This window comes from Shewanella surugensis, from assembly GCF_023284005.1.
Taxonomy (GTDB): Bacteria; Pseudomonadota; Gammaproteobacteria; order Enterobacterales; family Shewanellaceae; genus Shewanella; species Shewanella surugensis.
Genome location: NZ_JAKIKS010000003.1, coordinates 1 through 57,671, shown reverse-complemented (window position 1 = coordinate 57,671; position 57,671 = coordinate 1). Strand labels below are relative to the sequence as shown.

Below are 57,671 nucleotides of genomic sequence, written 5' to 3'. Positions count from 1 at the left end.
ATCTAAATGCACTGATGTATTCGTCAGTAAGTTACCTCCCGCAGTCAAAGACAAAATCGTAGCATCATATTGGGCGTGTAACTGACTGTCTTTTAATGCCGTATTATGCGTATCTCGACTTAATTCAATCTCTCTAACCTCTTGACTTAAATCTACATAATAATTAATTTTACGGTACCAAACTCGGCTCCTTTTTTGGCGAAAAATATCATCGTGCCCCGCCATTATCGGTAATGCTATCGCCCGATTTAATTTATCATCATTCGATAAAGCCGGAGCCATGAAGACACTCGGGATAATACACACCAAGGTAATCATGTACACCATTGAAAAGTAAAGGTTATTTCTATACATAAAGGCACCTTTAACAATACACACCAAAAGATGTGACTGCCAATGTGAAATAAAACAAGAAAGGAAATCAATAAGAAGAAAATGAAAGGGTTTAATAACTTGAAAGTGCTATCAACAAGGTTTATTTTGTGCCGTTTCAATGGCTATTTCGTAGAACTTGACCTCTGCTCTTTTTACGTTACTTGCTCACCCCCTTGAGCTTTTCCACCGTACGTAAACTGGCGAGGCCTAACATGGCCAAAGTCAGCTCTAACATGGTATCGAGCGGCAGTTCGGGTGTGCCCATACCGGGTAATAACCATTGCAGAACTGGGTTAACCACAAAGGCAAATAAGAAGCCCAAGCCACACACCCACATTAAAAAAGGCCGCGCCCCCGCCACAAAGATACTGCGATGCCCCGCCTGCACCTTATTGATTTCGGTCTGTGCCAACGCCGGCTTTTGCGCCAGTCGTTGCTTAACCATTTCAAGACTTAATTGCTCTTCGTCGCTAGTAAATAAGTCATCTAACACTGTGCCAATAGCGGCAATGGGCTCGGCCGCCTCCCCAGAAAATAGCCGTGCTAAAAATCCGCCCATAAAAGACTCCTTAGGAACTTAAGTTAAAATAAATAGTAGGTGATATTGAATGTTGGTGTTGGTGTTGGTGTTGGTGTTGGTGTTGGTGTTGGTGTTGGTGTTGGTGTTGCAGACAGTAAAATAACCTTGCTGACTTTTTTAATTAATCATCACCATTTCGGCACGCCGAGAAAGCAAAATATAGCGAATAAAATCAGTGATAATTTCATGTATTTCCTGCTGTGTATGACTATCCTCATGATGATGACTGTCTTGATGATGACTTTCTCTATGATGAGAATGAAGCGGGAATATCCGACTTTGCATCTTTCTATTACTAAACTGACATTCAATATTTTTCCCTTGCGCGACACTATAAAAACGGATGATATTATGAGAATGAATATTTTTACTGGCCACCTCTCCTTCTCTTACAGGCACATCCGCAATATGCAAAGTCACTCCCACCACAAATGAAGTGCTAATATCATCACGTGTTAGTGTCACCGTTTCCTCCGTAATACCGCTGTGAAATCCATGTTCACAGAGCGCCTCTTGTACATTTTCCAATAAAAGCCTGATGTGCTTTTTCAGGTAATGATGAATAATATTCAGCTGACTCCATTCATCTTCTGTTTGCGCCTGATCCGCTTGTACTTGAAGCATTTGATAATGTTCAAGATGGGTGTAATGTCGATGCATAACGTCCTCTAGGTGATCCGTATGATCATCAAAATGATCATGGTGCCAATCATGCTCTTTACATTCTGATCCTGGTATTGGTTTTTGGCAATCGGCACACAAGGCCTCGTGATCCCTTATTGTCATATCAAATCCTCTTTTTTATCATTTTAAATTCAATTACTGAAACCCTATCACCACTCAACTTGAAGTAATCGCTTCCCTAACCAAGGCAAGGTAATGATCCCCAATCCCCAGGGTAATTTGGTCATGAGTACATCTTGAGCCTGGTTTTCTACGATCAATTTATAGCCCATGTCAGTGCGTGAACAGCTCACTCTTCTCACTAAAAACATTTCTCTAAAGCTTGTTAAAGGCATCGCCTTTAATGCCTGCCAATGAGAAATAACCGCTTTCAACAAATGATCTGCAGCCCTAATATCCTCTTGACTCAATATGACGTCTGTTTCTATCCAGGTATCAGGTGCTAAGCCCAACAATAGGTTTGCCACAACATAGACACTGTCTATTGGCGACTTGCCCAGCATATAAAGCAATAGCGCGTGTGCTTTGAGTTGGGCTGGCTCATCAACAAAACTCACCTCGCCACTTTCATTGGCACTGAGTAAGCTAAATTTATTAAAAAAAGCCAGTAAATAAGGCCATAACAGTAATAATCCCCCATCGAGACTGCTTATTTCTTGCTCTTGCTCCCCCCGCAGTAAATCAACCTCTTGAATATTCACCTTCAAGTTCGTGACTAAAGCCTGTAAATGGCTCGATTCACGTATAGACAAGGATTTAGATTGACTACTCGCAAGCATTTTCAAACTTAACTTCACATCTTGATGGTAAGGTGCCAAGGGTGCTAGCTGCTTCGCCATTTGATCATGATCCGTTGCGAGTGCAATCTCAGCGACATTCAATTGACTCACTCGAGTTAGCGCACGAAGATCGACGGATAAACATTGACCTAAAAGACGGCGCTCACTAATACCAATATTCGAACTCTCATCACTGACAGCATTGCTTGACATATATTGACTTAACCACTGCTCTTTAGGTTGCGTTAACAATTTACTGCATGAAAAGATGCTCAGTTGCTGTAACGAATGGATGAGTATTTCCCCTCTTTCCACGCCTTCAGGCTTGGCCTCTCTAAACCTAGCGTTTAATACCATAAGACTCCGCTCACTCCACGTTTTTATGGCACTAAAATAGGCACGATTGTTCTGTAGTGTCACAATAGGTAACGCCAGTACAGAGACTAATAAGTTGGCTTGTTGGCGGATCAATACAGCAGTATTGATCACTGGAACAGGCACACCTGCTTCCAGTCCATCAAACTCAATCAATGATGGTCCTGACATGCTCTCCGAGGTTGCTTTCTCCATCTCTTCCTTACTGGCGTTAAGCGCTAATACCATCTCTTCGACTGCGATATTCGGCTCTAAACTCACTGAAACCAAGGGCAACCACCAACTCTCTCCACCCGCAGTCAGATCCTGCTTTCGTTTCTCCAGAACAGATATTTGCTTTTGTAAAGCATCGCTAAACTTATCGAAAAATAACACGTCATCAGAGTTAATGAATCGTAGAGCATCAATAAAGACATACAAATGTACACATTCTCGGTATAAACAATGTTCAAAAAAACCACTCACCAATGGTTCATCAGTAAACCGATTCAGCCCAGAGTGAAACAACATCATCATCTGACGGTATTCACTGTCCGCACCCAGTTGTTGAATAAAGCGCGCTAACAAACCAGTGACTTTTTGAGCAACATTACGCTCAATCTGATAGAAAGAGTTGAAGCCTGCTCCTTTACTTCTAGCGTCTTCATTTGACTCATCAAGGATCTCACGGCTTGGCCCCTGATCTTGAGGCAATGAAGACAGTGCCATCATTAGCTTCTGCAAAGAGATGCCATCTCTTTTTTGTAAAAAGCGACTCACTAATAACGAGTGAGGCATGGGTAAGCGTTGTTTGAGAAATTGCAAAGCCAACAATAGCGGCTGTAGGCGCTTTGGGTCATCAATGGTTAAAGAAACCTTATCTCCAGAAAAATCAACCGACTTTAAACGAGAAACCAACCCTTGCCAAAGACCAATCTCACTTGCTGATAGTCGTTCACCTTCACTGGCTAATACGCTTTTTTGTGTTGTCACATTATCCGCTAACTGACACCAAGTTTTGACCTCAGCAAACAGCGCTAATTCAGCAGTATGTAGACTGAAGGCCTCAGCGCTCCTCGTTATCTTATCTAATACTTTATGCAAGCGTTCATATGATCCCCAAGATAAGTGAGGGAATGCTAATACTCGGTTAATCGCAGAGATAATATCTTCTCTGCTTAAGGCTAAAGGCACATTTAATAATTGTGAAAAACAGCGTTCTAATCCATTAAAAACCATCACCTCCTTGGACTGTGCAGAAAGTAATGCCAATGTTTGCTTCGCTTTCTCAATAATATCCTCTGGCAAAATCCAAGCTTGTTGTAGCCACTCCTTTATTGCAGCCAGTGTCATTTGTAATTGCAGATCGGTACCAGAAAAGCTCGATAAATGCTCTAATTGCTGTAATAACAGGTCTAATGCTTTTTTCACCGCAGTAAAATTATGCAGCTTAGGCCCCGTGATTAACGGCTGCACCCAAGGTGATTTATCCAATAAACAAGTCAACCCTATAATATCTCCTTCATTAATGCCTTGGTACTCAACAATATTGACCCAATTTATCATCGCCTTAAATAACCGAGTATTAACACCTTGCTTTAAATGATGCCGTAACTGCCCCATAGTTTGTGGCAGCTGAGCTTGATGCTGACTCTGCTTAGAGGTTAATTCCAGCACATAGGTTTTCAAGGTCATTAATAGTGCTTTTTTAATATATCCAACACCTTGGGTTTTATTCAGAGCAAAATAATTTAAATACTCCAAATAAACTTGCCACATTTGTTGCTTCACTTTTACTGATAACACTGGATGCAAGAAGCTGTGTAGCTGCTGCTCTGTACACAGTTGTGGAAACAACAAGGGTATGAATACCGCTGCGTCGGAAAACCCCTCCTGCATTGCCAGTACGCTGGCAATGTTTTTTCGGCATTTAGGTAATAATAGCCACGATTTCAATGCTTGTTGATTACCCGGATCTAAGCGTAAACATTGAAGTAACACGGCTAACAACCTTGAGATAAGCTGCTGTTTATTCACATCAAAATAGATGCCGCGAGAGTACAGGAGTCCAGACTTTATTTCCTGCCACCAGTTTTCGAGTTGAGCTTGACTAGCATAATGATGCCTTTCTCTCATTCCATGGGAAGCAGACTGTCTAACACTTTGCTCTATTTTGGGAAAAATAATCCGATAGAAGTAATCCATCGGAGCCTGCGTGAAAGCCTTGAAATCAATTTGTGGCAAATCAATATGAATATCAGGCAATAATAATGCTTCATTCAGATCATGATTATCCCCCCCCCATATATCTGACGACAATTGTTCAAATGATGACACCACTAAAGACTTAAGCTCTTGTTCAAGCTCGGTCGCACTTTCTGGCCTATGATGGTGATATTGAATATCCAAGTGCAGGTTATCAATGGCTAATGACATAGTTCTAGCCCTTAAAAAATGACTCAACTTAGCCGAGGTTCACCTCGGCAATGGATTAAAATACTAAATATTTTCGGTTGACCAATAATCAGTTTGACAAAGAAGAGGGCCATCTAAGTACACCCCATGCCAATAATACTTATCATCAAGGTGATCTTGTGTGTCTGATTGACAATGATTAGCGTAAATATGTTTACCTTCCCCGCCTCTATTGCCCTTCCAAAAGCCATGACACAAGAGGTTTTTGCAAAGATAAGCACCACCACCACGCACAAGCGCCGTGTTATTCAACGCCTCTACTTGACTGTCATCACAATAAGCCACCGCCCCGCCAGACTTCGCTCTACAAGATTCCGCCCGTATTCGAGAAAAAGCCAGCCCATAAGCCGCTCCACCAAAGCCCATTTCAGCTTTGCAATGAATAATATTCATCGCTTCAATATGGCTTACGGTATGATTCGTCCCTTCCATATAGGCATAGATTGCACCGCCATCAGTTGCTGACTGATGATTAATGACGCGGCAATTAAGCTGGCAATGCTGCGCATACCTCAGCTCAAATGCGCCCCCTGGACCAGAATAAACATGATGATCACCATTAAAAGTAAAACCTGTCAGCTTAATGCCTTCGACCAAGGAGGCTAAGCTTTCCCCATATATCATAAAACGGCAATTAGCATGTGCCTTCATGATACATGTCGCCTTTTCATTAAAACCATTAATACTCACCCCGGCTCCTAATCTAACGGGATTCTTTAGTAAATACTCAGAGCGACTCCCACTTGAGTTCATAAGAGGAAACAATAAGATGGTGGTATTATCAGCAATCACTGTCTGCTCGCCACAATTAAAAATCGCATCAAATTCAGTTTGATTATTAATGATCAGAGTCTGACTGTCATCGCCAAACCCCCAGGTGCTTTCATCAACATAGGCTTTCACCGCCGCTTGTGTCGGTAACAAGCAATCACTGCTCCCCTCACCCCCTAAGGTCACATCATTTGAAAACCCAGATATTGCCGTTGCATCTTCAAAGCCAATACTCTGACTGACTATCACATGCTCAGCGGTGAGCTCGGCGGCAATCTTGGCATTGCCTTTCACATCAAGCGTGGCTGTCGGTGCTGAACAATTCAGCCCTAAACGACCACTGGCATCCAGAATTAGCGCCCTGATCGTATTACTGACTGCTTCATCTTGGTTAACCGCACTGATCTGAGAAGGCACATCGACAATCAATGCAGCCTGATCAGGAGCAGCCATCAGGTGTACATGCGCCTGAGCCTGCTGCTTATCTAAACCTATCGCCAAGGTATCATCTAATTGTACTTTGCCTTTAAGCTGGCTGGCTTTATTCACGGTTAAAGTATTTTCAAGCAGCGTTGCAGGACATAAGATGACATCAGCATCGACATTCGATACGGTCAAATTGCCGCGTAAATGAGTATGAGTATTCACCTCTAAATTAGCATTGAAAGTCACATTATCGGTTACATCCAAGGTGCTAGTAAAATTTCCCGCCCGGCTCACATCTAATGTATTATTGAGCCTTGTTTTCCCCATCACATCTAAAGTATCTTCCAGAACCGTATTATCATTCACGGTTAGATCAGAATGGAGCACCACATCACCCCATACATCCGCTCCCTGATATTGAGTCACTGGGCCGCGAATTTCCACAGCTTGTTTAACAAATAATCCGCCCTGAACCTCCACCTCACCTCGTACATCTAACGCTGCTTCTGGTGAGTCCGTCCCCACACCCAGTTTGCCATCAGAGAACACCACTGGACTGTCATTTTCAAACATAATCTTAAATGCGCTGGCATAATTATTTTGAAATAAACATAACTGTGCGGTTCTCGCTGCATCATTATCAGGGCAATGTAAATCACCAATCACGGTTTGCCCATTGAACTCAGAAAGTCCATGGACTTTGATATTACTGCTAAAGGTGGCCAGTTGATCCACATACAAGCAATTATCTAAATACGCTTGTCTTTTAACATGCAGATCTTGATGAATTTTGACACTGCCAGCCACTTCTAACATGTCACTGGGCTCATCAATGCCTATGCCCAATTTCCCCTGCTTGAAAATAAAACCAGCATCATCTTCCCCAAGGCCATCAATTTTAAACGCTGTTTTGCTGGCATCGGTTTGATGAATATGCAAACGGGCGTCAGGTGTCAGGGTTGAAAAGCCAATATCACCTACGATAGAAAGGTTCTCGTTAAAATCGGCCCTTTTATCCACTGTCATTGACAGTCCAGTACTGTCATTGCCCTGAATATGCAATTCATCCTCTGCGGTAACTTTACCAATAACATCCAATGTTTGGCTGAAATCCGCAGCGCCCGACACACTCAGGCTGTGATTAAAAGTACCACTACCGGTTACACTAAGACCATTGCCCACGGTAAGCATATCTGAAACCGTCAATGACTGGCTGATAAGACCATGACCCGTCACATTAAGCGCGTTAATATCATCTCCAGCCAGCGTGCTATAACTCACATTCAAAGGACCAATAACAGTAACTGCATCATTTAAAAACGTTTGTCCATCCACAGTAAAGGTATCCGATATATGCCCGCCTCCAGTCACATCAAGGGCATTCATATTTACATCAAGATCTTGACTGCCAACAATTAATTGCCCAGCTAGTCTGGTACTGCCTTTTAAATCAAATTGATATGTAGACAGACGGGTATTAATCGCCAACTGTCCAGCCGATGCATGAATATACTCATCAACATTTTCTGTCTCTATTTTAAAGGGGATAGCATCGACTTGTTGAGTCAGGGTAAAACTGTCTGTATCCACATTGAGCAAGTTATGTACGGCCAAATCGCCCATAATGCAAGTACGCCCATAGACATCAAACGGCACAGGCTGAGCCTTCAAGCCAAAGGTGATTTGTGCGCTGCTCACACTTAGTGATGGGGCGACGCCTCCTGCCGCTTTAACCTCAAACCCAGTGGCAAAATTGACACTCTCATCAAATAAACTCACCGCACCCACATGAAAAGCCACTTGAGGCTCACTCACATGAACCCCTAACTTATCGGCTTTACTCGCCATTAAATGGGTAACCGTAGTGCCATCTTGATGCTTCACATGGAGCGCTTTCGGTATACTGGGATCAGAGGTTAAACAAAAACGCGCATGTTCACTGGAATCACTGCTAATATCATGGTCTGGCTCGCCCACAGATAAGTGCTTGCTAATGCTGGTATCGGTTAAATTTGATAACCCGTTCACTGTTAAGCTGTTAGCTTCGGTATGACCTTTGACTTGTAGATTAACACTGTGACTGCCATCACCTAGGATCACTTCACCTTTTCGTGCCCGGATTAATTCATGATGTTCATAATCTTTGACCAGTAATGCTGAACTGCCCTCAAGCAGCCCATTGACCTGCAATGCAGCTTCAGCAACAACACTGTCTGGCAAACCGACCAAGAGTGTATTTCTGACATTAGCATAGTTTGCCGATAACTGACTTTGTGCATCCAATTTCCCATAAATATTCGCATTGTTAAGCGATGTCAGTTTTTTTGCATGAACATTTTTGTTAAAAATTACGGACGCACTACTTGGCCTTCCTTCTACCGTCGTACCATCATCTTCGCCTTCATCCCCCACCACTAAGGTATCCGTCTGACTTTGGCCACTGATAGTCGATGTTGATGCCGATAATGCGCCATTAACAACAGTTGGACCTGCGGTTAGCGCTTCACTTACAGTAAGAGAGCCTGTGATCTCCGTGGAGCCTGCAGTTAAAGTCCCGGTAACAGTGAGCGCATCATCAACCTGAGTACGAGAATTTAATTGAATATTCGCTACGTCGGCATTATCTGATGTATTCACCCTAACATAGGTCTTATCGCCTTTTCTAATACTCAATAACTCAGGTTGATATGTACTATTAATCTCTAGCATAGCCTCAGGACAGGCGGTGCCGATCCCCACTAGGCCATTACTTTTGACAACCATCGGAGATGGATCTGCCGTAATATCCTCTAACCTTAATAAATCTTGCGCTCCATTAACTTTGTTTTTAATGTTTAACAATGCATCAGCAGTCGTTGATGCAACACCACCAATATTCACAGTTTGCTGAAATTCAGCTCGGCCTTGTACTGTTAACGCTTGCTCTGTACAAACATTTCCTGTGACATCCAGTGCATCATTTAGCTGAGTATGCCCGCCTGCGGTTAACCGACCACTAAGATGAGTATCACCAATGACATCTAACTCACCGCTCAAATTGGCATCTCCAGTGACATCTAACTCACCACTAAGATTGGTATCGCCAATGACATCTAACTCACCGCTAAAGCTTACATCATCATAAACATTTAACTCACTGGTAACAATAGCATTTCCTGTCACCTTAAGCGTATTGATCTCACCGGTTAATATAACTGGTTTATTAATATTGATAGTCCCAGCTTCAACACAGATCCCATCATCGAGTTGATTAATCCCAGAATGGATCAATTGACTAAAGTCACTGCCAGTCGGCACTTGATTATCAGCAAATTTTTCCGCTAACTGAGAGCGAGTCGTCTTTTCAGTGCTTAGGTCTGAACCATTGTCTTCAATACAGCTTTCTTCTTCACTCATGTGAATTCCTTATAAAATATTTGGCTCACTAACGCCAACAGATAAATGGGGAGTTTTATTCAAACTAGGGTTAATACTGGCAATATGTACTGGAGCCGAAAATTGCAGATATTCAAGCGGCCTAAAACCAACTCTAAAACCTTGATCAACTTTACCCGTCTTGATGGGGTAAGGGTTTATCAGTTGGGTAATCTGAACATGGCAAATTTCATTGAATAACTGCTCACTGCTGATATGAGCATAATATGCAGGATCGATGCTTAAAATATCATCAACGTTCTTTTGTAACTCAGCCACAGTATTGCCAGTGAGCGAGTCTTCATCCTTAGCAGCCAGCCAAGGCCGGATCATTGATTTCAAGTTTTCAGGGAATGTATCTCCTACAAATGTCTGTAAAATATGCTCTTGTAATGTTCCCGGTGTATTAACAAAATCTCTTAATAGGCTCGACAATCTATTAATCCGCTCAATATTAGCCCGTTCAGTCGAGTTATATTGCAGCTCTTTTCCTAGCGTCAATGGCTTTTGTGACATGGCATTTAACCAAGCGTAATAAAGGCACTCAAATAAGCTCATTGTTGGACGATTCAATCGAATGACTTCAGCGTGTAGGTGTACAGGGCAAGCTTGAGCAATTTGAGTATTAAGCAACTGAGTAAAATGAGACTCAGCCAAGCGTGACGGCCAGTTCGGTAACACAAAAAACAACTTATCTTGTGCAAAAAAAGGTTCTGTTGCCGTAGAGGACTCTTTATTCGTAGAGGACTCTTTATTAGTTGAGGACTCTGTATCACAATGTCTCAGTAATGTTCCTTCCAACAAATAAAAGCTTTCTCGATTATTGGTCGCCAGCGGCATTTGTCCAATATGAGAAAAGCCCATAAAACGCATAATACGCGTAGCCAAACCAGAAGAATGGCAGTGATCAATATTATCGTTAAGGTAATTAAATCCACCTGTGCGATACTGACTCAAACTCGGGTAATGATGAATGATAGAAGCTAAATCAATCACTTGTTTAAGCATCACCAGCTTATCTAACAAGGGTTGATCGGCGCTAATATCTACAGGAAGTGGTTCAAATTGGGGTAAGTAATGGCTAAAAACCAAGCCATATTTAAGCACATTAGCATCTAAACTCGTTTCAGAAAATCGCGCTAAAAGGTGTTCCAAACTGCGTTTAAATCGATCTAACTGCCCCGCGCTTAATACTGGCTCCAGTAGCGGTTGAAAACCGTGCTGCTGATATTGATTAAAATACTCCCCCAGTAGATGTCCCGCACCGCTGGCATCAATAAGAGGCTGACTTAATTGAGTCATGGGTAATTGCCGCACATCATCCCAGAATTGGTTAACTTGTGCAGAGCAGAGAGATTCGCTGGCCAACATACTATCGAATACGTTCGCCAGCCTTGAAAAAATCGCCTGTTCAGGCAGAGCCAGTAACCTTCTTAAATTATCCAGCTGGGAAAACTGATCAGCCAAACATTGATCAAATAAGGTCAGGTAGCCCTTAAGCTGCATAATATGGGCTTGTTCTTTCGTTTCAATGTCATCATCAAGGCGCGACTCTGCTAACTTATATATTGAGGGGAACTCATGTTGCAGTGAAATGTATTGGTTTAGCTCTCTATAACGGCCACTGACATATTCAGAGAAAAAATCACTGCTATCGATGCCTTCACTCGCCTGTACTTCGCTCTCTTGAAAGCGGCTAATAATGATTTCTTTTTCTTGCGCCGAGAGCCGATAATCTTGACCATCAATGGTCAACTCAAGCAGTGATAATGAGGCACTGATATCAAATTTAGGTGTATGCTCAGGTGAAATTTTAAAACGCCAATTAAGATAATCTCGTCCTTGATTAAGGCTATCTTCCTCCGTAGGCCTAAACGCAAATGACTTAATACGCGTTAAACGGCTAATGCCATCTAAAGCTTCAAAAATATCTGAGGCATAGATAGTCTCCGGGATCTTAAGCCGATTAATATCAAGCTCACGAATAAAACCATTACTCAGTAAGGGCCCTTCATAAATCTCATCCCCGGTATAACCCGCCTCCTTTAGCATATCACTGCTGTAACGTTTTACATCTGGAGCCAAGATAATGTTAACCTTGTTAAAAACATCAACAATCGCTTCAATCGGGCTACTAATGTTCTCAAAAGCCAACGAAAAAGCCACAATCACATGATGTTTTTCTACCGGGATGATGGCATTAATATCTTGATTAATATTTCGCTCGGTTAAAAACCTTTGCCTGACTTGTTCATATAAAACATGTTTTTCCTCATCCGTTTTTTCTTGCCAGTGTTCGTCTAGATCCACCCTAATATCAACACTGCCGCTGGCGACATTAGTCGCTGCAGAAAGTGTGTTATCACTGTTTGAAACCGGTAAAACACTCACATTTTTAATGCCTGGAATATCGATAATAGCCCGGCGGTAATCTGCCAATGTGACCGCATTTGAGGGTAATATTTGCGGCGCCAAATAAAAGGGTGTTCGATGAGTACTGGCATCCTCCTCTGGATCTGGCGCCAACAAATCACGAATAGGAAAGTCTAACCGAAAGCTTAAATCCGAAATCACAAACGCCAGTACTTCCAGCAAAGTGATACCAGGATCGCCGGTATTATGATCGCTCCACGTTTCACCACAAACCATTTGAATCAAACTCAAGGCTTGTTCTTTTAGGTATTGACTATTTTGTCCACTTTCTATCAGCGCACTGTCTGACAGTTCCGCGAGATTGTCTTGTGTCATAACGACCCCATAAAAAAGGCACCTATCTGAGTAACAACCTCATCAAACAGGTGCGTAAAAACCCAATACCAAGCTGATTTATAATGATTTTGTCATTAAATTGGATTTTAAATTGATGAATTGAAGTATTGAAGTATTGAAGTATTGAAGTATTGAAGTATTGAAGTATTGAAGTATTTTGATGTGACTTTAATTAACTGACAATAAAGTCGAGTTCTAATCGATATTTCCCAATCCCTTCGAAGAGCTCGACATCGGTATTAAATAAACTGATTTTATGGTTAGGCTTAGGCACCAAAATAGCACCTAGCTCACTCGGTTCAATCCGGTTATCGTCCTCATCTTTCGCGCTGTAACGCAGAATGTCATCATTAACAAGCGTCTGCTGAGCACGCATCACATAGATTTTTTCAACCGCTGCATGCCGCTCCAGCACCATGGCCAGTTCGGTTAGGTATATTTCCTTTGCTACGTCTTGATTATTGCTATCGGTTCCATTCCAGGGGGTCATATAGTCAACAATCATTTGATTCAACTGACCTTCGACGCTTTCAATATCATAATCAGATAATATTTTGGCAAACAATTCCAGTTCGACTTCTTCATAAACCGGGTCGTATACCTTGCTGATCACCCCCAGCGGCGCCACTTGCTCCACATAGCGCTGTATCCGGCGTTTTAAATACAACGGCACCTTGGGCTGTAAAATATCCGGATTATGATTAACTGGCACCACCATTACAGCCACTTGAGCGAGTGCTGGCGACAAGGGCTGAGATACTTGGCTATTTTCCACCGACCTATTGGCAAAACAGCGCACCAGAAATAACTCAGGAAACTGTGCCAGCACTAAATGCTCATAATCCCAGGCCGTCATCGCCCTGTTTTTATGCCTTAATCGTTCACTGGCGCGAACCGCCAGTATCGATGCTGGCTCAGCGCTTTTACCGCCAAAAGAGGCATAAGGCTGCAACACCTCAGAAATATCAGGCTCGGATGTCACGAGAGACGAAATGCTCTCTGCAACTAATGGCGTGATGAAATGAGTCGCATCATTATCCAGCCCCACTAATTCAACCTCGACCCCCTGTGCATAGACCTGTCTAATTCTGGAATAAAGGGCAATAGATTCTGTTGAGGCTGCTTGTTCACTGATAGACAAACGGATCCAAAAACGGCTATCCCCGGTAAAATTTTCGCCTATTTCTAGCTCGGGTAATTCAAACGTCACCACCCCACTATCTAGCAGTTTATACGTTGAGTCTTCAATAATACGCGCACTACCGAGATTGCTGCTATCAAAAAATGCCCAACCCGAATCGGTTAAATAATGCCAGTCAACCTCTGGGTTATCATTAATATTACTGCCATCGACAGGATCAAGCTGAAAATAGAGTCTGAACTGCCCAGGAGCTGTCACGCCAGATAAACCAATGTAAAGATAGCCCAACGCATTCAGCTGTGGCAATAAAGTGATGCTATCGCTAGCGCCCCCTTCCATGAACTGCCGACCAAGCGGATGAATATATTGCAGTTTATGTCGACCACTGGCTCCCTCTCGGGTAAATTCGGCTTGACTTTGGTAGTTCAGCTGCACAGTATCTAGCGTTGGGGTATAGGGTTGATTGACCGTTAATAAAACCTGACCATCTTCAGCGGTATTATTGTATATAGGCAAGTTTTTAAAAGCAGCATATTGTACCACCTGACTATAATCGCCATGACCAAAATCATTCGCTGTTAATACTAACTTATATTGTTTAGGCCAGTTGCTAAGATCATTATCATCATGGGGTAACTCACTATATTGATAATAATTAAATTCTTGAATCTCGGTAAAAGTCAGTACATGTTGATGCACATTATTGTGTGGTTTATCTGGACCAAATAAGGCTGCAGCATTTAATACTGCATCGAGTTTATCCGAGTAAAATACATCAACACGACTCACTATCCAATCAGTTAAAGTTGCATCCGTTACTGCATTTATCGCCTTAGCATCACGATATTTTCTATAGGCCAAATAATGTTCATTCCAATCAATCGGTCGGTCCAGCCAGTTAAAACTCAACTGCGCCTGCTGCACCTGTTTGACTAACAACTCAGGATGGGTAAATTCAAACACCGAGGCAATACGGGGCTCATGGGTAAAAGGCGTAAAAGGCTCACTGGTATCAAGCTGGCCATTGCTGTTACTCGCAATAATACCGCTCACCCCCTCGACGATAACGGTTAGATTTATCCGGGTAAAAATCCCACTTCTAAGCTGGCGTAGTACCTCATCGTCACCATCGTTATCACCATAACTACCGGCATACATTGACCTTTTAAGCACAAAAGAAATGAAAGGTTCTTGAGGCAATACTGCCTGCTCTGCTAATGTTAAACTGTCATCAACATAAGTGGTTATTGGCGGAAATAATCTTTCCAACTTAATCTCCACTTCTCTATCCATTACCTTGATGCGGCAAAATGGGGTTGCCGATGTCAGCGGCAGCATGCCTTCGGCCCCTGAAATGCTTAAATCAAAATATTGGGTGATATCAAAAGCGGCTAAACTCCCCCCTTCTTTCACGGTGAAATTCAACCTCAATGTACGTAGACCGCCACTAAGATACAATTCAGGAGAAACTAAGGTAAAACCCAGCTCAGGTAAACGCTGAATATCTGGAGTGTTTAAATTCGCTTCACCAAAGGTTAATACCCCCTCAGCCGGCATTTCTATTTCCTGTTCGATATCTTGGCCCGTTGTTAACAGCAACTCACCCGATCCCCGCTGCCGTGACAAGGACAACACTTTATCCACCTGAGCATGATTAATTAAGGCATTAGTCTTGGTTTGGTAAATAAGTGGATTACCCGCTTGATCTTCACCGCCGCTAAATTGCGTCCCGGCTAACAAGGTCATAGACGGAACATCATCTTGCAAACTGAGTACCAAATGACTTTTATCTGCCACTGGCGGTTGGGTTTTAAACCCCAATACATCGCGGTAATAATGCTGCTGATGCCGTTCAGTAAAACGTTTAAACTGCTCAAAGGGATACTGCATCATGGTGAAAAAAGCCAATAAACCGGCAATATCTGGACGTGCAGCGAGAGCGTTAATATCGTCGGTGACAGGTTCGCCCGCAAGTAGAGCTTGCAGAGCAACACTTTGCACTACATCCGGCAACGCCGATAGCCAGCGACCATTAATCGTTTGTGACTCACCATCGACAAAACGTAATTCACTGGCAAAGCGACGCATATAGTCAAGCCAGCCGCTAAAGCTGCGCTCTTCTACTGCAAAGTAACCCGTTGCCAATTGCACAAGGCCCCTTGAACTTTGACTCTGCCCCTTCGTTGGCGCAGTCGCGGTCTCATTCACCACCTGCTCAGTTGACACTGCCGCTGTGGCTTGATTTTTCATGCTGGTCATAACAAAATCCTAAGACAGGATGCAAAGCGTGAGCTTATACCAATTTGACTAAGCCCCCCCTAAAGACAAAGGTAAACGCTTTACTTACAATAAGTGAAAAGAATAAAACATTAAAAAAACATAATAAACAATGAATTGAAGTGTGACTGGGTGTGTTGAGGCGTTATTAATAAGTAAGAAATATGCGTAATGAGAATATTTATCCTTCAGTCAGGTAAAACGGAAACACCATATTGGCTGAACTATTACTGTCTTTAATTAAATAGCTTAATTCTATGCTTAGTAAACCATCATAAATCCCCTGAGTATCAAAATTAATCGCTTGTAAGCTAATTCTCTTTTCATGATGGGCGATAGCCTTGGCGATTTCTTCTTTAATGTCTGTCAGTGAGGTCGCATCGATACTATGAAATAAAAACTGCGCTAAGCCACAACCAAAACTGGGCTTTAAAAAACGCTCGCCGACTTGAGTATTCAACAATACATAAATGCTTTGCTCAATAGTCTGCTCGCCAGACACCATTTCAGGCCCCACGCTGGGGGTGCGAAAACAAGGGGGGAACTGCCAGCCGCTACCAATAAGACGATTATCATTCATTATTTTATCTCCACTTTTTTGCCTACCTTAATGTTGACATTACCATTGGTTTTGATATCAATATCCTTAGCTAGCGTAATACTATTTTTTTCATCCCCTTGTAAAATCAAACCTTTATCTATACTGAGACCTGCCTGAGATTTTTTATCCTTGTCTTTGGCTTCCAAGACAAAACCTTTAGTACCACCACCAATCTTCATCGTAGTTTGCCCTCCTTTTACTTTCTCCACTTTTAAACAAAGATCCGCATTTTCCACATCAAAAACCAACGAAGCATAGGAAACTTCTTTAGCTTTTTTCTCCTTCTCCTTTTTTTCACTATGCTTGAGATAAACTCCCCTTTTCAATTTTCCCTCTTTAAAAGGAACTGGAGGTTTATTTTTCGGGTTATGGGTAGCGCCGATAATAACCGGATAACGACAGTCCCCACCGACAAAACTAACGATGACCTCGTCACCAGGGGAGGGTGGAAAAAAAAGCCCGACTTCTTTTCCCGCATAAGGGGAGAGTAACCTTGCCCAAACCATTTTACTTTTTGCCACTGCTGCTATTCCAACTGGAATATGCTGCAAACCGGGTTCCTTAGGATTTTCTTTTTCTTTGGGAAAATCTCTGACTACACCTATTAAATTTGGCACTGGCGGTAGCGTTAACCAATCTGAAAACAAGCTATGATGTAAATGTAAGCCTAACGTAAAGGTAATAGACCATTTTTGTCCGTTAAAATCGTGCTCAATTGCCGTCACTCGATAGGTACCCGAATAAGCCTCGCCAAACTCACTCAATTTGAGGCTATCCAATAGTTGTACCTTCTTTTTTAACCTATGTTTGACTAGGGTCACTTTACCGCGATAACGGTCTAATTTACGGTAAATAAGCTCCGCATCGGCTCGTGCCTTGTTTTCTTTCTCGGATGCCAACACGCCTTGCTGTAACAGCAACACCTTAGGTACAAGCTGCAAACCATTATTTTTCTCTCCCACTTCATTCTTAACCACATCCCCACTTCCTTCCTGCGGTGCCGACATTTTTTGTTGTTTGACATCCCAAGCACTTACGGTAACAGTTTCAAACTGTGAACGAATATCCTGGTGTAAACGAAAACCTTCAATATCACTCTGAGCTATCTGGATCTCTTCGGCTTTAGGCTCCTGTTTCGTCAGATCCACCACATTATTACCTTTTGGGGTCGGTACCAATAACAACCCATTGGCGAGTATCCGATTCATCATGACGCGCCAAGGCGTTTGCTGGTAAGCAAAATAATGTGGTTGTATCATTGCTTCAAGCGCTGGCTTAGTAATACCCTTGGTATCAAGATCAGCGGCTTTATACATAGCCTCTATTATTTTGAAGTCATTAACCTCTTTATCCAGCAAAAAATTCCTAGGACCTTCAGTTAACTTAATCACATCACCGTGGGCAATCACTTCTAAAAACGTGCCACCGTCCCTAAATATGGCCCGCTCGGTGATCAACCCGCTAAAAATAACCACCTCCTTATCATCTGCCAACTCAGTGGTTATTTCGATTTTGGCGCCCATTTTAAAGGGCTGCTTTTTATCGCCATCATTTACAGTATCGTCAGCAACAATACCCTTTTTTATGTCCATATCCTTGATGCGTAAGGTCAACTGAGGGATCTGGTTAACCCCATAATGGCAATGCAAGCTGCTGTCTTCTAAGTTTATTTCTATCGGTTCACCACCAACTTTAACGCTATATTCAGCCATTATTAATCACCCCCACGGCGGCTTCCTTACTCTTTTGATAGCCAGCTTCAAGGACGTCTAAAGCTTTATCTTTTTCTTCCTTGGCAATGTCCTCCGCTTTATCAATTAATTCCTCACCCTGCGCTTTTACTTTTTCAGCCGCTTCTGCTAACTTCCCAGGCACTTCAACAATGTCCCCCGCATCAACCTTACGCAGACTGTTTAGGCCATTCACTGCCGCTAGTGTGGCAACGCTGGCAATAGTGCCAAAATTAGCCATCGCCATCGCAACTAAAGACAGCCCGTCAACCGCAGCAAGCATTTGGGTTCCTACGCCCCCAGAATCATTGCCCTCTGTTAACAAGCCTGAATGTTTAAAAGTACACACCACTTTGGCCTTTACTCTGTTACCTAGAGAGTCAACCAGTTCATTTTTTACTTTCATTTCAGTCAACAAACCATGGAAAACGCCACTGGCAGAATCCATCAATGGCATTCCCATGGATTTAATCGACACATAAGGTGGATGCTGCAGCTTATTATCCACTGTATGACATAATTCTTTGAGTTTATTGATGGTTTTATCAACACTAAAAGGGATCAAATTATTGGCCATCACATAAGCCAGCGGATTAGAAAAAGTCGTATCATCAAGTACGAAGGTCACCTTGAGTGAAGACGGTTTGCTCTGGCTAAAATAACTATCCCCCTCGCCCTTATTGGACTTTTCACTGACAACACAGGTTTCAAAACTAACGTCTAAGGATTCTTTATCATAGGGTAAAGTCACACTGCTTTTCTTTTTCGTTTGCCCCTTATCTTCATAGCCGGTCACTTTAATCACAGGTACAAAAGCACGCGTCGGATCGCTGAAAATAGACATAGATTAAGGCCTCTTTCTCAATTCATGATCTTCAAAGTTATTGGATAAATACTGACCAAGCTCTTGAGTGAAAGGCTGTTGACAGCAAGCATAATCACTCAGTTTTTTTGATAGCCCACCCAATTGCTCTGTCAATGACTTAATTTTAGCTTTCATATCGCTGGGATCATCTTCATTGGTCGCACTAGCTTCAGCCGAGTCTGAATTAGCTTTGACCGCATTATTGTTACTTTTATCACTGATCTTCATGGTCACATTTTTAATATTCGCCTGTTCCATATATCGTCTCCTTTCGCAAAAACATTCATTATCACGCCCCTAAATAGGTACATATTTAATCCCCGAATATTTAAAGCTCATCGATTCAATCAGCAACTCATTACTACTGGCATTAAGACCATCCCACTCCCAAGATTCCAGATAAGCATTACTGACTAGCCAGCTATTTTGTGGCAAATTATTTTCATCCAGTACGCAAATCAAAATGTCTTTACGTAGCAAACGCGTATCCCAAAAAAAAGACTCCACTGTATTGGCTAATGTTAATGGGCTAATAGATGAAAATACTCCACGTTTGAGTAGCAGGTTTTGTGTCGGCAGCTGATTATCTAAACTGGTCATGCCGGCATTTTTTACAATGGAGCGACTCATTTTTAGCCCACTCACTTCTTTAAACTCAATGTCGACAGGATTCGGTATACCTGTGGTCATTATCACCACAGCGAACCGATAACCTACCAGAGGCAGGCCACGATCGATTAGCATAACAACACCCTTTTTATAAAATGATGACTAAAATGCAGTGATCCCCTATAAAGGGATCACTACGGCGTTTTAAATTGAATCATCAAGATTAAAAATTACTTAAACTCAATGCTAATGTCATCAGCCATCAGCTCTAAGGATTCAACACTGGCTTCGTTAGAGCCACCGTTAAAACTCGGGGCAGTCAACTTCTTAGGAAAGGCATTTTTCACCGTCCAGATCACAAGATCTGCATCGGTGTCATCCACCAGCACCACGGTGATATCCTGCTTTTCGACCTTATTCAGCCGAATTGAGCTGAGCCAATCAAAAAACATACTTTTAGTGCGCACCAAACCGCGCTTTAAAGTAATGTTGACATCAGTCGGTTGCCCCGGCATATGTTTTTTACCAAAACCATCTTTATAAGTAATGGTCTCGACACCAATGTCGAGACCTGAGACCTCAGAAAAAGCAATGCTATTGCTTTCATCCCCGGTAATACTGACCCGAAAGCGATAAACAGGGATCGGGTAATCATTTTCAATATCGGCTACTGTAGTCGCCATAGAATAAACTCCAAAATTTTATGAAATATTGCGAATATTTGCGCTGAAAAACACCAAGGTATGCTTTGCGCATTTAAAGTGATAACTGCTTCAGCTGCCATTGTAAAAAGTCATGTTTTAAACAACAGAGCTCAGGCAGAAGGGAGGATGAACTTAAGCACTGATGCTTTTATGAGAGAAGGTCAGCACTATAAATTCGGCTGGGCGCACTGCCGCCAAACCGATTTCAATATTCATAATACCGTTATTGATATCATCTTCAGTCATGGTTTGCCCAAGACCCACATTGACAAAAAAGGCTTCATCGGTGCTGGTACCAAAAAAAGCGCCTTGCCTGAATAAACTTTCCAAGTAACCTTCAATCGTCGTTTTGAGTTTTAACCAAGTAAACGGGGTATTGGGCTCAAACACGGCAAAATAACTGGCCTTTTTAATGGACTCTTCCACCATATTAAACAGACGACGCACGGGCACATAACGCCATTCATTACTGTTACCATCTAGGGTACGGGCGCCCCAAACTAAGGTGCCTTTACCCACAAAACTGCGGATCGCATTAATCGACTTACCCGCATTATCATCAACGTTTAAATATTCCTGTTCAGAATTATCGATGGTAATACTGGGGGCGATAACTTGCGCCAGCGCAATATTCGCAGGCGCTTTCCAAACGCCATGCTGCGCATCGGTTTTGGCCATAACCCCAGCAATCGCCGCACTCGGGGGTAATTGCAGGTAATGTTTACTGAGCAAAGATTTTATTTGGTTATAGGCAACCGTTGAAGCAAGCGTATAGCCCGCAATATTCAGTACCGATAAAGGTACCGTTAAGTTTTGTGTGGCGGCGATGCGTTCTGAAGTGCTTGTCGAGGCTGCTAATTGCCCATCAGTTACCGTATTGATGACGACTTGCCCCGAAGCGTTCAGATAATTTGTCCCCTCATAATCACAATAAAGACCAAACGATAACGTACTATCGACCATCTGCCCTTGAGTGGGCCCGTTGGCAGTGATGACTTCTCTTCCTAGAAAATTCACGACTTTAATCGGAGCGGGATCAGTCGTTTTTCCATCAATTATTTCAACTACCGAAAGCTTAATAAAATGTGGCCCTTTAAATTCATCACTAACCATACCGAATTCATCAACAGGCACTTGAGTAACTGCCGTATTATAACCCGTATCATAAGCCGCTTTTTTCTCCACCTCTGATAATGTACGAGCGGGGGACTCAGCTGCCGCATCATCAATTGCATCTTCAACAGCAGTTTTACCAGCCGCAACGGCAAGATCATCATCAAAGGCAATGAACTCAGTAATACTGGAATGCAATTTATAATAGTTATGATCCATGTTGACCATGACGTCATCTTCATCATAACTGCGTGCCACAGACGTTCTCAACTGCGGATAATACGCTGCGCCATATTTAAGCCCTTGGGTGACTTTATCTCGCATCAACGCCGCATCAGCGCGGATATTATCATCACCTTCATTACCCACTTGCTGCAAATCAATCAGGGCAAATCTGTCCTGCATGCTTTCACAATGCAGCAGTGAGGCATTATGCACCTCATAATGTCCCTGGGCTTCGAGACAAATACTTTCCGGACAAGAAATTAACGTCACCTCATCCACTTTTTTCAACGTTGTAATCGCCGTGGTAAAATGTGATTGGGCTTTAACCGTTGCCACACTAGGCGCCGTTTCATAACCACCTATACTGACCACATAACAGGCGCCACCACCATTGGCAAAAAAGTGCGCCACCGCTTGGTATAAGAAGAATGCCGATAAGGTAGGGTTGATGCCATCCCCTCTGGGAATAACAAACACCCCAGCCTCAGGTTTATACTCTACCCTAACGGCTTCATTATAAGGACCACCAAACATGGCCATATATTCCATCATATTGGTGATCCGATACGGCTTTTGAGTAATGGTATTATCTTCGTTATCGGTAGTTAGCTCGGTATAACCGATAAAAGCGGGGATCGCAGTCGGGACTTCCGCCACTGAAGGCGAAAGCAATGATCGTTCTCTTACATAGACATCTGGCGTTTTATATTGAGCCATGTGTTTTCCTTATTAAGGTTGGGGTGAAAAAATAAAATGTGGAAACCTTTATTGAAGTATTTCCACTATGAAAATGAGCCGGCTGCCAGTACTTAAAGATTACCTACCAAAGATGGGTCGGGAGTTGAAACCCCTTTGGCCTGACAGCCGACTCGAACTGGTGCCGCAGGGTTGTTAGCTACAGCGGCCTGAAAAATAAATACCAATATTGTTTTATTTCCCTTATTTAAAGATGGCTTTTAGTCGGCTCGCGAAGGTGATTTTGTATTTAGTGAGTTTAAGAAGTGTGAAATAAAAGAAATAAGGCATTATCCGGACTAATGAAAATTACCACTCGATGAGGTTGAGTATTATTGGTATCAACGGTACTACGCCTCGCGGCGTGATTAAAATTAAGCTGTAGCCATTTTTTGTGATACACCTGTCACTTTGATAGCATTGTCATACTCATCTTTTATCTCATCACCTTTGATCAACACATACTTCCCAGCAACTTTGACTTTAAGGGTGTCGGCATTTTTTTGTGAACTTTCTCGGGTAAGCTGAAGCTCAGACATAACAGGAGGAACAGACACAGGAGGTTTCCCCGCAGTACCGCCAACATAGAGAAAAGAGGCATTAACGGTGTATATTGCCGCGCCTTTTTCTGTGTTTAATTTAATAGTTGGTTCAAGCAAAGGGCCAACAAAAAGGATCCATTGGCCACTCTTATTCTCATCTGCCTCAGGTTTTTTGGTGCCTAACTCATGCATCACTGCTGTTGCAATGTTAAAACTCATAATTAACTCCTGTTTGTCAGGCAAGCGTGATCCCGCCAAGGGAAGCTGATATAGCTTATCCTTGCTAGGGCGTGTTGCTCTTTCGAGATTGTTACCAAGTCAGAAAATGCTCCTAGGTAGCAACCTGACGCCTGCGCATCCTCTTCACACGTCATTAGTGATACTAGTGAACTTAAGGCTGTGATTGATAAAAATAAAGGCTTGATTAATTCTAGTGGCTAAAGTATCACTAAATCATTGAAAAATAATGAATCAATGAAACTGTGATGGCTAAATCAACAAAGTCGGTGAACAATTTATAGGTAAAACACGCTAACGCATCACTGAGCAGCAGGGCGTTTCAACAGATATTCCGGCTAACAACAACGCCTAATAGTCACACGGGTTAGTTTTTCCCAAACATACCGCTCAAGGGAAAAAAAGTGGTTATCCCCTAGCTTAAGTGGCATGAAGCCAAAGGTGAGTAGCGAGTAAATTTAAAAGCAAAACTTGTGGCTGTCCTGATTATTTTATAAAGCTTAGCCCGAGAGTTTAAAATGTGTGATTAATTATGGTTGTCTATTAGAGTTTTATTGTGCCAGATACTCGTCGTTATGACTTCGGTACGTTCTATCTGTGTTGAAATGTGGCCTGAGACCCATTACGAAGCAAGAGCTAATGAAAACATTCGCTCGTGGTTATTCACGATTTAAGTCTTGTAACTTCTCGTAGTATTTGAGTATTTTGTCAGTCAGTCCGTTCCCTTTGAGTGTAGGTACTCTAAGCTCTACAGTAGCTGTGGACATTTTCGATCCTGTGTCGTCCCCGTTCACTCGTGTTGTATAGTCTCGTACGTACAAACTGTGGTCGTGCCATTCGGTAGGTGCCCACTTGCCCTGTTTCCAGACGTCAATCATTTTTAATACTTGTGCCTTGCCATCTGCACCGACGTACTGTGTATCTATCTTTGTTTCAATTTTACCTATCATTTGCATCAGAGTGTTAGTCACATTTTCCATTTTCGATTTTCCGTCCGAGTCCTTAGTTACCGCTCTCGCTATCCCTATATCTGTGATCCCCTTTACCATCATTCCTAAGTTATTTTTGCTGTGGGTTTTATGCCCTGTTAGCACTGCGTGTAGAGTTATAGTTTGTTCTCTAAAGTAGCGAGCGAGTTGACTGATGCCTATTCTATTAGTCTGAGTCGTCGGGATGTTGTAGTCTGTTTTTATAGCCTCCCGTAGTGATTCCGTGGATTCACCCAAGATGTCATTGAGCGCTATTTCATACGTGCTTTTGCTATATACGTCCTGTTGTTTATTCCCCCTCAACTGGGATACTTTTTCCATCGGTAATTCTGCAGTCACATGGACAACGGATTTTAACGTTCGAGCCCGCTCGCGCTGCGCGCCTTTGTTCATCAGCGCGTCAATCAGCTGTATTGGACTTCGCACCATTTTCACGTTGTCCACGATGTCAGGTCTCCGGTTATCCGGTAGATTATCGTAGCCCGAACCAGGTATGTGTAGATTATTTGGGATATTCCCCCATATCACATCTGATGTTATTTCCCATCTTTTTATTTCTTTGGTTATGCTGCTGATTTGTGTTTTTATGTCATCCTTTGCCTTCCAGTGCACCGTTTGGTCATTCCGCGATGGGTATCGGTAGGGCATTATGCTGACATATTCGACCTTTGCGTGCATGCCGAAAGCGTCCCACTTCTCCTCTACCGCTTTGTAGTTATTAGGTAATTTAGCGCTTTGCAGGCCCCAGGGTATGTTGGTTTCAACTTCAACCGACATCCCTGGGTTCTTACTTGTTTTTGTGGTTTTTGTGGGTTCTTTGTGATCCATAGCTTCTCACCGTTATGTTGTATTATGTTTTTGCGTTATACTAGTAGCCAATATCACTTTCAGTACTCGTGGATAGTTGTCATAATATTTGAAAGGGGTCAAGTAGCTTCGTTCATCCTACTTAATACAAAATTTAATAAAGCGCTTCAAAATTGATTACTCTTTTTTTATTTAATTCTTCACTTCAAGCGATGCATGTTTAGCGGCTCTTACCTAACCCATTTTTAGTCCAAGGCCAATGTATAGGTGGTTTCTTGCTCTACGCCATCGCCTTTGATAACATAGCAAAAAAGGGGTCAAATCACTTGCTTCACAATACTTTATCTAAAATAAAGCGCATCCACCCGATACTTCCGGGTTAACGCCTGTCCCAAATCACTATTCAACCCCAGCTCTATCACCTGTTTTAAATCAATCTCCACCCCACTTCGAACCCACACCAACCAGTGCTTAACATACTCAGCGATCAGTGTTTCACACGCATTTTGCTCATAAAGCCGAAGTAACTTGTCACTATGATTGATATAGGTATTCTCAGCCAAAGCCAGCTGCCTTTCGAATAGAGATAGATGTGAATATTTTTGTCCCATAAAGCACCTAAAAATTAACTGAAATAAATTATAGGTGGTGCACTTCTATGTAGAACATGGGTTGTTGAAAATCACTGAAGTTATTATGGGTGGCTAGTTAATTGCTCTATGACTTTACCGTGGCACCACCGGACTCTCGGCACTTTCAGGTAGCTGCTTACTTAATGTATTGATTATACCCACGTTTTCTAAAGTCCGTTGCAAGCTACTCAGTGCTATGCTTATCTTAGTAAAATCGCCGGATATAGCATCATAGTTCCCGGTCGTTATGTTCTTTTTAGTGTCATCTGGAAACGCCAATAACAAGCCTATTAATGCAGTCATGTTGCCACCTACCTCTGCGGCCCTCCCTGTTATACTCAACCACAAGAAGGTCCTCTTATTCATACGGTGTTTTCCCGCGTTACCTATACCTACCACAGTTTTTCCTATGTTTTGCACGAGTCCGCCCCATACGCTCACGGGAATATCACCTTGTGCGTCAAACATCTTTTCGAGCCCCACAACAGTGCTAATTAATCCCTCAAGTGTTTGGATCTCTGACAGTCTATTTTTTGCCCAGCTCTGCCTTGTGTTCCAGTCCATCATTTGCGTTTCAACACGCTCCAATTTCTGCATAGCAGCATTTTGTTTTTCGAGTTTCTCACCCGAGTTTATCTTAGTCACATTGGAAAGTAGTAGCTCTGCTATCGTGTTTATTTCCTTTTCTGTGGATTTCATTTTGTGGTGGCTCATGCCTAGTAGCATACCCATTCCGCTTGCTCTAGCAGTTTTCAGCACTGCAGCCCCAGTTGAAAAAATGCTGCTTGCTGTTTCCTCAGTATTCGACCATGCACTTATCTTCGCGCCCATCCCTAAGAGTTCATCTTTCATGAGGAGTTTTAGGTTGTCCGTTGCATTTTGTATCTGAGTCTCTGTTTCTTTTAGCTTGTAGGAGGTGTGTAACCGTAATAGGCCTACCTGACTTTTCACATCTTCGGTTGTCCTCACCCCGCTTTCCTCAGGCCTTCGTTCCATCCATCTTTTAGTTGTATATTCGGCTTCTGTGCCCCCTCCATTAGCCATATCTTGTCGCCGTTCGGTTACGGCTGTACTCCTATTGTACACTGCAGCTATGGATCCATTCACAGGTATCGTCACCCCTTGTTTCATCCTTTCAACCGCGTTGTCTTTAGTTCCGGCAGGGTTTATCAATGATAAATCCACAGTAACTCTGCCACTCGCCTCCACTCTGTCGTCATACCTTAATTTTTCATTTCCGAAATCTATAGACCCAGTTACATTTGTTACAGTTACGCCGATAGTTTTCACAATAGCCGATTGAGACTGAAAACTCAGACCCTTTCCGTATAGCTCGCCGGAACTCAGTGGCACGTTCGTGTTGCTTTGGTTCAATTCATACCTCATACGAGGTGTATTCCCCTCACGCGCCGTTAGAGCGTTCACAGATCCTCGATACTCAGGCAACGTCATTAGTTTTTTCGTGCTGACTGCATTGACATATTGATAGTGTAGGTCATTCAGCATCGCATTTACATTGACCCCCGGCTCTTTCTGTTTATCCATATTTGGTGTCACAAGTTCGTACGACCTTTGATCCTTTTGGCATTTTATTTTTTGATTTTTAGTGAATACCCCTTCAAACGAGAAGTCATCGATACTCATACCTCGTATGATTGCTCGTGGTAGATGATTAGGTATCTGCACCACTTCTGGTCTTTCATTTTCTGTTTTTGTATCACTAAAGAATTGCATGTTGCCCTCCTTATTCCTAATTGTGTTCGTTCAAAATTAAGCTTAAAAAATAACAATATGGTCCCCAACACTTGACGCAGTAAAAAACCGAATACCAGTTGTCTGCACACAATGCGCTCTACTACTAACCGTGCTTTTCCCATCCATTCAGCCTAAAAGCGCTTACGTTATTCCGTGACCCAATACAAGTCGGTCATCGGCAACAACACCGCCAATTCCCACCCAAAATCACTGTATACCCCTGCTCTATCACCTGTTTTAAATCTATTTCAACCCCGCCCTTCACCCACAAATTCATCTGGAATGAATTTATTCCCTACATCCTGTCGCTCACCTGCTTCGCAGGCCACCTGTGGTGTTCCAAATTGATCCTCCAATTTTTGGTGAACAGCTTTTGCTGGCCCGAAGGGTGTAAGGCAGAATGCCTGCAATAGACCAAACCTATCTCTTATTAAAAAGTATTCACCCATTCATAAGCTGCAGAGGAAAATCTTGTACTTTGCAAGTCAAATTGAATCCATATTTAATGAGGAAAGAAAGCTCTGGCCCTGAAGAACATTCAAGCTCCCCTGAGAGGGCCGCAACGATGGTCGGTGCGCCAAACATTGTTCCTATCCCCAATGCAACGCCTATCATGGTAGGAAAAGCAATCTTACCTGAAAAAAATCCAATGCCTAAAACGATTACTGTTATGGCCGCAAACGTTTTGCCTAATCCACCAGTTAACAACACCATGACATTACATAAATAACCTGTAATGTCTTTAGTCTCACTCACTTCATGCACACCTTGAGCCATTGGATTACTTGAAATCGCAATGATAAAAAGAACAAAACCTAACAATGCCATCGTGATAATAGTTTTTGAGTTAATTACATCCAACCTTTTCATATTATTTCCTTTTTAATAAGACCTATGTCATCAAGGCTTGTTTCTTGGTGCACAGGATCAAGCTTCGTATCTCCTAAACTAAACACAAATTCCCCTTCACTTTTCATTGCTGTCGGCATTCATGACTCCATTTCATGTCTCATTGCATCCCCCTGACTCTTGCTCAACGTCTTGTCTCTCGCTTCTTATTCAGAGGTGAATAACGGTAAACAATAAAACACTTCCTGCTGTTCTCCTTTTTCAGGCTCAGCGTTTTGTGCTTCAGATTGCGCGAGCGGCTTAAAGCCTACTTTTTCCAATACATGAATAGAACAACGATTAAATGACCAAACGGATGTGATCAGCTGCTCCAGCTTTCCTTGTTCGGCGATGGCTTTTGCCTGCTCGATACACAATAATGCCGCCTGTTGACCAAAGCCGCTATTTTGGTAGTCAGCGCCTATCCAAAAAGAAAAATAAGCACTGGTATTTGACTTCTGCACCTGCTGATTATCCTGTTCAGTTTGCTCGGCTTGTACAATTGGAGCTGTATCAAGGTTTGCATCCCTAAACTCCAAACTGGTACAGCCCACAAACCCTAATTCTGCATGTATCACCGCATAGCTGGCACGTTGATGATCTTGCTGCCAATGGCTAATGGCCGCTTGCACTTGTGCCGGCGATGACAGCTCAAAGCTACGGGTTAGCGGCGCTATTTGCGGATCGCGGTATTGCAGGTAGAATTCGCTTACATGCTGCGGCGCTAAAGGGGTTAAACTTATTTTTGAACTTATTCTTAAACCTATTCTTGCACTTATTCTTGAACTTAAGGTTGAACTGATGCTTAAGTCCTCACTCGCTTTTTCGCTGTTGAACCAACTTAGCTCAGCACAGTGGTTTTGATAATCGGCAATATTACCTTGCAAGGCTGCCGCTTGTGTATCATCCGGACTTAGTGCCAATGCCAGTTCGGCAAAGTTTAACGCCAGCTCAAGTTCGTTGGTGGCTTGGCACACCAGTGCCAGATTATGAAATACCGCAGTACTTTCGCCATACCAATGAATACAACTGATAAAACAGGCTTTGGCCAGTGACCAGTGACTGAGATCGATGGCCAGCAATCCTAACTTAAACGCAAATTCGTCCGCTTGTTCGCGTTCGGTTTGCTCATGGCCGCCTTGTTCATGGTCAAGCAGGTTAAATTCACCTATCGGGATATAATGTTGCCATACCTGACTTAAGGTTTGGCACCAGCTTATTCTGCTATTGATTAACACGCCTTGCTTAAGTAAACGCGGTAAAAAAACTTTGAGTAACTTGGGATCATCATCACTGCTGCGCAGATGACTTAATATTTCTTGCTCGGATAACACATTCACCGCACCGCGCAGGCTTTTTATGACTATTTGGCTGTCATCAGGATTAGTGTTGACTAGGTATTGCTCAACGGCTAGTTTAGTCATCACAAAATCGCGTTGTGCGCTGTCAATCATCGTTATATTAAATGCCGTCCCTTGCCGCCGCTGTTTGATGCTGCGACTCAGGCCAGCGTTATGAGCGGCCCAGTCCGTTAAGCTCAAGAAATTAACCGGCCAATTTAGCGACCAAGCGTGTGTTTCACTGCCCGCAAGACTATCCATAGACATACCCATCGTAGCAGGCAATGCTAATTGTGTTATATCCGGCGGAACTAACAACTCATGCTCCGTGGCTAAAGGCGTTAACCCTGCTACTAATGCTGAAGGTGCTTTTTTTGGAGACACTTTATTTGGAGAGAATAGTTGTACCTGCTTTAACTCATCGATTGTCGTTGGGCCGAAATCTGCCGTGAGTAACATTAACCCTTGTGGGTGTTGTTGCTGTAACTTGTCTAACGCTGCTAATGCCGCAATGGGCAGCAACAAGGGCTGATGAGGTAGCTGGGCTAAGTCATTGGTTAGCTGGTGCTGCAACTGTTTTATTAACAGTGGCTGCAGAGTTTGAACTTGCCCTACTAGCCAGGTATTAATATCATCTATTTTTCCCCAGCGATATTGCCAGCAAACTGAGTCTTGCTTTTTGTTGTACAGTATTGAGTTTTCCTGTGTTGACTCTCCCCCGCTGTCATCCGGTTTGTCCGGATCAGCTGCCAGCAACTCACATCGATATAACTGACCATAATGCAGGTAAAACAGCGCTTGGGGCAAACGGCTGAAAAAGTGATTTGCCATAACGATCAGCGGGTTTTTTGTTTGTGCTCCATCAGGCCTAGCTTTATCTGACTGAGCTTTTGCTGCATCGGTTTTAAGCTCTGCACTTATCACTTCATCATTTACAGGTTTATCATTTGCCGATTCATTATTTGCAGACTCATTGTTTACAACGAATGCCGCTTCAAAAGCCCGATAATCGATGATATCAGCAGCGATATCGCTACTTGCTTTGCTGGAAGCCTTATTGGCATTAAAAAATGCACTGTCGGCATCGATGACTCTGGCTTTAGCTGATTTGAAATATGGCTGTAGATAAGGGTGAGTTTGAATAAACTGGCGATTTTTTTCACTGCAATCGCTGAGCAGATAACACAGTTTAATATCGTCTAACCCGTACTCGGTAAGCAAAGTGTCCAGGCGCTGCAGCACTAAAATGGCAAATCGGCCACACCCTGCCCCCAACTCCAATACATATATTGGTTGGCTGTCATCTATGGCACCATTATATAAACCGTCTAACAGGTATTTCACCAGGATCTGACAATAGCTGTTCACCATGGTCGGTAAATGGCTGATATCATGACCGATTAAGCCTTGTTGCCAAAGCTTAGGGCCTGCTTGCTGATAATGTGCCAACTGCTGTTGCCAAAATGCCGCTTGCTCAAATGGCACAAAGTTTTGTTCGCTGTTGTGCTGCTCTGCAGCTGGTGGCATAGGTTCAAGCTGCGCCACTTGTAATGTTATTGTCTGATTTTCTGCTGATGTGTGCGCATTTTCAGGTGCTTCAGATGCACTGTTCTGGTCGCTCTGCATTAATGAGCTAAATAATGGGTTCATAGCGGTATTCTTCGATTGTTGAAGCAAACTCTTTAAAAAAGTTGCCAATATGACTCAGAGTTGCAATAACCTAGATGCGACTGGCTCACTCTCTACTCTACTCTACTCTTTGTTCGCTCAAGGCTGTTCGCTGAGGGCTCTGGCTCAAGGCTGTTCGCTGAAGGCTCTTGCTGAGGGCTCTGGTTCAAGACTGTTTTGCTCCCACTGTCACCGCTTTGCACTCCCACGGCTGGCGGGTGCCGCCAGTGTAAGGCACTGCCAAACCTTGCTCGATTAAATGCGCGCCATAGTTCATCGCATCGTCCGAGCCTTCACTCATGCCATCGACCGAGTCAAGCAGCCACAGCTCACCATTGATGCGGCTGGCATATTTGGTCAGAGTGGGGTCTATATTTCTCACTTGCAACTGCTGGGCATGGTGCAGTAAATTGCGGGCATAATCGCTGGCTTGGTGGCCTAAAATGATTTCGCAATCGCGAATACGCTGACCATTTGTCACCCCACGGCGAGACTCGGGAGTATCAATACCCGCGATGCGCACATTCACCTCTTTAAATAACTTGGGGTACAGCAAGAGTCGGACTTTAATGGTGTCGGCATCAATCACTTTAATGAGTTCGGCACTATACACATTGGGCAACGGCTTAGCCTCACAGCTAATAGCCAGCGAGCTGCAATAAATGCCCATAATAATCAATAACACATGCAGGGATTTCATGAGAGGTCCTTTTGTTCAATAAATTAAATGGGTAATAAAGAGGAATAAAGCAGGAATAATAACCAGCGCCAAATTGATTGCTTTAATGAGTGGCTTAAGACACAACTAACGGCTCTCCCCAGCAAATCAACACCGTGCCATTTTGGGCTGCTAATGAGTTACCACCGGGATCAGCCAACCTCCTTTGGATATAACCGTTCAATATTTTATAGTCAAGGGGTTGAGAGAGCCTCTTTTAGTTCATGGAGCCTGTGATTAATATCATCAATATGAGTAAGCGATATGATTTGTATGCGAGCGATTTTTTCTCGCGCCTCTATCGTCACCATGTTATGGCTATAAGCGAGGTTTTTAGCCTGCTGTTTTTCTGCCAGTTGTAAAGGCGTTTCATCTTGTTGGCGTAATTCACACTCTTGCTCAAGCAGCTTTCGCTCGTCTTCAGTAGCGGTATCGGCCATTACCGCCCTTGCCCGCTGGGCTTTATCTGACCAGGCGGCAACTTTGTAGAAAGAGGCCTGCGGATTAACCTGCTCTCTTGCTTCATTGCTTAGCTGAACAATTATTTTTTCAGCTTGTGCTTGTAATTCTGTTAATGCAGCCTGTTCAATGAGTGCATTCCATTTTTTAACCCCTGGCTTTTTAAAGCCTACAGGCCAACTCACCTGGTTATTTTTCAAAGACCACGTTATTTTTGGGAAATGTTGACTCAATACCTGCTCCAGAATATTGGACTCCGCTGGAGGCTGAATGTAACAGTGCATATTTTTATCAAAAGGAAGTATCATATTGTTAGGCATGTGCGCTCCTAGCTTATTATTAATTTATGAACAATGAGTGTATTGCCATTGATAAGAAAAATATCACCATCAAAAATGGCTAAGCCAATTGATTGTGAACTTGTTGAAGCCCCCGGCACGGTTGCTTTGAGTACCGCCGTGCCAGTAAAGACTTGATAAATAAGCGAGCCGGTAGAGCTGGGTAGTACCCCATAAAAATTATCTTTTAAGCTAAAAACAGGCAGCTCAGCGCCATTTATTCCGCCAGAATAAGTTTGAAAGCTTTGATAAGTGCCCGTATCCATTCTTCCGAATGAAGAAATATTATTATTACCGTGCAATACCAACGTCTTATCTTTATAAACCAGAGCATTACCACTGTGGCTTTCCCCATTGGGTTTTTGTGCTGAATATACCGTTGTAAAACTCGCCGCATTGGGCGCTAATCGTGACACTAATATTGGATCGTCCCAAAAAGATTGGGCATAAGCTATAAGTCCGAACTCTTCACTACCATCAAAACTAAATGCTTTAAGATTCGTTTCTGCAGTAATTGCATCAGAAGTTACAGCAGGAAAGGGGATAGAGATTGGATGCGTCAACACATGGGGCGTTAACGGGTTTTCTACTTCATAAACCTGAGTATCCGTCTTGCTATTCAGCATAGCAACGCGGTATTTTCCATCGAAAGCGACCCCATATTTGGTATGTTCATTGCCGCCGGTAGCACCAGAAAAAACAAATTCATTTAACTGCTCATCAAATAAATACGCACTATCACCCGCATACAGAATAGCCTGTTCGCCGAAGTTAATAACGCGGAAATAAGAATTTCTAGCATTACTATTTAACGTTTGAATAAGACTAAATCCACCACTCCATTCATAAATACGTAGCACGTTGTTTAAATATGCTTTAGTGATAAAAAGATTCTTGCCGTTACCTGTAGTGACATAATCACTATATAGAAACGCTGCTGCAACACTTCCCACCTGCTGAGCCCCCGTCACACTGCCATCGGTAAGCAATGTATACTTTTTAGGACTAATAGGTTGAGTCATTTTTTTCGTTACCAATGCTAAGGTCGCGGGTGTGATAGCAACATCGGTCAGTGTGCCCTCAAGTGCTTCTTGTTCAGTAGCAAAACGCATCACCCCAAAATCTGTTGCAGTGGCTCTTGTCGCCCCTTCAATATTAAGATTAGTTAAGCCCGCACCATCACCATTAAAGCTTTTACCTGTAATGGTGTCAGGTAAACGATCATTATCTAATGTCCCCGTGGTGATATTATTGGCGTTTAAGTCTGTTAACTCAGCGCCGTCACCGCTGACATTACCAGAGAGACTGGTGACCGAGATAGCTGCTGGCAAACGCGCATTATCAATCGTGCCTGTGGTGATATTATCCGCATTTAAATCAGTTAAACCTGCGCCGTCACCGCTGACATTACCAGAGAGACTGGTGACCGAGATATCTGCTGGCAAACGCGCATTATCCATTGTACCTGTGGTGATATTATCGGCATTTAAGTCTGTTAAGCCCGCGCCATTACCACTGAAGTTTTTATCCGTGATATTGGTGGGTAAAAACTCATTTTGAAGCATGCCCATAGTGACATTACTGGCATTTAAGTCGGTTAAGTCTTCGCCATTGCCGCTAAAACTACCCTCAAAACTGCCGCTAAAGGCTTTGCCCGTTATCGAACCTGGAAGATAAGCATTATTTAAAATACCCGCAGTGATATTATCCGCATTTAAGTCTGTTAAGCCCGCGCCATCGCCGCTAAATGACTTATTTGCAATCGAGTCAGGTAAATAGTCATTACTTATGGTACCCGCCGTAATATTATCGGCATTTAAGTCTGTTAAACCCGCGCCATCACCATTAAAGCTTTTACCCTCAATGGTGTCAGGTAAACGATCATTATCTAATGTCCCTGTGATGATATTATCCGCATTTAAGTCGGTTAAGCTCGCTCCATTGCCATTAAAGATACCATCAAAACTGCCGCTAAAGGCTTTGCCTGTTATCGAATCTGGCAAGCGGGCATTATTAATCGTGCCCTTTAACAATTGAGCCGCATTCACGTCTAAGCGTTGATTCCAGTAACTGGCTTTGCTGGTATTATCAAAGCGATAAATAAACCACAAGGATGATGGCTCGGTATGGGTAATAATGGCATAGCCAAGATGATAATCTTCATTATGTTTTATCCATGTGGACTGATAGTGATATAAGCCTAAGATCGCGTTATCTAATTCATTGGTGATCAATACTATATCTTCTGGATTAAGGGCTAATGCTGCAATCAAGGCTACTGGAAGGTGATCCACATCCTCAATGTGTTGATCGGTTTGCTGGTAACTGACTGTCGTCAATCCCCCTTCATCATACTGATAAAGACCATTTTCAGTTGGTTCATCTTGTTGATTCAGCTTGACATAACCACCGTTTATGAGGCCATTGCCACTCATTTCATCGTCGGTCAGTACATTGATATCAATGATTTTATCTGTAATATCAATAAACGACTCAACCTCCACCAACTGACCTACAAGCTGATAAATACCATTGTCTTCCGGCTGAAGCTGAGCAGTTAACAGCAAAAAATCATCCAGTTCGACAGTGGCGTCATCATAATTAAGCAGTGAAGATGAAAGCTCAGCTAAATTCATTACGTTTTCCGTAATAACACCCGCTATGTTATCATGATATATGTCGGTTTCAGCAATGCTTTGGCTGACATTCAGAGTAATAGCCTCGGAGATTAATTCGGAAAAATGCGCCTCGGTTGGCGTGTCACCCGATTGAAAGTTTTTGCTTAACGCGTCAAATATATCATTATTTTTCATGATAAAACCTAAAGTTAACAGTAAAAGATAGTGAGGATTATTTTCTATTAAGGGTACGATCAATTTCACGCGCCACCGGTAAGTGTGTCGGCTCATGAACGGCTATCGGCACCGACAGGGATAACATCAAACTGGGTTTGGGCGTTGAACCCATGGCTTGCCACACTTGACCACTGACTTTGTCACTGTATTCACTGCCAAACAGAGTAAAGCGGATCCCATAGGGATTGGGTTCAAACTGATGCAAGGTCAATATTTCCTCTGGCATAAAGTCAAACATGCCTAAGCCGCAAATCAAATAACCCATGAGTAAGTGTTCAATCTCAGCACTGCCGCGTTTATCCTTACACCAAACGGTCAGCATATAGCTGATATCGACATATTTAGGCTCTTTTATCAATATGCGCCGGGTTTTGGTTTCATCTAAGGTGGAACGCATGGGTTCACTGCGTCTGCGGCTTTTGTCCTCATTAATACCGATGAGATAACAATTAATCACTGGGCTATTACCCAGCTCAGCCACAAACTCACTGTTAGGCGCCACAAAACTTAAATCAAGTTCCTCTGATGACACGGTATTTAAACTTAACACTTTGTCTCGGATCAGAGTATCCAGCGCTTTTTGCGTTTTTTGGAGAATAAGCGGATCCATAAACGGATCTCCTTTGAGATAGGCGGTTATTCGCTCAGGTTTTATTCGATTAAGCTAACCTAACCAATGGGTGAGTTTTTGCTCGGCGAGGAAGCCGGCATTTTGCTTCTCAAGTTCACGAGTAATGGCCTTACCTAGCAGGGCTTTACTGATGGTTTGTTGTTGGGCTTTAAAAGAGTAAAGCAGCGCTCGTTCGGCAATATTATTGATTTGAGAGGGGGTAAACTCAAATTGCTGTGCTAATGCCAATAAGTTAATGCCTGATGCAATAGACAGACTGCTGCTCCAAGCCCGTTGCCACAATTGAAAACGTAAATGCTCATCGGGCATAGCAAACTCCACCACGCCATGAAAGCGCCGCAAAAAAGCATCGTCTAAGTTACTTTTAAAGTTGGTGCTCAGTAATAGCAAGCCAGTATAGGTTTCCATGCGCTGCAATAAAAAGCTCACCCCCATGTTGGCGTTTTTATCTTGGCTGGATTCGACCTCACTGCGCTTAGCAAAAATGGCGTCAGCCTCATCAAATAACAGTACTGCGTTTTGTTTTTGTGCATCATCAAACAACTTAGCTAAATGTTTTTCAGACTCCCCAATCCACTTACTGGCCACATTGGCCAAATTGACTTTGTAGAGAGGCAGCTTAAGTTGGCCTGCAATCGCCTCTGCCGCCATGGATTTACCCGTACCAGGTTTGCCCCAAAATAACGCCTGAATACCGGGGACAAAATGCGGCATGGCGTCGCTTAACTCAGTCCGATACACCAGTCTGTCAATCAATTCTTGTAATTGCTCTTGAGTGTTATCATCTAAGATCATATCGCTAAGCCGGTATCTCGGCTGACTTAGGCTCGCCAGTTGTCCTTGACTGGCACTGTTCGCGTGCAGGCAAGCCTTCTGTAATAGCGAGAGCAAAGGATGACTGTCGTGATTGTTGTCTAAAAACATCGCGACTTGAATGCCAATTTGACTCATCACAGCGGGAGTTAATGGATACAAATTAGCAAGATAATCGGCATTCCCTGCCGATAGCGGCCTTAATAATGGTCCGTATTGCTTCATTAACGCTGCGGATATCGCCAACCAAGCTTGGGTTAATTGTTTCGGCTCAGGTGCGATTAATCGCAACGAGATCAGTTGATTTTGATTGAGGTATTGCCTAAGACGGTGACTATCGAACCAATTTAATTCGCTGTTAACGCTGACGCTTTGCTGAATGATCGGCTCGGTATGCTCGGTGATAGGATCACAAAAAAACACTCCATTCATATTGGACAATAGCAAGGGGACTATCCATTCGGCCTCTCCTGCCCTGAGTAAATAGCTGAGTAAATCAGGCCAATAGATATAGCAGGTTTGCCTATTAGCCATCAATCTCATTTGCCGAAAAGCCTGTATAATGTCATGTCGCTCATCGCCTTGTGCGACACTAAAACTGACATAGTACCAAGGCCGCTGGCTTTGATAAGCAAATTGTGCGACTAAAGCACAACGATCGTCATGGGCTAACCCACTGACAATGTTGACCTGTGTTAATGTTTGTTTGAGCAAAGAGGCAAAGCATATTTTAATAGCAACATCCTCTTGTGATGCCAGTAGCTGAACCTTTGTCGACGGCTTATCAAGACGGGCATGTTCCCCGAGTAGATACGTAAAGACGTCGGGTGCTAGCAGTAATGGATGGATAAGCGGCTGCGGCTGCTCAGGGCTTGACAATATCCCCCATCGAAATGCTGCCATAGGAGTCAACATATCTTCTAAGCAGGTTATTTTACTCTGTTGATTGTTCTTGCTGAGTAATAATACCCGCTCTAAGGACAAACTTGGCCCTTGATCAAACCAACTCAAGCCTAAAAAATGGGTCAGGGTATCAGGCTCGAGTGTGGTGATAAAAACGATCCCGATAAGCTTCAACTCCAGCTCCGTCAGCTCAAACCCCACTTGCAACGATTGCATAGCAGGGGAATGAATATAGGTATCCATACTGTCATGAAATGCTTGCAGTAAAATAGATAACTTGGATTGATCTTCCCCTTGTTTTATGGCTTGTCCTAAACCATAAAGCTGTTGGCTCAATCTATTGACTAACGCTTGATCTAAATATTGATTTTGCTCTGGATTAACAAGATCAGCGGCTTGTGCCATAACCCCTCCTTTTATGTCCCTTTTCAAACCTCAACTTGTTTTATTTAATTTCAGTAGGATCAGAAATATGATATTGATTGCTCTTGTTGAATAAACTTATTCACTGTTTTATTGAGAGTGCCCTTTAAGAGTTTGATAACGCTATATGATTGATACTTTCTAGCAGCAACAAGTCCGATGAAGGCACATGCACCAATAAACTGTGGCCCATATTTTTAATCTCAAGTGCCACCTTTTTGCCTTTAGGGTTTTCGATTAACGTCCCCGTACGGCCCGCCAGCGCCCCTTTTATAATCCTCACTTGCATACCACTCACAAGGTAGGTTTCCATATAGGTGATCCCATTAAAGTGCGCTTCAATCTGCTGCATCAGCTCAATATCCTTAGTCGATATTGTGCTTGGCAAACCGCCAAACCTCACATAGCCCTTAACCCCCGTTTGATAGTTGAGTTGATGAAAGCCATTGTCATCGTGGTGAACAAATAAATAACCATTAAACATGGGGATCGTTTTTTCAGCTTGTTTCAGTGTGGGTAAGTAGCAGGCAATATCCCAAATTCCCGCCGCTTTATTCGACTCTATCAATTGACTCAAACTGATTTCTGCATGGGTTTTGGTTTGCAGCGCATACCAATTGAATTGACTCTTTTCCTTGTCTGACATGGGTGCAAGCTCCGCCATTTCATCCATCGTTTGGTGAAATGTCATCATATGAATAATGTTCCTGCTGCTATCTTGCTGCTGGGCAGGCTCCGCCATTGGAATTGTTATCCTGTTCAATGACTTCTTACTGTTACTTTTTGTTCTCTTTAAGGCTCGAGAGAATAATAAGCCATCTGCTTATGACGCTTCCTTCGAAAAATGCACAACAATCTTGAATTTATGCACAAATGACCGAAATCCGTGGATCTCTGAGGGGAAGTTCCTGCCTACGGCATACCGATAGGCGTTAGTAACATTGAGGGGGGAGAAGAAAAGAGAAAGAGGAAGAGGAAGAGCCTCCACTGCCTATTGACGAATAGCCTTAGCTGCACAGCATTGAAAAACAAAAACCGCACCGAAACCTTAAGGCAACAAATGTAACAAATTGTATTAGCTTTTATAAAAAACATGATAGATAATGTGGTTAACCATTACTGGTTAATATTAAAAGGAATTTTAAATGATTTTTAAAAAAACATTCTTGTATTAGATATCAATTCAGTGGATTTAATGATGATAAGAAAGGTGTTACATCACCCCACTTATCAAGTGTGCACGATTAATAGCGATACATTACCGCAGCAACTGGATGATCAGCCAGACTTGATCATCATTGATATCTCACCACATGATCCCAAACAGCTACAATATATCATCACCAGACTCACTAATGACTTAGGACAAAAGCACTACTTTCTTCCACCCGTGCTTGCCTTAACCGACTTCAATACCAGCAAACGACAGCACGCCCTTGAAACTGGACTCTATGACTTATGTTACTTCCCCATCATTGAAGAAGAATTGTCATTACGGCTACGACAAGCTTGCTTAACCATCGATAAAAAAAAATAACCTGTGAGGCCTGTTATCAAAAGGAGAAAACACGTCTAACGCTCGAACAAGATCTACTGACCGATCCTCTGCTCACCTTGGCCGAGAAGGCAGCCCACTACTTATTATCTGAAATGGCCAATGACATCAGCTTAAGCAAGATGGTGAGCAAAATGGCCACCAACCGTAACAAGTTGTCTTTAGCCTTTAAAACGTATTACGGCACAACGCCACTGAATTGGCTCAAACAACAACGCATGGAAACCGCGGCCCAGTTGCTTATGAGTACACAACAATCCATTTCAGACATCACCTACACAGTGGGTTATAAGGACTCCAACCATTTTTCAACGGCATTTAAACAATACTCCGGGCTATCACCTAAGCAATATCGAACGCAATATGCCGTTTGTAAGGAAGAAAAACACGTGAAATAAAAACTAACCGTCGTAACTAAATTACAGCGTGAATAAAACACATTCACGCCGCAATAAAACCCGCCCGCTTACGGCTAATTAAGCGGGCAGGTTTTTCTCATCTCAGATCATGAAGAATGAATATAGAATGTAGGTAGCGATAACCAATAAGCCCACTATGCAGTCTAATCAACGGCCCATGCTAAGGCTTTTCGATTAGACTCAAATTCGCTACGCGAAGAGAATATCTAAGTGACTCCTGAAATTCTCCCAAGATAAAAATCACACTTAACCCCAGAAATAAACCATCATTCCATTGCCTATTATTTAATAACATAAAAAGCAGCACGGCCCTAGAATCCAGTAACAAGCTCTCCTATTTTAAGTTACTCGCGCTTTAGTCTCTTCCCGGCTATTTACGTAACGGCCTTTTCATTATATCGAGATAAGCATTTTCAAAAGTATGATCTTTCGGAATGGATTTATTGTTTTTCAAATAACGCTCAATATAATGCTCGAGCGGAGTCCCCGTCACCCTACAAGCTTCAATTGCCCTTTCTACACATCTCAACGGTTGTTTATATTCCGTTGCCAGCTCATGTGCCCTCACCCACTCAAATTTATCACATACCTCGTCATCACTTAAAATGCGAATACTCGACGCGTCATAACTCATGTTGATCCCATTTTTATACGCCACTCAATCAAAAAATAACAAACATAACGATCCTAATACTGCGTCACAATATCATTGCAATCAGGATCACCTATGGCTTGACTCTAGCTTAACCCTTTAAGCGGCTATAAAAAGGATAGCTATCATACCCATACTCTATTTAGCCACTTCATTTGAAAAGTGATTTTAACATAGAAAAAGCCGACTTGATTATTTTGAATAGCGTTCTTCAAAAAAGTAGCGAGGTCAGATCATGATTGGTGTCATACCAGCCTAAAAAATGAAATCGACAGACCTTTCTACGGGGTAGCTTTATACTGTACATCACGATAAACTGCTGCTCATTAACAAGGAGTTATCGTGATAGAAGTCAAGGATTTGTGTTTTAGCCGCCATGATGGCGATAACAAACACCGCATTTTAAATCAGCTCAATTTGTTGGTACCCGCAGCACAACACCTTGCACTGCTCGGTGATAGTGGCTCAGGTAAAACCACCTTGCTGCATATTTTAGCCGGCCTTCTGCAAGCCGATAGCGGCTGGATCAGTGTTAATAACCAAGCGCTCTCTTCTTTGAATGAACCCGCACTCGCGCTTTATCGCCGAAAAATAGGCTTGATCTTTCAGCACTACCAATTACTTGATTGCTTAACCGTAAAGCAAAATATTTTATTTCAGCACAAACTCAACTTTCCAAAGCAAGCCGCTAATGAATTTGAACCTATCGTCAACGCGTTAGGGCTACAAAACAAGCTCAATACGTTACCTCATCAGCTGTCTGGTGGCGAACAGCAAAGAGTCGGCATCGCCAGAGCATTACTGAATAAACCTCAGATCATTTTTGCCGATGAACCGACAGGTAACTTAGATCAAAAACGCTCGCACCAAGTGGTTAAGCTACTCACAACATTATGCCGTGAGCGAGGGATCAACCTAGTGATGGTGACGCATAGTCATCAGTTAACGGATTATTTTGATCAGGTGAAAGTGCTAAGAGACGGCTGTTTTGAATAACGAGATTAAATTAATTCTAGCCACACATTTACTGTTTTATCGCCGACACCCTTGGTTAATGGCACTGTTTTTATTAGGGTTTAGTTTAGGCAGTGCGCTGTTAACCGCTATTGCGGGGCTTAACCAAGAAGCCAAAACACGCTATCAAGAATCTTCAGCACTCATCAATAATCCCGTTACGCATTTAATTAAGCCACTCACCGGTAAACAGTATATTGATGGCAATGTATGGATCGATTTAAGAAGACAGGGCTTTATCAATGCGGAGCCCGTTTTACGTGGTCGATTAAACACTCCTGAAGGGCAAACCTTAGCCATTCAAGGCGTGAATACCTTGCAGTGGTTAAACAACCATCAAGACAAACACGGCAATACCAATAAAACGTCCCCGCGTTTTACCCTTGACACTTTGTTCATCGATCCGCAATTTTCCGAGCGTATTGACACCAAAAATAACAGCCAAGGGCCCTTTGTGCTGCAAGAGGGACAACAACAACCCGATATTCGTTTCACAGATGATATTGGCCTATCGGCTATTACCGACATTGCCCATGCCGATTATTTATTAGCGGCAAAAGGCCAGCTCAGCTTTATTGAACTGTCACATGTGACCGAGCAACAATTAGCACAAATAAAACCGCTGATCGCGGGGCAAGCGCAACTCGTCGATGCTCAACAACAAGCGTTTGATGTATTGTCAGAAGCGTTCTTTTTTAATCTCGCGGCACTGGCCATGCTTGGCTATATTGTTGCTGCGTTTTTGAGTTTTAACGCTATAAAGCTCACCTTAACGGCACGAAAAAAGGTGTTAACACAAATGCAGTTGTTGGGCTGCACCCCACTCAGCATTCAACTTAGCTTGATTGTTGAGCTGGTTATTGTGAGTATTTGTACTGCGCTGTTAGGCACCTTAGGCGGGTACTTCATTGCCAATGGGCTGGTGCTTGATGTTAATCGCACTTTGGTTGCTCTGTATCAACTCGATAAAGCGCTGGTGATCCATTGGCAATGGTCTAATGTTTTATTGGGTTTTGCCCTCAATATGTTTGCGTTAGCGGTGATATTACTGGCACAAGCCAAGCTTGTTGCCAAACAAGGTCAATGGGTATTTTACGCCTTATTGATGAGTACATCGGCAGGGTTTATTTGGCTATTCCATTTCGCGACGAGCGAATACCAAGCCTTACTGCTGTGCTTTACCCTGTTGATATTGTTTATTCTATTGGTGCCTAAAGCACTATCGGCTGTGGCGGCATTGCCTATCACCTTGACCAATCCGTTAGCTCAATGGCTACAGGCCGATACGCGATTTCATTTAAAAGACTTACATATCGCCATTATTGCCATTTTAGTTGCCCTAGGGAGCGCGATGGGTATGCAAATTATGGTGACAAGCTTTAGTCATAGCTTAAATACACACCTTGAAAAACAATTGAGTGCGGATATTTATTTGCGTTCAGCTAAGCTCGATAACCCCTTAAGGCAAACTCTCAGTCATTTGCCTGAAGTCGACCAACTCAGTATTTATATGCGCAGTGATGGCTACATTAGCAATGTGCCTGCACACCTTGCCAGCTTTGGTGACAGCATAGAGCATTATCGGCATATTTCGCTGACATCGGGTTTTCCCATTCGTCCTGAAAACTTCAGTGATAAAGGCTGCTTAGCTAATGAGCAAAGCAAGATTAAATTTGGGGTGTCTTTGGGGGATATGGTTGAATTTGAACAAAATACAACGCGCTTTAACTGTCGTATAGCGGGCTTTTTTTACGATTATGGTAACCCCAGTATGTTACTGCTCACGCTAGAAAAATGGCAACAAGCCGCCGCGTTAAACAGGGAGCACTTCGGCTATTCCATTCGTCTCAATAACCGTACTACTCTTGCTGCCTTTAGCGAACGTTTGGTCGACGAATTCCAGCAAGACAGCACCCATATAGTGCCAAACAAACGCTTTAAACAATATGCCACGGCCTTGTTTGACGACACCTTTGTGATCACCAAAGCGCTTAATGGCTTTATTCTCGCCATTGCATTATTAAGCCTGTGTACCAGCCTATTAAGTTTAAGTGTTAATCAATTAAAGCAACTGATCATATTACGCAATTTAGGGGTGACACGGCAGCAACTGTTAGCCATGAAACTGCTACAAACCGCCGGTGTAGTGTGCTTTACCGCCTTATTTGCTATCCCGCTTGGTTTTGCACTGGGCTTTGCGTTATTGACGTTTGTGATGCCGATTGCGTTTGGCTGGACCATCCATTTTAGTTTAGATTTAGCCAGCTTACTATTCACCTGCTTAACGCTGGTTGGCGTGTCAGTTGTTTGCGCCTATTTACCCATTCGAAAATTAACCTACCTAGACGCCAAGGAGCGGTAATCAAATGTTGAACAGGTTATTACTCACTTTTTTATTGTCTTTATGGGTATTTGTGTTGTGTGGCTGTCAGCCTGCTGAGCAGAAACCAATTCTGTCAACTTTGCAAATGACCAGTGGCAAATCGGTAGAAAGAGGCACTGAGCTCATCTTCCCAAGGGATCATGGTATTCATGCTGAACAAGGTATTGAATGGTGGTATCTCACCGCAAACCTGCAAAGTGACACGGGTGAAACCTTCGGTGTGCAATGGACACTCTTTCGCACGTTAATGCCCAGCAATGTTGAATCAAGATGGTGGGATAACAATCTTTACTTTGCTCACTTTGCGATGCAGCACCAACAAGAGCATGTGGCGTTCGAACGTTTTTCACGAGCGAGTCAAGCCAAAGTGACGAGCTCGCCGTTTAGTGCCGTTATTGATGATTGGCAATTAAGCAGTCTCAGTGATACCTTTTTACCGCTTAAGCTCACGGCGGCAGATGAAAACTATCAAGTTTCACTCACATTAAGCGACAGTCCAATGACATTGCAGGGCAACAATGGCTATAGCCAGAAAACCCAAAGTGGCCATGCGTCTTATTACTTTAGTTATCCCTTTTTAAACGTGAAAGGCCGCTTAACCTTTGCCGGAAAAGAGTACCAAGTCACAGGTAATGCCTGGTACGACAGAGAATGGTCCGCCAGCTTACTCGATAATAGTCAATTGGGTTGGGACTGGTTTAGCCTCGTCGACTCACAAGCTTCAAAAAAAGGCCTCATGTTGTTTTGCATTCGAGGGAAGGAGCAAGGTTATGATTATTGTAGCGGTACCCGTATAGCGCCCAACGGTGAAGCCACCGAGATTGCCAAAGAGACTATTAAGCTGTCTGTCGTTGAAACGGTAATGTTAGATCACCGCAAATACCCAAGTCGGTGGCAACTTGAATTACCTGACAGCCCAGTGATTATTATTGAAAGTATCACCAAAGATTCACGTAATCAATTAACGTTCCCCTATTGGGAAGGCCGAGTGCAGGCAACGGGTGGCTTTAATGGTCAGGGCTATGCAGAATTGACTGGATACTAAATAACCTGAACTCGGCTTAAGCAGCGCCGCTAAATATCACTATTTTGGCCCCTATCTGTGTTGTACTTTCTACTAATAGCAGGTTATTAGGTACGAAACCCCGCCTTGATATCGACAAAAATATCGGCATTTAGCAAAAAGTTAAATAAATAAAAATAAGAAATATATTAAACTTATAATTTTAAATGTAATTTAAGTCTATCTGACACTCATTATCCCGAGTTCAGGTTAAATAACTCGCATCTCTTTTTTGACAACAAGCTTATCAGCTTCAATCACGTTCGTTTTTTAACTGAACATATTTACCTATTTTAGCCAACAGTATCTCTTTTTTAAACGGCTTAGCGGTATAATCATCCATACCACAATCGAAGCAATGTTGGATATCTTCATCTAATACACTCGCTGTTAATGCAATAATAGCGACGGGATCTAACCCTTTGTCTTTCTCATAAGCTCGAATGTCCTCTGTCGCACTAAAACCATCCTTAATCGGCATCATACAATCCATTAAAATAGCACTATATTGTTCACCCGATATCACTTTATCAACAGCCTCTTGTCCATTATTAGCAATATGAAATTGATAGCCACCTTTAGCCAGCAGCATCGAAGCCACTTTTTGGTTCACTAGATTGTCTTCTACGACTAAAATTAAGGGTTTTTGACTATCCTCTATTTCATTGGAATTCTCTAACGCATCATGATGATGATCGCTATCTTTGTCTATATTCATTTGATGAGTAAAATGCGCATTCCCTAATGATTTAATCAATCTGTTACCTAAAATCGGCACAGTAACAGAGCCATCAATCGTCTGAGCAAAATCAAAACGCTCTGCATTCAAAGATTGACATACTACTATCGGTGATGCCGGAAAACGATTTTTAAGTGCTGCTATATCTTTTTTTGTCTTATTTAAATTAGCCTGACAATACACAATAATAGATGACTCATCTGCTAACTCAAGCTCAGCGGGCTCTTCAACCGCAGCCGAAAAAGTCAGTCCATATTGTTCCATTTCAGTAATAACCGTTTTGCCAAAATCAGTATGATTACTGACAAGCGCTAATGTCTTATTCTGGAGCTCTTTAGGGAATGGAGCTTCAAGCTGATCAACAATCACTTCAATAGTAAAATAGAATCGACTCCCTTGACCTTTTTGTGAGTCCACACAAATTTCGCCCCCCATTAACTCAACCAATTGAGCGCTAATCGTCAGACCTAAACCTGTCCCACCGAATCGACGAGTAATTGAACCGTCTTCTTGTGTAAAAGGCTGAAATATACTTTTTTGTTGCTCTGTATCAATCCCGATCCCGGTATCAGTCACTGAGATAGTTAAGTCAATTTTATTCACTAATCGACTCTCAATGTCGAGTGCAACAGTCACGGAGCCAGAATCGGTAAACTTCACCGCATTAGACAGAAGATTCATTAATATCTGGCGTAATCGATGCTCATCGAGCATTAAACTGTAAGGCAGCTCATTAGGAATATTCACTCTTAGATCTAATGATTTAGTGACAGACTTTGGAATAACAATCAACAAGGTGTCATAAATAATTTCACGTAAAATAGTTTGATCGGTCGTTATGGATAAATTACCCGATTCAATTTTAGACAAATCGAGAATATCATTGATTAGAATAAGCAACGTTTGCGATGAAATGTCAACGACACTCAAATAATCATGTTGAGTCGGCGTTAAGTGTGTATCTGATAAGATTTCTGACATGCCAATGATGCCATTTAACGGTGTTCTAATTTCATGGGACATATTGGCTAAAAAAGAGCTTTTCGCTTTATTGGCTTGCTCAGCCTCTTCTCTGGCTTGCAAAATTTTAGATTCATTTAAATGCCTCTCTTCAATTAAATTATTTAACTTAGTCGTAAATTGAGTTAATTCATCATGTCCATCATTAGCAATTTTAATCGAATAATCATGGGTTTCTTCAATTTTTTGCATTGTATCCAATATTCTTAATAAATACGAAAGAATGCGCTTAATGAGTAAAAATCCAAGAAAACCAATAATTATCAGAATCGCTATGATGACAACAATATAAAAATACGCTTTATGTTCAAAACTGCTTGCTTCTACTTGTATCTGGCTATTGAGCGTATCCACCACCCCACCCAAGCCATCAGATAACATCGTCAATCTCGACTCTAGCGCTTTAACACCAAGACTTATTTCTCCTTTTGGAATATTTGACAGTCCCGTCCTTGCCACTTTATCTTTAAAGGCCTGTCCAGCAATAAAGGCCTTCGAGCTAAAAAGACTCAGTAACAATCTAATTTGCTCCGGATCGGCACTAATTGTGATAAATCGGTCAATAAACAGCTGTTGTTTATTCTTTAAATTGATCAGTTCATCTTCCATATTGAGATCAGGAAATTCCATCTCTAAATGAAAGCTCCAATCCGCCTCATAATCCCATAATAATATCCAATTAAGCTGATACATGATCCTGACTTGCTGCTCGATATTATCCACACCTGTATAAATCGACTCTTTTTCATAGATAAGAATGAATTCTGCTAAATAATCAAATACCCAAAATGACCATTCTTGTACATCTTCTTTGCTGACATTAGGGTATTCATCGTAAGCCTCTGTTAAACCAGATACCATTTCATTAAGAGTATCCAAAGTCGTTACAGAGTTGGTGCCATTTAATAAATGAGTCCTAAGGGTACTCCCCCTTAGCTGGCTTTTAATAATGGTTAATTGTTCTCGTATAGCATCAGAATTAGTCGAATGGCCTGCTAATTTCGCCATTCTCATTTGATGACCCAGCCGAATGCTATTAGAGACTTCAGATAAAATGGTCAACTGAGTCGCTAATACCCTTAAATGCTCTGTGCGGTCTAAAATACTACGGACTTCAATAAATGCAAGAATGGCAGATAAAGTAAGAGGAAAAACAACCAGTAATAGCAATCTAACTTTTATTGATACCCTGTTTAGCCAAGCCATAAAATTCCCAAGATATTAAATTTATTTTTAATAAAATAGTTTTCTACAACATAAATTCATCAATAGCAGAATGACCACTATCTGAGACCATCGAACTTACTTTGAGTGTAGAACAAATTTAATCAACCTGAACTCTGGATAATTTAGTTCAATCATTTGATCGCTTTATTTTATTCCTCGCCAGATAAAGTCAATCCGTTAAACCGAGTACGTTTGGAAGCACAAACATACCCAAGCCAATTGATAATGCCATATTCAGCTCACTGAGGAATTAGCGTTAATCACTCACTCTTCCACTCCCGCTATCCTAAGCTACACTTATATATATACTCGTGATGCTAAGCAGTCTCAATCCAACTTACTCAAGGCTTTTTAATGATCGACAAAAAGCCTATTCACTCCGCAATGGAATGCATTATATGGATACAACGTCAAATAACACGGCACCTAGGGCATTAAAACAACAGCAGATAATTAAAAATTTTAGGATAAAAATGGCATTTCAGCCTATTATCGATATTGTTAGTCATGCTGTTATTGCCCATGAAGCGCTTGTTAGGGGGGAATTTGGAGAGTCCGCTGAAACGGTATTATCCCATGTCGCTCCATCTCATCAATACCAATTCGATCAACAATGCCGTTTTCGTGCCATTCAAACAGCCGTTGCATTACATTTAGAGAAACGACTGTTCGTCAACTTCTGTCCCAATGTCGTCAAATCACCTTCTCTGCATATGCAGTCATTAAACCAATTAACCAATCACTTCAATTTTCCTAAAACCCAACTCGTTTTAGAATTAACGGAAGCGGAGGAAATTATCGATCTAAATAAAGTCATTGAATTACGGAAGGTCTATCGAAAAAACGGCTTAAAAGTGGCGATTGACGACTTTGGATCAGGCTATGCTGGACTCGGCTGGCTTGTGAAAATCCACCCAGATATTGTCAAACTCGATATGTCACTTATCCAAAATATTGATCTCGATAAATATAAAAGAGCGATTGTGCAAGGGATTATCGTGACTTGCCAGCAGCTAGACATCATGTTGTTAGCAGAAGGTATTGAAACGATGACAGAGTATTTGACCTTAAAGAAACTCGGGATCCGCTATATGCAAGGCTATTTTTTTTCCAAACCCACATTGGGCTCACTCACTGAAATCATTGCGCCTTTATCTTGCCTTCAAAATCCTAAACGCCGTAGCGCCTAATACCAATAAAAAGAATGCCCAGCATTCTTTTTATTGGTATTACTCTCAGAAAAACTCACTACCACATTAAATCATCAGGGATAGCATAATCGGCATAAGGATCATCTTCGACATCAACGGCTTGACCTTCATCGGTAACCCAAAGATACCCCGTCCATTCAGGCACGAGCAAATGAACTCTTTCAGCCAATTTATGTGGCACTAAGTAACTATTATCTTCGTAACGGACAATGCCTAAGCGTCCGGTTAACAATTCACTCTGTAGCTTATCATTAACATATAACGATAAAATTTTATTATTAAACGTAAAGTTAAACTTGATGTCCGAAGCCGCAGGCGCTTTAATCGCTAAACGTGTGAACTCAGTCACTAAGCCCCTCACTAAGCCTTTTTCTGTCGCCTCTGTAAAGCGTTTCTCATTAAGCGCCTTATCTTTTTCAGCTTGTGCTTGCTTCTTAGCGCTAATTTCTTGTTTCAATATTGCAGAACCATCATCAACTTTAGCTTTTTTATCTCTTCTCTTTTGCGTTTTAGTATCACGCACTTTCTGCTTGCTTACTAAACCCGCTTTTAATAATTGCTCTTGAAATGGATTTGCCATGAATATTGTCTCTTTCTATTGATACCCAAATATATTGTTCATACTAACGGCAATTTAACGACGTATAAATCGCCTCTAATGCTTGTAATGGATTTTTCGCCTGAGTAATAGGCCTTCCTATTACTAAATAATCAGCACCCGCTGCTATCGCATCAACCGGCGTCATGACCCTATGTTGATCGCCTTTATCACTCCCAGCGGGCCTGATCCCTGGTGTAACCAGCGTAAAATCATCTCCGAATGTACTCTTCATTGTCCTTGCTTCTTGAGCCGAACAAACAATGCCATCCAATCCTGCTTGCTGAGTTAATTGTGCTAATCGCTTAACTTGCTCTGCTGCCGTGCAGGTTATCCCTAAAAGGATTAACTCTTCATCGCTCATTGACGTTAATACTGTCACAGCGATCAATAAAGGGGCTTTGTCGCCATAAGGCAGCAGCGCTTTTTTTGCTGCTTGCATCATAGCTAAACCGCCACTAGCATGCACATTTGTCATCCACACACCCAGCTCTGCTGCTGAGGTCACGGCTTTAGCAACGGTATTAGGAATATCATGAAACTTTAAATCTAAAAACAATTCAAATCCACGTTGATGTATTTCAGTCACCAGTTGAGGACCAAACAAAGTAAACATTTCTTTACCAATTTTTAGTCTACACATCTGAGGATCCAGTTGATCGATTAACCCCAATGCCTCACTTTTATTGTCATAATCAAGCGCAACTACAATAGGTGTATCAATCATATTTTCTCCAATAACCTCATCAAATTATATCCAAGAGAACCGCGCTATTTTATGACACTAAAAGCGCGTTTGCTTAGATAACACAGGAATGTACTACTCTCCATCAAGTCCTCGAACACGCTTGATACTGCCCCAATTCTTACACGATGGGCAATGCCAGTAGAGTCTATGTGAAGGAAAACCACATTCACTACAACGATATCCTGGACGATATTTAATTTGTTGTTCAACCAGCTGTTCAAGCATCGTCAAACTTTGTTTTGCCTGACCCTCTTCTGCTTGTTGTAAATGCATTTTCATCAAATGCTGAAAGCTCTTCATTGTCGGATGCCGATATAACCCTTCAACAACTAAGGCTTCAGCATCTTCAAGAAAGCCTTTCTCTATCATCGTTTGGGCTAAAGAAATGGTCACACTTGCTCCCGCATCAAGTGACACGGCCTGCCTCAGTAAATCTAAATATCCATCTGGATCCTGACTCTCCGAATAAACCGTCTTTGCCGTCACTATCGCATCGGCAAATAAATCTACATCAGCTAGTAACAGCTGATTCAACATATGCTTACATAAAGTGAATTCAGCTGAGTCTTGATAATTTTTCGCAAGCGTTAATAAAGTACGACCCGATTTTGGATCGTGTTTTAAGGCAGATTGTAAGCATTTATTTCTAACATTGAGTTCATCCGCTTCATCCGCTAATTCACAATAAAAATGTGCGCAGATTGATTTAAGAACTTGTTGCCGCTTTCGCTTTAATTTCTTAATAATATTAATGGCTTTTTGCCACTCTTTAGTGATCTGATAAATAGCAATCAGCTCTGTTTCAGCCTCTTCACTATGATCTTCTTGGTTCACTAAATTAATAAAGATTTCTTCAGCGCGATCATAAAACCCAGCCGCTAAATAATCTTTGCCTAACTCCATCATCGCAATATCACGTTGCTCAAGCGCTAAGTGGGGTCTGGCTATCAAGTTTTGATGGACACGGATCGCTCGGTCAACTTCTCCTCGCTTACGAAACAAAGAGCCTAAAGAAAGATGAGTATCAATGGTTTCATCATCCACATCCAGCATGGTGATAAACAGATCAACGGCTTTATCCGATTCATTAGACAATAAAAAATTTAAACCTGTAAAATAATCTCGGCTCAATTTATTACGCTGACTACTGTCTTTTTGTCGCACACTTCTTCGTCCCATATACCATCCATAGCCAGCGGCTATGGGCAATAATAGAAACAGTATTTCAAGCATATTAAGCGTCTATATCCTGACTTTTTTGAATGGCTAATGTATCACACTTTTTATTCATCGTGCGCAAAGCTAACTTTAAACGCATAATATGATATATCGCAAACATCCAGCTCAGCATAAAGCCCGCTAGAAATACCACAGCCAACACCACGGGTAATCTAAACTCTCCCTGAGCAATAAAATAACTAATAGTCACCACTTGCTCATTTCTGGCGCCGAACACAAGCGCTAAAAAAAACAATAAAGCAACAACAACCGCAATGATAAAAGACTTCACGTTACACTCCTTATACGCTGCAAGATAATCTAATTATCTAAGAATTTACATTAACTAGCTAGCGCTACATAAGTTTTAGGCATAAAAAAGCCTCCTAAAGGAGGCTTTTAAGACAATGTAAATTACGCGTTGATGGCATCAACACGTTCGCGCAGTTCTTTTCCGGGCTTAAAGTGCGGAACATACTTCCCATCCAAATCAACAGAGGTACCTGTTTTTGGATTACGACCTATTCTAGGTGCACGATAATGAAGTGAAAAGCTACCGAAGCCTCGGATCTCGATCCGGTCTCCCGTTTCCAATGTTAGTGCCATTTGCTCTAACATTTCTTTTATTGCACTTTCCACTTCTTTAGCCGACAGCTGCGACTGCCTAGTGGCCAATTTTTCGATCAGTTCGGATTTTGTCATCCTATACCCTCTATTATCAAGCCAAACACAGTCACCTAACAGGGGCGAAACAGCCTACCCCCGAACTTCAGGCGATGATTTATTTACGAGCTGCTTTAAACGCTTCAGCCATCGCACTGCTCATGACAACTTCATCTTGCTTGTTCAAGCTAGCCATTGCTTCTTTCTCTTCAGCTTCATCTTTCGCACGGATAGATAGGCTGATAGAGCGGTTCTTACGATCAACACCCATGAACTTAGATTCGACTTTGTCACCGACAGAGTAAACTGTTGATGCATCTTCGATACGCTCACGAGATATATCTGAAACGCGAAGGTAACCTTCAACAGTCTCAGCTAGTTCAATTGTAACACCTTTTGCGTCAACTGCTGTAACAACACCATGGACAACAACACCTTTCTTCTTATCAGCAAGGAATGCATTGAATGGATCGTCTTCAGTTTGTTTAACACCTAAGCTGATACGCTCACGTTCTGGGTCAACAGAAAGTACAACTGCATTGATTTCGTCGCCTTTCTTGTATTCAGCAACAGCGTCTTCGCCAGTACCATTCCAAGAAATATCAGAAAGATGAACCAGACCGTCGATGCCACCGTCAAGACCGATAAAGATACCGAAGTCAGTGATTGACTTGATCTTACCAGACACTTTGTCGCCTTTATTGAAACGCTCGGCGAAATCATCCCATGGGTTAGTCTTACATTGCTTAAGACCTAGAGAGATACGACGACGTTCTTCATCGATGTCTAAAACAAGAACTTCAACTTCATCACCTAGGTTAACAACCTTTGATGGGTGGATGTTCTTATTAGTCCAATCCATTTCAGAAACGTGAACAAGACCTTCAACGCCTTCTTCAATTTCAACGAAACAACCGTAGTCAGTTAGGTTAGTGACGCGGCCCGTTAAACGTGTGTTCTCTGGGTAGCGCTTACTAATTTCTAACCATGGATCTTCGCCAAGTTGCTTAAGACCAAGTGATACACGAGTGCGCTCACGATCATACTTAAGCACTTTAACGTTGATTTCATCACCAACATTAACGATTTCTGATGGGTGCTTAACACGCTTCCAAGCCATATCAGTGATATGTAAAAGACCGTCAACACCGCCTAAGTCTACGAATGCTCCGTAATCAGTAAGGTTCTTAACGATACCTTTAACTGATTGACCTTCTTGAAGATTCTCAAGAAGTGCATCGCGCTCAGCGCTGCTTTCAGATTCGATAACAGCACGACGAGAAACAACAACGTTGTTGCGCTTCTGATCAAGCTTGATAACTTTGAATTCTAATTCTTTGTTTTCTAGGTGAGCGGTGTCGCGAACAGGGCGAACGTCAACTAGAGAACCTGGTAGGAATGCACGGATACCGTTTAATTCAACAGTGAAACCGCCTTTAACCTTACCATTGATGATACCGATTACAGTTTCAGCATCTTCATACGCTTTTTCTAGAACAATCCAAGCTTCATGACGCTTAGCTTTTTCACGAGAAAGTTGTGTTTCACCGAAGCCATCTTCAACAGAGTCAAGAGCAACATCAACTTCATCGCCAACAGCAATTTCAAGAACGCCTTGTGCGTTTTTGAACTGTTCAGCTGGAATTGGGCTTTCAGACTTAAGGCCCGCATCAACCAGTACCGTACCGTTTTCGATGCGTACAACAACACCGCGAACGATAGAACCTGGACGAAACTCTAAAGTTTCTAAGGATTGTTCAAATAGATCAGCAAAAGATTCAGTCATGTTTAAGTTACTTTCTTTAATAAACCACTGCCCATCCTAGACGTGGAGTCAGTATAATAATTCACTGCGTCCTTGCAAGCGAATGGTTTAGTGCCAAGCTAACCTTAGCTCAGCACTGGTAATTTCATTTGTATATGGGCCAACACTAAGTCAACCACATCCTCAATATCGATCCCCGACGTATCGATGACCAAAGCATCGTCAGCTGGGACTAAAGGCGCCACTGCACGATTCATATCGCGCTCATCGCGTTCCTCTATCTCGAATAAAAGGCGATCAATATTAACATCGAAGCCTTTGTCCTGCAACTGATTATAGCGCCTTTGCGCTCTTTCGGCTGCGGAAGCGGTTAAAAATATTTTAGCGGGTGTATTCGGAAACACAACCGTTCCCATATCTCGCCCATCGGCAATCAAGCCAGGCGCTTCATTAAATGCGCGTTGCCGACGTAATAATGCTTCCCTAACACGTGGAAATGCAGCGACTTTTGATGCAGCATCGGAGCACTCTTGGCTCCGAATAGTGGTCGAGACGTCTTCACCTTCAAGGACGACTTTAATCCCTTTATTTTCATTACCCGGTAAAAATTGCACATCCAAATGCGCAGCCAGTACAGTAATTGCCTCTTCATTATCCAACTCAACATTGTGATGAATAGCGGCCAGTGCTAATACTCGATATATTGCACCACTATCGAGCAGTTTCCAACCTAACTTTTCGGCGAGTAACTGACTAATGGTGCCTTTCCCTGCGCCGCTAGGGCCGTCAATAGTGACAACAGGAGCCCGTTCTGACATAAAATTTCTCCGCAAAAACCACCTTCCGTGAAGCTACTGAAAATGAGCGCGCGAAGTATAAACTAATTCCCGCCTAAAAGCGGTAAAAACTTCATTAAGTTTACCTCGTTTAAAAAGATACCACGCTCATTTTTTCCTTAAACGGCACAGTTTAAGACCGTGAAATGACGATCAGGTTCCCTCAAGATATTGATTAAACTTCAATCAGCGAGTCACTAGAGACGCAAAGCGTTCGAAATAATCAGGGAACGTTTTTGAGGTACAATCGGGATCGTTAATGGTGATCCCACAATCGGCAAACGCGACCATAGAAAAACACATCGCCATTCGATGATCGTTATACGTGTCAATCTCAGCAGTATTGATCACCTTCGGTGGCGTCACACTGATATAGTCTTGCCCCTCATCGACAACCGCGCCCACTTTACGCAGTTCGGTCGCCATGGCCGCTAATCTATCCGTCTCTTTAATGCGCCAATTGTAAATATTTCGAATATGTGTCGTGCCCGTGGCAAATAAAGCCGTTGTCGCAATCGTCATTGCTGCATCGGGAATATGATTCATATCTAAGTCGACCGCTTTTAAGGGTGCGCCCCGTGCAATAATATAATCATCACCCCACTCGATATCGGCCCCCATTTTTTCCAGCACGTCCGCAAACTTCACATCCCCTTGGATACTCAACTTCCCCACACCCGTAACTTTCACTTCTCCGCCTTTAATGGCTGCAGCAGCGAGAAAATAAGACGCTGAAGAAGCATCACCTTCCACTAACACTTTACCGGGAGACACATAAGATTGTCCCGTTTCAATAATAAAGCGCTGATAATTTTCATTAATTACCTTGACACCAAACTGTGCCATCAAGGCTAATGTAATATCAATATAAGGCTTAGAGACTAATTCACCTTTAATCTTTATCACCACACGGCTTTTAGCAAGCGGCGCGACCATGAGTAATGCCGTTAAGAATTGACTAGAAAGATCGCCTGCGATTTCAACATCGCCCCCATTTAACCCAGTGGCATTAATGGTTAAAGGCGGAAAACCGTCATTTTTCAAATAAGTGACTTGCGCCCCTAGTTGCCTTAAAGCATCCACTAAGTCACCGATAGGGCGCTCTTCCATACGCGGCTCACCGGTTAAAGTAAACTTCCCTTGCCCTAATGTTAATGCGGCGCATAACGGTCGCATCGCCGTGCCTGCATTGCCTAAAAACAAGGTTTGGGCTTGTTCCGCACTTAACGGTCCAGCTAGGCCTTCAACTTCACATACCGTATTATTATTCGAGAGTCGATAATTTACACCCAACTGTTTTAATGATGCCAACATATATTTGATATCATCAGAGTCGAGTAAATTTGTCAGTGTCGTGGTCCCTTTTGCCAATGTGCCAAGTAACAAAACGCGGTTGGAAATGCTTTTTGATCCTGGAATATTCACACTGCCTTGAATATGTTTGATCGGCTCTAGACGTAGCTGTTTCATTAATCACTTCTTCTTTAATGTGCAATCCGATCTGCATCGGATACGCGTTAACAATAGATGTTCAGGCTTGCAATAAAAACGAGTCACCACGACAAAATGCACTCTGCAAAAACCCATGTTTGAACTTCGTGGCTATAAAATTACTGATCCCGAGCAAGGATTCAACATTTTTCTGCATTTAATTTAGCTTTATTGAATGATTTATTCTCTAAGCCATTAATCCAACGTAAAAAAACACCTTCAAGTACATTTTTCAAACAAGTTAACTTACCTCCGGCAAAGCCGGAGGCTTATTTGGGTGACGCCCTAAAAGGGCTTAAGTCCGTGCCCAAGGCACTATCTACATTCCGAGTGTTAATTGATCCCGATGAATGTCATTTTTTTCTTGGTTTCGTATGTACTCTTTTATCATTTCCTCATCCAAACCAACCGTAGAAACATAGTAACCCCTTGCCCAAAAAGCCT

General features: G+C 42.4%; 44 protein-coding genes (1 of these 44 running past the window's edge). 6 read left to right on the top strand and 38 right to left on the bottom strand.

Going from position 1 to position 57,671, the window contains the following annotated elements; translation table 11 throughout:
* The 27 genes from L2764_RS01615 to nusG all read right to left on the bottom strand — a co-directional run.
* Positions 1 to 354, bottom strand: the 5' portion of a protein-coding gene (locus L2764_RS01615; RefSeq protein WP_248938499.1) for a hypothetical protein. Its footprint begins 660 nt before the window's first position; only the first 354 of its 1,014 coding nucleotides appear in the window; the start codon lies at positions 352 to 354; its stop codon lies beyond the left edge, outside the window.
* Positions 355 to 532: 178 nt separating this feature from the next.
* A complete protein-coding gene (locus L2764_RS01610; RefSeq protein WP_248938498.1) occupies positions 533 to 934 on the bottom strand; it encodes a 3TM-type holin in 402 nt (133 codons plus the stop codon).
* A 138-nt stretch (positions 935 to 1,072) separates the two neighbouring features.
* On the bottom strand, positions 1,073 to 1,741 hold the full coding sequence (locus tag L2764_RS01605) for a hypothetical protein (protein WP_248938497.1): 669 nt from the start codon (positions 1,739 to 1,741) through the stop codon (positions 1,073 to 1,075).
* A gap of 47 nt (positions 1,742 to 1,788) precedes the next feature.
* Positions 1,789 to 5,208 carry a contractile injection system tape measure protein gene (locus L2764_RS01600; RefSeq protein ID WP_248938496.1) on the bottom strand — a complete coding sequence of 1,140 codons (3,420 nt, stop codon included), beginning with the start codon at positions 5,206 to 5,208 and terminating at the stop codon, positions 1,789 to 1,791.
* A gap of 63 nt (positions 5,209 to 5,271) precedes the next feature.
* Positions 5,272 to 9,840 carry a hypothetical protein gene (locus tag L2764_RS01595; RefSeq protein ID WP_248938495.1) on the bottom strand — a complete coding sequence of 1,523 codons (4,569 nt, stop codon included), beginning with the start codon at positions 9,838 to 9,840 and terminating at the stop codon, positions 5,272 to 5,274.
* A gap of 9 nt (positions 9,841 to 9,849) precedes the next feature.
* A complete protein-coding gene (locus L2764_RS01590; protein ID WP_248938494.1) occupies positions 9,850 to 12,606 on the bottom strand; it encodes a baseplate wedge protein in 2,757 nt (918 codons plus the stop codon).
* A gap of 193 nt (positions 12,607 to 12,799) precedes the next feature.
* Positions 12,800 to 16,027: a baseplate J/gp47 family protein gene (locus L2764_RS01585; RefSeq protein WP_248938493.1), complete on the bottom strand. Its 3,228-nt coding sequence runs from the start codon at positions 16,025 to 16,027 to the stop codon at positions 12,800 to 12,802.
* 199 nt (positions 16,028 to 16,226) lie between these two features.
* Positions 16,227 to 16,625, bottom strand: coding sequence for a gp25 family contractile injection system sheath assembly initiator (locus L2764_RS01580; RefSeq protein ID WP_248938492.1), 399 nt, complete (start codon positions 16,623 to 16,625; stop codon positions 16,227 to 16,229).
* The gene (locus tag L2764_RS01575; protein ID WP_248938491.1) at positions 16,625 to 18,358 is read right to left on the bottom strand and encodes a phage baseplate assembly protein V; all 1,734 of its coding nucleotides are present in this window, start codon (positions 18,356 to 18,358) and stop codon (positions 16,625 to 16,627) included. Before L2764_RS01575 ends, L2764_RS01580 begins: the two co-directional genes overlap by 1 nt.
* Positions 18,351 to 19,220 carry a CIS tube protein gene (locus L2764_RS01570; RefSeq protein ID WP_248938490.1) on the bottom strand — a complete coding sequence of 290 codons (870 nt, stop codon included), beginning with the start codon at positions 19,218 to 19,220 and terminating at the stop codon, positions 18,351 to 18,353. Before L2764_RS01570 ends, L2764_RS01575 begins: the two co-directional genes overlap by 8 nt.
* A 3-nt stretch (positions 19,221 to 19,223) precedes the next feature.
* Positions 19,224 to 19,499 (bottom strand): hypothetical protein, encoded by a 276-nt coding sequence (locus L2764_RS01565; RefSeq protein WP_248938489.1) that lies wholly within the window; start codon positions 19,497 to 19,499, stop codon positions 19,224 to 19,226.
* 39 nt (positions 19,500 to 19,538) lie between these two features.
* The gene (locus L2764_RS01560; RefSeq protein ID WP_248938488.1) at positions 19,539 to 19,985 is read right to left on the bottom strand and encodes a phage tail protein; all 447 of its coding nucleotides are present in this window, start codon (positions 19,983 to 19,985) and stop codon (positions 19,539 to 19,541) included.
* 95 nt (positions 19,986 to 20,080) lie between these two features.
* Complete coding sequence (locus L2764_RS01555; protein WP_248938487.1) at positions 20,081 to 20,533, bottom strand: phage tail protein; 453 nt, start codon at positions 20,531 to 20,533, stop codon at positions 20,081 to 20,083.
* Positions 20,534 to 20,686: 153 nt separating this feature from the next.
* A complete protein-coding gene (locus L2764_RS01550) occupies positions 20,687 to 22,609 on the bottom strand; it encodes a phage tail sheath family protein (protein WP_248938486.1) in 1,923 nt (640 codons plus the stop codon).
* 392 nt (positions 22,610 to 23,001) lie between these two features.
* Positions 23,002 to 23,388 (bottom strand): hypothetical protein, encoded by a 387-nt coding sequence (locus L2764_RS01545; protein ID WP_248938485.1) that lies wholly within the window; start codon positions 23,386 to 23,388, stop codon positions 23,002 to 23,004.
* Between the two features lie 677 nt (positions 23,389 to 24,065).
* Positions 24,066 to 25,223: a hypothetical protein gene (locus L2764_RS01540; RefSeq protein ID WP_248938484.1), complete on the bottom strand. Its 1,158-nt coding sequence runs from the start codon at positions 25,221 to 25,223 to the stop codon at positions 24,066 to 24,068.
* 320 nt (positions 25,224 to 25,543) lie between these two features.
* Positions 25,544 to 25,813, bottom strand: a complete 270-nt coding sequence (locus tag L2764_RS01535; protein WP_248938483.1) for a hypothetical protein — start codon at positions 25,811 to 25,813, stop codon at positions 25,544 to 25,546.
* A gap of 114 nt (positions 25,814 to 25,927) precedes the next feature.
* Positions 25,928 to 27,568 carry a hypothetical protein gene (locus tag L2764_RS01530; protein ID WP_248938482.1) on the bottom strand — a complete coding sequence of 547 codons (1,641 nt, stop codon included), beginning with the start codon at positions 27,566 to 27,568 and terminating at the stop codon, positions 25,928 to 25,930.
* Between the two features lie 462 nt (positions 27,569 to 28,030).
* Complete coding sequence (locus L2764_RS01525) at positions 28,031 to 28,459, bottom strand: TrbC/VirB2 family protein (protein WP_248938481.1); 429 nt, start codon at positions 28,457 to 28,459, stop codon at positions 28,031 to 28,033.
* Positions 28,456 to 28,578, bottom strand: coding sequence for a hypothetical protein (locus tag L2764_RS27640; protein ID WP_283106878.1), 123 nt, complete (start codon positions 28,576 to 28,578; stop codon positions 28,456 to 28,458). Before L2764_RS27640 ends, L2764_RS01525 begins: the two co-directional genes overlap by 4 nt.
* Before the next feature lie 66 nt (positions 28,579 to 28,644).
* Positions 28,645 to 31,467: a GNAT family N-acetyltransferase gene (locus tag L2764_RS01520; protein WP_248938480.1), complete on the bottom strand. Its 2,823-nt coding sequence runs from the start codon at positions 31,465 to 31,467 to the stop codon at positions 28,645 to 28,647.
* Positions 31,468 to 31,651: 184 nt separating this feature from the next.
* The gene (locus L2764_RS01515; protein ID WP_248938479.1) at positions 31,652 to 32,185 is read right to left on the bottom strand and encodes a thermonuclease family protein; all 534 of its coding nucleotides are present in this window, start codon (positions 32,183 to 32,185) and stop codon (positions 31,652 to 31,654) included.
* 212 nt (positions 32,186 to 32,397) lie between these two features.
* Positions 32,398 to 32,982 (bottom strand): hypothetical protein, encoded by a 585-nt coding sequence (locus L2764_RS01510; RefSeq protein WP_248938478.1) that lies wholly within the window; start codon positions 32,980 to 32,982, stop codon positions 32,398 to 32,400.
* An 8-nt stretch (positions 32,983 to 32,990) separates the two neighbouring features.
* A complete protein-coding gene (locus L2764_RS01505; protein ID WP_248938477.1) occupies positions 32,991 to 35,813 on the bottom strand; it encodes an autotransporter outer membrane beta-barrel domain-containing protein in 2,823 nt (940 codons plus the stop codon).
* A gap of 37 nt (positions 35,814 to 35,850) precedes the next feature.
* On the bottom strand, positions 35,851 to 36,465 hold the full coding sequence (locus L2764_RS01500) for a Pvc16 family protein (RefSeq protein WP_248938476.1): 615 nt from the start codon (positions 36,463 to 36,465) through the stop codon (positions 35,851 to 35,853).
* Between the two features lie 54 nt (positions 36,466 to 36,519).
* Complete coding sequence (locus L2764_RS01495; protein WP_248938475.1) at positions 36,520 to 38,607, bottom strand: ATP-binding protein; 2,088 nt, start codon at positions 38,605 to 38,607, stop codon at positions 36,520 to 36,522.
* Between the two features lie 124 nt (positions 38,608 to 38,731).
* The gene (gene nusG, locus L2764_RS01490) at positions 38,732 to 39,367 is read right to left on the bottom strand and encodes a transcription termination/antitermination protein NusG (protein WP_248938474.1); all 636 of its coding nucleotides are present in this window, start codon (positions 39,365 to 39,367) and stop codon (positions 38,732 to 38,734) included.
* 453 nt (positions 39,368 to 39,820) lie between these two features.
* On the opposite strand from nusG, the gene L2764_RS01485 reads away from it, so the two are divergent.
* Positions 39,821 to 40,162: a response regulator gene (locus L2764_RS01485; protein WP_248938473.1), complete on the top strand. Its 342-nt coding sequence runs from the start codon at positions 39,821 to 39,823 to the stop codon at positions 40,160 to 40,162.
* Positions 40,163 to 40,314: 152 nt separating this feature from the next.
* Positions 40,315 to 40,578, top strand: a complete 264-nt coding sequence (locus tag L2764_RS01480; RefSeq protein WP_248938472.1) for a helix-turn-helix domain-containing protein — start codon at positions 40,315 to 40,317, stop codon at positions 40,576 to 40,578.
* A 391-nt stretch (positions 40,579 to 40,969) separates the two neighbouring features.
* On the opposite strand, the gene L2764_RS01475 is transcribed toward L2764_RS01480, so the two are convergent.
* The gene (locus tag L2764_RS01475) at positions 40,970 to 41,233 is read right to left on the bottom strand and encodes a hypothetical protein (RefSeq protein WP_248938471.1); all 264 of its coding nucleotides are present in this window, start codon (positions 41,231 to 41,233) and stop codon (positions 40,970 to 40,972) included.
* A gap of 360 nt (positions 41,234 to 41,593) precedes the next feature.
* Here L2764_RS01475 and L2764_RS01470 point away from each other — a divergent pair, with 360 nt between their 5' ends.
* The 3 genes from L2764_RS01470 to L2764_RS01460 are packed head-to-tail and all read left to right on the top strand — an operon-like array spanning position 41,594 to position 45,693.
* The gene (locus L2764_RS01470) at positions 41,594 to 42,247 is read left to right on the top strand and encodes an ABC transporter ATP-binding protein (protein WP_248938470.1); all 654 of its coding nucleotides are present in this window, start codon (positions 41,594 to 41,596) and stop codon (positions 42,245 to 42,247) included.
* Positions 42,240 to 44,627: an ABC transporter permease gene (locus L2764_RS01465; RefSeq protein ID WP_248938469.1), complete on the top strand. Its 2,388-nt coding sequence runs from the start codon at positions 42,240 to 42,242 to the stop codon at positions 44,625 to 44,627. Before L2764_RS01470 ends, L2764_RS01465 begins: the two co-directional genes overlap by 8 nt.
* A gap of 4 nt (positions 44,628 to 44,631) precedes the next feature.
* Positions 44,632 to 45,693, top strand: a complete 1,062-nt coding sequence (locus L2764_RS01460) for a lipocalin-like domain-containing protein (RefSeq protein WP_248938468.1) — start codon at positions 44,632 to 44,634, stop codon at positions 45,691 to 45,693.
* Positions 45,694 to 45,964: 271 nt separating this feature from the next.
* Here L2764_RS01460 and L2764_RS01455 read toward each other — a convergent pair whose 3' ends face one another.
* Positions 45,965 to 48,676 carry a hybrid sensor histidine kinase/response regulator gene (locus L2764_RS01455; RefSeq protein ID WP_248938467.1) on the bottom strand — a complete coding sequence of 904 codons (2,712 nt, stop codon included), beginning with the start codon at positions 48,674 to 48,676 and terminating at the stop codon, positions 45,965 to 45,967.
* Positions 48,677 to 49,095: 419 nt separating this feature from the next.
* Between L2764_RS01455 and L2764_RS01450 the strand changes: the two genes are divergently transcribed.
* Positions 49,096 to 49,887, top strand: a complete 792-nt coding sequence (locus L2764_RS01450) for an EAL domain-containing protein (RefSeq protein ID WP_248938466.1) — start codon at positions 49,096 to 49,098, stop codon at positions 49,885 to 49,887.
* A gap of 58 nt (positions 49,888 to 49,945) precedes the next feature.
* Here L2764_RS01450 and L2764_RS01445 read toward each other — a convergent pair whose 3' ends face one another.
* From L2764_RS01445 to L2764_RS01405, 9 genes are all read right to left on the bottom strand, one after another.
* The gene (locus tag L2764_RS01445; RefSeq protein ID WP_248938465.1) at positions 49,946 to 50,488 is read right to left on the bottom strand and encodes a DUF2058 domain-containing protein; all 543 of its coding nucleotides are present in this window, start codon (positions 50,486 to 50,488) and stop codon (positions 49,946 to 49,948) included.
* 43 nt (positions 50,489 to 50,531) lie between these two features.
* Complete coding sequence (gene pyrF, locus L2764_RS01440) at positions 50,532 to 51,233, bottom strand: orotidine-5'-phosphate decarboxylase (protein WP_248938464.1); 702 nt, start codon at positions 51,231 to 51,233, stop codon at positions 50,532 to 50,534.
* 93 nt (positions 51,234 to 51,326) lie between these two features.
* Complete coding sequence (gene lapB, locus L2764_RS01435; protein ID WP_248938463.1) at positions 51,327 to 52,487, bottom strand: lipopolysaccharide assembly protein LapB; 1,161 nt, start codon at positions 52,485 to 52,487, stop codon at positions 51,327 to 51,329.
* 1 nt (position 52,488) lies between these two features.
* Entirely contained in the window at positions 52,489 to 52,764 is a 276-nt protein-coding gene (locus L2764_RS01430; protein WP_248938462.1) for a LapA family protein, read from the bottom strand.
* A gap of 122 nt (positions 52,765 to 52,886) precedes the next feature.
* Positions 52,887 to 53,174, bottom strand: a complete 288-nt coding sequence (gene ihfB, locus L2764_RS01425; protein ID WP_248938461.1) for an integration host factor subunit beta — start codon at positions 53,172 to 53,174, stop codon at positions 52,887 to 52,889.
* Positions 53,175 to 53,253: 79 nt separating this feature from the next.
* Positions 53,254 to 54,921: a 30S ribosomal protein S1 gene (gene rpsA, locus L2764_RS01420; protein WP_248938460.1), complete on the bottom strand. Its 1,668-nt coding sequence runs from the start codon at positions 54,919 to 54,921 to the stop codon at positions 53,254 to 53,256.
* Between the two features lie 104 nt (positions 54,922 to 55,025).
* Positions 55,026 to 55,718 carry a (d)CMP kinase gene (gene cmk, locus L2764_RS01415; protein ID WP_248938459.1) on the bottom strand — a complete coding sequence of 231 codons (693 nt, stop codon included), beginning with the start codon at positions 55,716 to 55,718 and terminating at the stop codon, positions 55,026 to 55,028.
* 204 nt (positions 55,719 to 55,922) lie between these two features.
* Positions 55,923 to 57,206 carry a 3-phosphoshikimate 1-carboxyvinyltransferase gene (gene aroA, locus L2764_RS01410; protein ID WP_248938458.1) on the bottom strand — a complete coding sequence of 428 codons (1,284 nt, stop codon included), beginning with the start codon at positions 57,204 to 57,206 and terminating at the stop codon, positions 55,923 to 55,925.
* A gap of 340 nt (positions 57,207 to 57,546) precedes the next feature.
* Positions 57,547 to 57,671: transposase (locus L2764_RS01405; protein ID WP_248938539.1), on the bottom strand; the 125-nt coding region annotated here is incomplete at its 5' end.

Bases quoted from the DNA above. Each gene is read 5' to 3' on its own strand.
- L2764_RS01580 (WP_248938492.1), bottom strand. From the start codon at position 16,625: ATGAATGATAATCGTCTTATTGGTAGCGGCTGGCAGTTCCCCCCTTGT.
- L2764_RS01535 (WP_248938483.1), bottom strand. From the start codon at position 25,813: ATGGGACAAAAATATTCACATCTATCTCTATTCGAAAGGCAGCTGGCT.
- L2764_RS01450 (WP_248938466.1), top strand. From the start codon at position 49,096: ATGGATACAACGTCAAATAACACGGCACCTAGGGCATTAAAACAACAG.
- L2764_RS01595 (WP_248938495.1), bottom strand. From the start codon at position 9,840: ATGAGTGAAGAAGAAAGCTGTATTGAAGACAATGGTTCAGACCTAAGC.
- L2764_RS01515 (WP_248938479.1), bottom strand. From the start codon at position 32,185: ATGAAATCCCTGCATGTGTTATTGATTATTATGGGCATTTATTGCAGC.
- L2764_RS01500 (WP_248938476.1), bottom strand. From the start codon at position 36,465: ATGGATCCGCTTATTCTCCAAAAAACGCAAAAAGCGCTGGATACTCTG.
- L2764_RS01555 (WP_248938487.1), bottom strand. From the start codon at position 20,533: ATGGCGACTACAGTAGCCGATATTGAAAATGATTACCCGATCCCTGTT.
- L2764_RS01545 (WP_248938485.1), bottom strand. From the start codon at position 23,388: ATGAGTTTTAACATTGCAACAGCAGTGATGCATGAGTTAGGCACCAAA.
- L2764_RS01510 (WP_248938478.1), bottom strand. From the start codon at position 32,982: ATGCCTAACAATATGATACTTCCTTTTGATAAAAATATGCACTGTTAC.
- nusG (WP_248938474.1), bottom strand. From the start codon at position 39,367: ATGGCGGAGCCTGCCCAGCAGCAAGATAGCAGCAGGAACATTATTCAT.
- L2764_RS01475 (WP_248938471.1), bottom strand. From the start codon at position 41,233: ATGAGTTATGACGCGTCGAGTATTCGCATTTTAAGTGATGACGAGGTA.
- L2764_RS01605 (WP_248938497.1), bottom strand. From the start codon at position 1,741: ATGACAATAAGGGATCACGAGGCCTTGTGTGCCGATTGCCAAAAACCA.
- cmk (WP_248938459.1), bottom strand. From the start codon at position 55,718: ATGTCAGAACGGGCTCCTGTTGTCACTATTGACGGCCCTAGCGGCGCA.
- L2764_RS01520 (WP_248938480.1), bottom strand. From the start codon at position 31,467: ATGAACCCATTATTTAGCTCATTAATGCAGAGCGACCAGAACAGTGCA.
- L2764_RS01540 (WP_248938484.1), bottom strand. From the start codon at position 25,223: ATGGATCACAAAGAACCCACAAAAACCACAAAAACAAGTAAGAACCCA.
- L2764_RS01460 (WP_248938468.1), top strand. From the start codon at position 44,632: ATGTTGAACAGGTTATTACTCACTTTTTTATTGTCTTTATGGGTATTT.
- L2764_RS01560 (WP_248938488.1), bottom strand. From the start codon at position 19,985: ATGCTAATCGATCGTGGCCTGCCTCTGGTAGGTTATCGGTTCGCTGTG.
- L2764_RS01530 (WP_248938482.1), bottom strand. From the start codon at position 27,568: ATGCAATTCTTTAGTGATACAAAAACAGAAAATGAAAGACCAGAAGTG.
- L2764_RS01445 (WP_248938465.1), bottom strand. From the start codon at position 50,488: ATGGCAAATCCATTTCAAGAGCAATTATTAAAAGCGGGTTTAGTAAGC.
- aroA (WP_248938458.1), bottom strand. From the start codon at position 57,206: ATGAAACAGCTACGTCTAGAGCCGATCAAACATATTCAAGGCAGTGTG.
- L2764_RS01525 (WP_248938481.1), bottom strand. From the start codon at position 28,459: ATGAAAAGGTTGGATGTAATTAACTCAAAAACTATTATCACGATGGCA.
- pyrF (WP_248938464.1), bottom strand. From the start codon at position 51,233: ATGATTGATACACCTATTGTAGTTGCGCTTGATTATGACAATAAAAGT.
- L2764_RS01550 (WP_248938486.1), bottom strand. From the start codon at position 22,609: ATGGCTCAATATAAAACGCCAGATGTCTATGTAAGAGAACGATCATTG.
- L2764_RS01570 (WP_248938490.1), bottom strand. From the start codon at position 19,220: ATGTCTATTTTCAGCGATCCGACGCGTGCTTTTGTACCTGTGATTAAA.
- L2764_RS01505 (WP_248938477.1), bottom strand. From the start codon at position 35,813: ATGAAAAATAATGATATATTTGACGCGTTAAGCAAAAACTTTCAATCG.
- rpsA (WP_248938460.1), bottom strand. From the start codon at position 54,921: ATGACTGAATCTTTTGCTGATCTATTTGAACAATCCTTAGAAACTTTA.
- L2764_RS01480 (WP_248938472.1), top strand. From the start codon at position 40,315: ATGGCCACCAACCGTAACAAGTTGTCTTTAGCCTTTAAAACGTATTAC.
- L2764_RS27640 (WP_283106878.1), bottom strand. From the start codon at position 28,578: ATGCCGACAGCAATGAAAAGTGAAGGGGAATTTGTGTTTAGTTTAGGA.
- lapB (WP_248938463.1), bottom strand. From the start codon at position 52,487: ATGCTTGAAATACTGTTTCTATTATTGCCCATAGCCGCTGGCTATGGA.
- L2764_RS01565 (WP_248938489.1), bottom strand. From the start codon at position 19,499: ATGGAACAGGCGAATATTAAAAATGTGACCATGAAGATCAGTGATAAA.
- L2764_RS01590 (WP_248938494.1), bottom strand. From the start codon at position 12,606: ATGACACAAGACAATCTCGCGGAACTGTCAGACAGTGCGCTGATAGAA.
- L2764_RS01575 (WP_248938491.1), bottom strand. From the start codon at position 18,358: ATGGCTGAATATAGCGTTAAAGTTGGTGGTGAACCGATAGAAATAAAC.
- L2764_RS01495 (WP_248938475.1), bottom strand. From the start codon at position 38,607: ATGGCACAAGCCGCTGATCTTGTTAATCCAGAGCAAAATCAATATTTA.
- L2764_RS01485 (WP_248938473.1), top strand. From the start codon at position 39,821: ATGATGATAAGAAAGGTGTTACATCACCCCACTTATCAAGTGTGCACG.
- ihfB (WP_248938461.1), bottom strand. From the start codon at position 53,174: ATGACAAAATCCGAACTGATCGAAAAATTGGCCACTAGGCAGTCGCAG.
- L2764_RS01610 (WP_248938498.1), bottom strand. From the start codon at position 934: ATGGGCGGATTTTTAGCACGGCTATTTTCTGGGGAGGCGGCCGAGCCC.
- L2764_RS01585 (WP_248938493.1), bottom strand. From the start codon at position 16,027: ATGACCAGCATGAAAAATCAAGCCACAGCGGCAGTGTCAACTGAGCAG.
- L2764_RS01455 (WP_248938467.1), bottom strand. From the start codon at position 48,676: ATGGCTTGGCTAAACAGGGTATCAATAAAAGTTAGATTGCTATTACTG.
- L2764_RS01600 (WP_248938496.1), bottom strand. From the start codon at position 5,208: ATGTCATTAGCCATTGATAACCTGCACTTGGATATTCAATATCACCAT.